Source organism: Pseudoalteromonas sp. Scap06, assembly GCF_013394165.1.
In the GTDB taxonomy this organism is placed as follows: Bacteria; Pseudomonadota; Gammaproteobacteria; order Enterobacterales; family Alteromonadaceae; genus Pseudoalteromonas.
The window spans coordinates 2,789,400-2,847,070 of record NZ_CP041330.1; the positions used below are offsets into that span (position 1 = coordinate 2,789,400).

Consider the following 57,671-nt stretch of genomic DNA (forward strand, 5'->3'; position numbering starts at 1 on the left):
CAGCTTACTTTTTCTTATTTATGGAAGCGATTGAAGAAAAAGCGAAAGCACTTGGCTTTAATGATGAAGACGCGCGTCGCTTAGTACAGCAAACAGCGCTAGGCGCAGCTGAAATGGCACTTAGCCAACCAGATATTAGCATTTCGCAACTGCGTGCAAATGTAACCTCAAAAGGCGGTACCACGCATGCAGCTGTTGAGCATTTAAAAGCGCAAGGTTTAACCCAAACTGTGGGTGATGCAATGGATGCGTGTATTGCGCGTGCAGTGCAAATGGAACAAGAACTTTAAAACCATTTTTTATTGAAGGTTATACTATGAATGCCATGCAATTTTTAATTAGCACCTTGTTTGATCTATTTTTAATGGTGGTACTACTGCGTTTTTGGCTACAGTGGGCAAAAGCCGACTTTTACAACCCGATGAGCCAATTTGTGGTCAAAGCCACTTCGTTTGCAGTTAACCCGCTGCGAAAAATCATTCCAGGGCTAGGCGGGCTTGATTTAGCCTCTTTGTTGCTGGCATTTATAGTGGCTGCGGCAAAAATAAGTACATTAATGTGGCTTATTTATAGCTCTTGGGCTATTCAACCTGTGCTTATACAGGCGCTAATAACTGTTTTAAAAGAAGGTTTAAATTTAGTCTTTTGGGTGTTAATCGTCCGCGCTATTTTAAGCTGGGTAAGCCAAGGCTATAACCCAATTGAAGCGGTATTCCATCAGCTTACTGAGCCAATGTTAAAGCCGATCCGTAAAATCTTACCTCCACTAGGAGGCTTAGACTTATCGGTATTGGTACTGATCATCGGCATTCAGTTTTTACAAATGCTGCTAATGGACCTTTTAGCTTAAGCACAACGTAATATAAAAGAGGCCTAGCGCCTCTTTTTTACATACTCAGGAGTTAACCATGCAACGTTTAATAAAGTTTTGTTTTATTGCTTGTCTCGCTTTAGCATTTAATGCACACAGCGCTCAAGAACAAGGCGCCCAATACAAAGAACTAGGCCCTTGGCAAGTTCATTACATAGCCTTTCCATCAACGTTTATTCAACCGCAAATAGCTAAAGCCTATGACCTTGAGCGTAGTGGCTATAAAGGTATTGTTAATATTTCAATATTAAAAAATAATGCAGATAAAGCCGCTCAAAAAGCGACATTACAAGGTATCGCTAAAAACTTATTAGGTAACAAGCAAACCCTTAACTTTAAAGAAGTCGTTGAAGGCGATTCAATTTATTACCTAGCACAAGTAGATTACACCAACGAAGAAATTTTACGTTTTGAAATTGAAATCCAACAAGGTAATCAGTTTCAAACATTAAAGTTTAAGCAAAAATTTTACGTAGATTAAATATGACCAACACCTTAGTACTTGCAACCGGTAACCCCGGAAAAGTGAATGAGCTGGCTAACATGCTCAGCTCACTTAATATTAATGTTGTACCGCAAAGCGACTTTAATGTCAGTGACGTAGCCGAAACAGGCACCACGTTTGTAGAAAACGCGATAATTAAAGCGCGTCATGCGGCTAAAATTACCGGACTGCCTGCTATTGCAGATGATTCAGGCTTAGAAGTGGATGGCCTGAATGGCGCGCCAGGTGTTTACTCTGCTCGTTTTGCAGGAAATAGCGCAAGCGATCAAGATAATATCGATAAATTACTGGCTGATTTAGGCAACAACCCTAATCGCAGCGCTCGCTTTTGGTGTGTGTTGGTACTAATGCGTCATGCCGACGACCCTACTCCACTTATTTGCAGTGCTAGCTGGGAGGGCGAAATTACCCTTAGCCAACACGGTAAAGGTGGCTTTGGTTACGATCCTATCTTTTTTGTACCATCAGAAAATTGTACCAGTGCAGAGCTTACAAAAGAGCAGAAGAATGCACTAAGTCACCGTGGGCAAGCACTTAATAAATTACTACAAGAGTTACAACACAAAGGCGGCCTGTGAACCTTCCTCCACTGAGTTTATATGTGCACGTGCCTTGGTGCGTGCAAAAATGCCCTTACTGCGACTTTAATAGCCACGGGCAAAAAGGTGACATCCCTGAAGCTGAATATGTACAGCACTTAATTGACGATTTAAAAGCTGATTTACACTTAGTACAAGGGCGAAAAATTCACAGTATTTTTATTGGCGGCGGCACGCCAAGCCTATTAACCGGCGCAGCATATACCCGTTTACTCAATGAAATCGATAACCTAATTGGTTTAAGCGATAACTGTGAAATAACCCTTGAAGCAAACCCGGGCACAGTCGAAACTGGCCGTTTTAAAGATTATGTAAAAGCAGGGATTAACCGTATCTCTATTGGCGTGCAAAGCATGCAAAATGATAAGTTAAAAGCCTTAGGCCGAATTCATGGTGCCGATGAAGCCTGTTATGCGGCACAACAAGCTACTGAAGCAGGGTTGAATAGCTTTAACCTTGATTTAATGCATGGTTTACCAGGGCAATCTCTCGATGACGCACTAAGTGATTTAAAACAAATTATTGCCCTGAGCCCTCCACATATTTCTTGGTATCAGCTCACCATTGAGCCTAATACACAATTTGCTTCAAAACCGCCCACGTTGCCGCAAGATGAGACCTTATGGGATATTCAAGAACAAGGCCAAGCATTATTAGCACAAGCAGGCTATCAGCAATACGAAATATCGGGGTATGCAAAACCGGGCTTTCAATGCCAACATAACTTGAATTATTGGCGGTTTGGCGATTATCTTGGTATTGGCTGTGGCGCCCATGGTAAGGTCACTGATGCGAAAACGGGGGTGATAACACGCACTGAAAAGGTTAAACATCCACGGGGCTACATGGACATTATTAAGCCCTACTTGTACAAAAGCTGGCAAGTAGAACAAGACGACTTAGCGTTTGAATTTTTTATGAATCGCTTTCGTTTAACAGAGCCATGCCCGATTGAAGACTACAGTGCACTGACTAATCAGCCATTACAAAGCCAACAAGCGGCTTTGAATAAAGCCATTAACACAGGTTTATTAATAGAAAAAGACGGCCATTGGCAAGTAAGCCTTAAAGGCCATCGCTTTTTAAATGACCTGCTAGAATTGTTCGTATAACGCTTTTGGCGTTATGCGCATGTAAAGTAAATACATGAAAAATTAAAATACCCTAATGGGTTTCTAACAACAAAAGGGAAACGAATGCGTAAACTTACTCTAATTGCTGCCACGGTAAGCGTGGCACTGCTTGCTGGTTGCCAACAAGCAACACAACAATCAACGCCAGCACCGGCGGTTCAAGCTCAACCGGTACAAAGTGAAATTGATAAAGCGAATGCTTTTTTTGAAGACACTTTTAATCGTGATGTAATGAGCAGCCCAGTTTATCAAACCTACATGGGCATCAAAAAAGATTACGATAAATGGGATGACAACAGCGAAGAAAAAGCGCTTAAAGACTTGGCGCAAACTAAAGCCGATTTGGTCACCCTCAACAGCATTAACCGTGCGCAATTAGATGCAGCGACTCAAGTAAGTTATGATTTAAAAAAACAAGATTTAGAAGCCAGCATTGCTGATTTTAAATGGCGTTACCATAACTACCCAGTAAACCAGATGTTTGGTACGCACTCTATGGTGCCGGCTTTTTTAATTAACCAGCATCAAATTAGCAACGTAAAAGAAGCCAACGATTACATTGCTCGTTTAAATGGGGTGCCAGGTGTATTTGAGCAACTTATTACCGGCTTAGAAATTCGCGCCGATAAAAACATTATTGCACCTAAATTTGTATTTCCACACGTGATTGATTCAAGCAAAAACATCATTAAAGGTGCGCCGTTTGAACAAGGTGAAGATTCTACGCTTTTAGCTGACTTTAAACGCAAGGTAAATGCATTAGAAATCGACCAAGCTGAAAAAGATGCACTTATTAGTAAAGCGACTAAAGCATTAAAAACAGCAGTTAAACCTGCTTACTCTAAGTTAATTAACTACATTGCACAGCTAGAAAAACGTGCTGATGACCGTGACGGTGCTTGGAAATTCCCTGATGGCGAAGCGTTTTACAATAACGCGCTTAAACGTACAACTACGACAGACCTTACTGCAAAAGAAATTCATGCTATTGGTCTTGCCGAAGTGTCACGTATTCATGATGAAATGCGTGCTATTAAAGATAAAGTTGGCTTTGAGGGCGACTTAAACGCTTTTATGCAGTTTATGAAAACCGACAAGCAATTCTACCTTGCTAATACTGAAGCGGGTAAAGCGCAGTACCTAAGTGAAGCTAAAGGCTTAATTGATAACATGAAAACACGCTTAGATGAGCTGTTTATTGTAAAGCCAAAAGCCGACATGATAGTAAAACGTGTTGAAGCTTTCCGTGAAAAAGCGGCAGGTAAAGCGTTTTATCAACAACCTGCGCCAGATGGTTCTCGCCCAGGTATTTACTACGCCAACCTATACGACATGGAAGCAATGCCAACTTACCAAATGGAAGCTCTAGCTTACCATGAAGGTATTCCGGGTCATCACATGCAAATTGCTATTTCACAAGAATTAGAAGGCGTGCCTAAGTTCCGTAAATTTGGTGGTTACACAGCCTACATTGAAGGTTGGGGTTTATACTCAGAGTTACTACCAAAAGAAATGGGCCTTTATGAAGACCCGTATTCAGATTTTGGTCGTTTAGCTATGGAGTTATGGCGTGCCTGTCGTCTAGTGGTTGATACCGGTATTCACGCAATGAAGTGGACTCGCCAAGAAGGTATTGATTACTACGTTAACAACACTCCTAACGCCACTTCTGACGGTGTAAAAATGGTTGAGCGTCATATTGTAATGCCATCACAAGCAACGGCTTACAAAGTAGGTATGCTGAAAATATTAGAACTACGTGAAGCAGCTAAAGAGCAACTTGGCGACAAGTTTGATATTCGTCAGTTCCACGACGTAGTGCTTAAGAATGGCCCTGTACCACTGAACGTTCTAGAAAACTTTGTTGATGAGTGGGTTGCTAGCAAACAAGCTTAATTATCAAGTAACTACTTAAACATATAAAAGGTCGCAATTGCGGCCTTTTGTTTTATAAAGCAAAAAATTAAGCTAGGATAAAGTAGGTATTCAAGGAGAACAGAATGGATCTAAGCATACAGCTACTCAATGCGCGTATTAAACAACAACAGTTTGATGAGCTTGATAACGACTTTAAAAAGCTTACTGACGCTCAAAAAGTGATGCAGCTTAATTACCTGTTTGAAAGCGCGTTACGCATGAGTATTAAATACGATTTTATGCAAAACATTGCCGTGCGAATTTTAGCGAGCAATACGCCACCAGCGCCGTTTATTGAAAAGCTAACCAGTTTAGATGCACTGAGCTTTTTTACTCCTGCGCTTAAATTAAATAAAGGCTTTATTAGTACAGATAGCCATGGCAATAACGTGTTACATAATGTGTTCAAGCACGCAGCGCCGAGTCAATTGCCTTTTAACTATGTTCGCTCGTTAATGTTATTTGAATCTAATGAAGAGTTACTGCATGCATTGGCGCAAATCAATCAGTACGGGCTCACTCCTGTGGCCAGCTATATCGTTTATGCACATAAGCCTAACATTCCGGTAAAGCATGAATTCTCAGCCTTACTGGCATTAATGGAAATAGAACAAAAACAAAATCCTAGAGCAAAATTACAATTGCTTGAGGCATTAAAAAACGACCCTCCAAGCGAAATTACCTTGCTATTAAGCGCCGCATATTTACAGCGCTCTACTGAACAAGTAGCGGCACTAATCTGATAAGTAATATTCTACGCTAGTAACCACGCGTACATTTTTAATTTGCGGTGTGTTTGAATCCCGATCGCTAATACTAAACTGCCCTTGGCGTGCGGTTTTAATTTTACCTAAAAGGGAGTTTGAATCTTTCGCAAATTTATTTGCTACTTCACGAGCTTTTTCTGTGGCTTCTTGCACCATGGCTGGCTTTATATCGTTAAGCCCAGTAAAAATATATTCAATACGAGTTTGATAGTTATCTTGCACTATGGCTATATTTTGTTTAGCTAACTGACTCACTTTACTCAGTGCGTTTTTAACTTTATCAGGGGCATTAGAGTAAACAATAATATTTGAGCTAATAACGTATCTAAACTTTTGATTGTCGTTCGCGTATTCACGCGCTTGCTTATCAATAATAGATTGAGTGCCTGTCGATATTTCCTCATCGTCAAAGCCATGTAGCTTTAAAAAGGCAATTACAGCATCATTTTTTTGCTCAACTCGCTCAACAAGCTTTTCAAGGTTGTTATCGGCGTCATTAAACTGCAGCGGCCAAATAACAGTATCAGCGACCACTTCACGCTCTGCTAAGCCTTTGACCTGAACAGTGCGCTCCATGCCTTTAATATCAAGTGCGGCTCCTTTGATGATAAAGCCCAATGCAATTAAGCCGATGCTTAAACAAACTGCTGCCATAACAACGGTTACATTCGATATTTTATTCACTTCACTCTCCTTGATTAGGGTCTGTTGACCTTTGCGGATTAAAATTTGTTCAAACTAGGGGCGATTTAATCGCGGCGCGAGGTTTGTAACCTAGTGGGCTAAGTAAAAACCGAGCAACAAAGAGTAAATCGCCCCTAGGCAGAACTCTTCGGGCAGCGCCTGTTTGGCATTTATGCTGCGTTATCGCCTATTTATGGGGAATACCACACCACATAGGCTCTGCCTTGCCTAAATACCAAACAGACAGCTGCAAGTTTAACCTTGAAAGGTCAACAGACCCTAATATCAATAATAAGCATGTTCACGCTCGAAAAAACACAATAAACAGGTTACATTGAGACAGTACAGAACGCAAAACTTAATCAGCCAAGGAAACGCAATGAGTCTAAAACGTATTAACCAGTTTTTTAACCCAAGCTCTGTTGCTGTTATTGGGGCATCAAACACCGCCACTCGCGCGGGTAATGTGGTAATGCGCAACTTACTGCAAGGTGGCTTTAAAGGGCCTATTATGCCCGTTACCCCAAATCATACAGCGGTACACGGCGTATTGGCTTACCCCAGTATTGAAGCCTTACCTAAAGTGCCTGATTTAGCCGTTATCTGTACCAATAAAAACACCTTAATGAAAATTATTGAGCAGCTAGGTACGCTTGGCTGTCATAGTGCCATTATTATTGCGGATGGTTTAACTACAGCTCAAAAACAGGCACTCAAAGAGAGCGCAGCTAAGCATAAAGTCACCCTGCTTGGCTCAAATTGTTTAGGGTTGCTTATTCCGCATATAGGCTTAAATGCAAGCTTTTCTCATACTGTTGCCACACCAGGTAAACTGGCTTTTGTATCGCAATCTGCAGCAGTTTGCTCAACTATTCTTGATTGGGCAAAAAATAAAGAAATTGGCTTTTCATACTTTGTATCTATGGGGGATTGTTTAGATATTGAGTTTGACGAAATACTCGACTTTTTAGGTCGTGATGCTAAAACCAAAGCCATCTTACTGTACATCGATAATATTGATGATATCCGCAGCTTTATTTCTGCCGCTCGAGCAGCCGCATTTTCTAAACCTGTTATTGCTATTAAAACTGGCAGAACCAGCGCAGGGGCTCTCGCCGCTGAAATACACACCGGCGGAAAACAAAGCTCAGATGCGGTATATGATGCCATGTTTCAACGTGCGGGTATGCTAAGAGTAAACGACTTACGTGAGCTCTTTGCCGCCACCCAAACCTTGGCAATGCATCCTAAGTTACTGCAAGTAGAGCAACTTACCATATTAACCAATGGTGGCGGCCCTGGAGTGATGGCGGTTGATGAACTCATTCAAAGCTCAGGAAAACTTGCTCAGCTCAGTGATGAAACTCGCGAAGCACTTAATAAAGTGATCCCGCATTCAGACACCGCTGCCAATCCGGTCGATATATTTGGCGATTCTGCGCCAGTGCGTTATAAGCATGCGTTAGAAATATTACTAAATGCTAAAGAAGTTAAAAACTTACTGATCATCCACACTCCATCGGCTTTGGCCCCAAGTGAAAATTACGCTCAGGTTATTGTTGAGGCGCTAAATAAATTACCGAAAATGGCACGCCCGTATGTAATTACTAATTTTATGGGTGAAGATGCTGCTTTTGCTGCAAGACGCATCTGCGCTAATAACGCCATCCCTACCTATCGTACCCCAGAAGGGGCGGTAGGCGCCTTTATGCACTTAGTAAGCTACCGTCGTAACCAAAAGCATTTAACTCAAACGCCAGAATCAAATACTGACGATGCCACTATTAATAAAGCAGCAGCGAAAGCGACTATAAAAGAGTTTTTAAATGATGAACAACATTACTTATCAACCCATCAAGCAAGTCATATTTTAAGTAGTTACGGCATTGACTGTATTCAAACTGAAGTTGCCTACACTCCAACCGAAGCCAAAGAGCAAGCAATAGAGCTGGGCTTTCCAGTGGCATTGAAATTGATTAGCCCCAGTATTCCCTCTAAGTCTGAAGTCGGCGGTGTCGTACTAAACCTCAATGATGCACAAGAGGTAGAGCAAACCGCATTTGCCATGCTGTTAAGAATAAAGAACACCTACCCTGATGCCATAATTGATGGTTTTTCATTACAGAAAATGGCACCTCGAGCGGGAGCTAACGAGCTGCGTATAGCCATTAAAACAGAGCCTAATTTTGGGCCGGTTATTTTATTAGGTGAAGCCGGTACAGGGCTTGAATATGCACAAGCCGCAGTCGCTTTGCCACCACTGAATATGAACCTAGCTAAATATTTAATTGCCGCCGCCCATGATAAAGGCGTACTTAAAGATCGTGTTCTGCCAGAAAAAGTAGATAAATATCGTTTGTGTTCACTACTAACTCGAATTTCTCAATTGGTGGTTGATCAACCGGACATCACCTCATTAGAACTTAATCCTATTTTAGCAAGTAATGGCCAGTTTTTAGTGCTTGATGCCACCATGAATTTGAATCAGTATCAGGCTCAAGCACATCGAAAACGTTTATCTATTCGTCCTTACCCTATTGAACTAGTTGAACAAGTCACTTTAAAAAATAATACCTTCGCAACGCTCAGACCAATCAAACCTGAAGATGAGCAAGCACATCAAGCGTTTGACCAGTCATTAACCAAAGAAGATAGGTATAAACGCTTTTTTGGTGAGTTACCACAATTTAACCACGATCAACTCGCGAAAATGACGCAAATTGATTACGACCGCGAAATGGCGTTTATTGTTACCCAAACACAAGACGAGCAACAGCACACCCTAGGGGTTTCACGAGTGATTATGGACCCAGATAACTTACAAGCAGAGTTTGCTATTGTAGTACGTTCTGATTGCCAAGGGCTTGGATTAGGACGTATTTTAATGAATGCAGCAATTTCTCATTGTAAGCGCCAAGGGGTAAAAACCGTTGAGGGGATCACCCTACCTGAAAACACTGGCATGATTGAGCTGGCTCGTAAACTCGGATTTAAAATTAGTCGTGATTTTGAAGAAGGCAGTATCAATATGTTACTCACATTATAATAATTATTATGCAGAAACTTAGACAAACCATCAACCAAGTATTTGAGTCTTCAGGTAAGTACCAACGGGCCGGTCACTTTTTAGATGCCCTACTAATCACTATTATTATGATAAATGTGGTGGCCATCGTACTCGAATCAGTGCACAGCATTGCCACTGCGTACTACAACGAATTTTTAATGTTAGAGCTGGTATCGGTTGCCATATTTAGTGCTGAATACCTAATACGTGCTTGGACCTGTGTAGATAGAGTAAAATACGCCTCTATGGATTGCTCCAATACACAAAAGCGGATCCGCTATATTTTATCACCACTGGCTATCATCGATTTAATCGCCATTTTGCCAAGTCTATTAATGTTTTTCTTTGCTTTAGACTTACGTTTTTTACGCGTACTACGTTTATTAAGAGTATTTAAGCTCACTCGTTATTCACGGGCTATGCAGCTGTTATTACAGGCATTTATTGATGAATCAAGTTCATTATTGGCTGCATTTTTTATTATGGCAGTAGTACTTATTTTAGCTTCATGCGGTATTTATTTATTAGAACATGACATTCAACCAGACAAGTTCGGCTCAATTCCAGCCGCTATGTGGTGGGCAATGGCAACACTAACTACAGTTGGGTATGGTGATGTTGTGCCAATAACACCGATTGGTAAGCTGTTTGGTGGTGTCATCACTCTAGTAAGCATGGGCATGGTGGCTATACCCACTGGTTTATTAGCGTCGAGCTTTTCAGAGCAAGTTCGTAAACGTCGTCAGTTATTTGAAGATGCCACCCATGAGCAAATAACCGACGGTAAACTCTCCGACGAGCAATTACATCACCTAGAAGATCTTCGCTACAAACTCGGGTTAAGTAAGTTAGAAGCTAATAAAGCAATAAAAGCGGAACTTAATAAACGCAGCTCACATTTATTTTGTCGCCATTGTGGTAAGCGCCCTTAATAACACATACACAAAGCAGAGGCGCTTTAAGCTTGTGAAAATACAGGCTGCCAATCGCGTTCAATGAGCTCAAGCACTTGCTCTTTAGGCACCGCTTTACTGAACAAATAACCTTGAAAGTAGCTGCAACCTTGAGCTTTTAAGAAGGCCAGTTGATGTGCGCTTTCAACCCCTTCAGCAATACACTCTTTACCTAAACTGCTGGCTAAAGTCAGCGTGGATTGGATAATCGCTTCATTATCCGAATCAATACCAATATCTTGCACAAAACTACGATCAATTTTTAATACATCAATGGGGAAGCGCTTTAAATACGTTAATGAAGCATAACCCGTTCCAAAGTCATCCATGTATAATTTACACCCGAGCTGCTTTAGTGCATCCATATTTTTAAGCGCATACTCTGAGTCTCTCATTAAAATAGACTCCGTTATTTCAAATACAATGGCCTCAGGCGGTAGTGCCGCATTACTCAATGCCTGGCGAATTTCAGGTATAAGCTCAGCAAACTCAAAATCAAGTGCTGATAAATTAATTGATAAATATAAATCGGGATTCACCTTGCGCCAACGCACCAACTGTACAAGTGCTCTTTTAAATGTTTGCAGCATAATTTTGGTAATTAAACCAATATTTTCAGCCACATTTGCAAACTCTTGCGTACTAGCTAGCTGATTTTCAGGCCAGCGTAATAACACCTCAAAGCCTACCGTTCTTTGTGTAGATGTACTAATTATAGGTTGATAGTAATTACAAAACTCGTGCTCATGATACGCTTTGATCAATTGCGACTCTAAATGCAGCGCCCTTTCAATTTTTTGATTCATTTCTTGTTTGTAAAACTTGTAACCACCTTCTAAACCATCTTTAGCATAATAGAGCGCCACATTTGATGCTTTTAACAGCGCTTTATAATGCGTCGCGTCATCGGGGAAAAGCGCCACCCCAATACTTAGATGAACCTTCACACTTTGGTTATTCATAGCAATGTCTTTACTCACACAATCCATAAGCTTGGTGCATATAAGTAATACTTCTTCTATTTGTTGAATATCTTCAACTAAAATAACAAATTCACCACCACTTAAACGCGCTACGCTATCACAGGGACGCAATGCTATTTTTAAACGATTTGCCACCAGCTTAATGATCTCATCAGCGCTTTCTGTCCCAAATGAGTCATTAAAGTATTTAAAGCGTTTTATATTTACGTGTATTAAAGCGACTTTACTGTGATGGCGACGCGCTTGATCTATGGCATGCATAGCTCGGTCGTTAAACAGAGTTCTGTTTGGCAAACCCGTTAATGAATCGTAATTAGTTAATAAATGTAGCTCATTCTCAGCTGACTTTTGGGCATGAATATCCGTTAAAATAACCACATAACTGCTTAATCTTTGGCTTTCATCCGCTACAGCGCTTATTTTTACTAACACATGGCGCTGTTCCTTATTAGCCAATACCACAGTATCTTCACATGAGAAATGCTCACCTACTTCAAGTTTTTGCATAATGCGTAAATAATCAAAATAGCTACTGCGAGTCATACCTAAATTAAGTGAGCGAGTTGAACGAGGCTCTGCCGATAAAGCAAAAGCCGCTTGTAGCGACTTATTTGAAGCACGTATATTAAAGTTTTTATCTAAAATAAACACCCAATCTCGAGTCTGCTCAAACGCGGCAGTAAATAGTCGAGCGTGTTCTTCAAATGCCATCTCGCGTGTCATATTGGTATACGTACCCGCTACTTTTTGCGGAGTTGTTTCATTCCATTCAACCACTTTGCCAAAGTCTTTGTACCAGCGCCAATGACCTTTGGCATGACGCAATCGGTAAGTACAGTTAAAATATCCTTTGTCAGTTGATAAAAATTCTAACCACTCTAACCTAAAAATAGCACGCTCTTGTGGGTGAACTTTATCTAAGTAGTCATCTAAACTGACTGAGTCTTCCGCATAACCTAATTCGTTGACTAACCTTGGCTGATAAATATTTAACTGATTTGCTTGCCAATCCCATACCCCCGATTCACTCCCCTCTAGCGCAAGCTTTAAGCGCGCCTCGCTATCTTGGCTTTCTTTGTGTGCAGCTAATAAAATACGCTGTATTTTGTTACGTCTCATCACCCATGCAGTCACTACAGTGATCAACAAAATAGCATAAAGTGCTAAAAAGTAAGGGGCCCGCCATAACGGGTATTTCACTTTAATATTTAACGTTGCTGGCGGAGTATACTCACCCGTCAACGGATCCTTTGCCCAGACTTTTAACTGGTAGCTACCGGGGTTTAATTTAGGAAACACCACGCGATTATTACGGGTATAACTTTTTTTACCTTTATCGAGCTGATATTCATAAATAATACGTTCTTGAAAACTGAATGACATCGCTGAGAACGCAATTTCAAGCCCTATATCATCATGATTTAAAGTAATATTTTTTAATGGCTGTTGTAAGTTAATCGACAAGTCTCGAGACATTAAATTAATGCGAGTAATGTTGACATGTTCTAACAAACCTTGGCTATTTTTATTCTCTTTGGGATCAAAATAGGTAAAGCCTTTAAGGCTACCATAGGCAATTCGTCCATCATTTAATTTTGCCATAGCACCACTATTAAATTCAGCAGAAAGCACCCCGTCTGATGTAGTAAACTGCTGAAAATGAATAGTGTTAGGGTTTAGTCGCCATATTCCTTTATGACTACTCATCCAAATCATTCCCTCTTCATCTAGCACCATATCGTATAATAGTGTGCCTAATTTATTTTTATCTAAATCAATGGTATGCACTAATTCATAGCTGCTGGCATCAATTCCAATCAAACCAAAGTTAGATAAAGAGAGCCATAGAATCCCTTGCCTGTCTTCAACATACGAAAGAATTCTCACTGCAACATTGTCATGATGTTTGGGTACTTTATAAAGGGTATTTAAACTGAGCTCATCAGGATTAAACTGGTATAACACCCCACCACTAAAAAATAGCGGCCACTTTGGCTGAGAGGGCAATGGCGCTAAAAAGCCATGTGCTAAGAACGGGTCAAATTGGGAAAACTCGCCTTTTAATGGGGTTAAAATCAGGCTATCAATATTATATTTAAACATGCCATGATCAGGGTGAACAAAATATAAATCACCATTTTCTAACAAGGCAATACCATGCATCCAGTCGTTTAAAAATATTTGGTTCTTGGGGCTGGCAGTTTTAGGTTGAGTAAGCTGCTGGGTTTGGGGGTCAAAAATAAACAGCCCTCGGTTTGTTTGTAACCAAAGTTTATTTTTGTAAGGCATAATTTTGAAAATAGTAAATTCTGTGGTTAGTAAATCAACTTTATAATCTTTTAAATACACCGTTGAGGTGTTATTTTTTATATCAACCGCAGTTAAACCATTATGGGTACCTAACCATAACTTATCTTGGAATTGTTTAATTGCCCAGACTGAGTGATGCGAAAATCCATCCCCTCCCAGAGCATTTCCCTCTACATTATAAAACTTATAGTTGTCTCCCGATAAATAAAAAGCACCATCAGTTTTAGTCGCAAGCCACATACCGCCTGATTTATCTTTTACCATATCAATAATGCTGGTATCGGCAAGGGTGTATTTACTTTGTTGAATACGTTTATTTTTAACCACCGTTTTGGTGGTCAAATTAAAGCTGAGCAGACCTTTGTCTGTTGCTAAATCAAGAACCCCCTGCTGATTATCTATATCCCAAACATTTAAATCAGCCAGCAGCTTTTCATTTGTAAATGACTGCTCATTATTATTAAACAATGCCTCTATATTGCTAATATCAACAGCGTATAAACCTTTAACAGCCCCAACCAATAACTGATTACTATCACCCAGTGCAAATGACTTCACATTGTTTTGATAGATGTGTACATCGGTTTCGCTTAAATGCTCTAGAGGGCGTACTTGTTGCGTTGCAATATTAAATACATAAGCACCGTCTGTACTGCCAATAAAGATATAGCCATTGTAATGAAACAAGGTACGTACAAATGCATTTTCAAATTGCTCAGGCAGCTTAAATAAAGGAGTAATAGAGCCACTGGCTATATCAAGTTTTGCAAACACTCGCCCTTGTCCAATCCACAAGGATTTATCATCTGTGGCCAACATAGTAAAAACAGACTGCTGAAGAATTTGCTCTTCTGTCACTGGCTTTTTTAGATACTGCTGATAGGTATTTGTTTGCGGGTCATACCTGAAAAGCCCCGCTAACAAGGAAGCAATCCAAATTTGTCCTTCTGGATCTTGGTATATGCGATCAATAATGGTCTCTTCTAACTCACCATTTGGGCCATTAATTGGAATAACCTGATAGCCGTCGTAGCGATTTAACCCTCCTTCAGTAGAGAGCCATAAATAGCCATTATTATCAATAAGCATAGTATTAACGTAGCTTTGAGATAACCCTTCGCTCGGGGATAGCCTTTTTACTTGCGCTGTTGCAGCGAGGCTTATGAGCATAAATAGCACAAACATGGCTGTGATAAACCTATTAATACAGATGCCCATGTGTTTCCTATGCTGATTTAGGGTTGCTGATATTTCAATGCAATAATATTGCGGTGCTTGTATGCATCAAATAGCGTTAATAACTCAGGAGTATATGTTAACACCTGGTTAAAACCAAGTGCCTGATAAAAATCAGTAATATGTTGGTAAGCGAATGTGTAAACAACGTCGGTTTGCTGATTTAAAAGCGTGCTTAACAGCTTTGTTGCAACACCAGTTGAGCGGTATTCAGGGGCCACAAAAACAGTCGATAAAAATAAAAAAGTCGGTTTATGTTGTAAGCGGCACGCCGCAATCATCGTGTGGTTATCGTAAGCGACCCACAGTTGGTCTTGTTTATTTGCGCGACCGCGAACTTTATGTAAGGTATAAAACTTATTTATTAAGGGCGTTTTAACTGGTTCTAATTGTTTTATAACAACCATAGCAAGTAAACTCTAACTTAGCATAAGTGCCAAATATTGCTCAAACTTTTGCTTTAAAAAACCTTGCTCCGCAACAGGACGACTATGCAGGGTGTCGTAAACTTGTTCACGCGTTTTCTTGCCACGCTTAATTTGATATGCCCAAAATGAAGCTTCGTAGTCTAACTGAATTTGATACTTTTGCTCTCGTGGTAAATCACACAGGTTATAACTCATATTACCCCTTTCACTGGCCCGATAAAACTTAGATTATACGTTTAAACTTATAATAAACTAACTCTATAGCGAATAAAAAGAATCTGCCGTAAATAATCTAAGGGGATCAATAATTGTTAAAGATAGACTTTGCTAGATTATGACTAGAAACTGGGCAAAACACAGCCAATTTGTTATTATACCCACCTACTCATTTGCCTCTAATAGACTGGAAATACTGACGTGTTTAAATACTCTAAAGGACTACTTGTATTAATAGGTTTAGTTTTTAGCAATCCGTCATTTGGCCATAGTTACAGCTATACATTTAATCGCCCGCAGAACACCCAGCAAGCAAATTATACTATTGAGCTATTACAATTAGCGTATGCAGATATAGGCTTTAAATTAAATATTATCGATTTTAATCGCCAGAATGCATTATTTGCGGCAAATAATGGCATGTTAGATGGGCAGCTTGCTCGTGATATTAGTATTGAAAGTGCTTACAAAAACTTAATTCGAGTTAATTACCCGTTATTTAAATTTAGTCTTGAGCTTTATAAGCACTGTGAACCCAGCTCTACTAAAACAATGGATAGCGTTGCTATTATAGCCAGCTACCCTGTGCAACAACGATATTTAGACAGTATTGATTTTCAAGGCGAGGTTATTGAAGTAAAAAATAATACCACTCAATTAAATTTACTGATCCAGCAAAAAGTAGAAGCTGCATTACTGATTGATTTTGCGATGGCCAATAAAACTATTCCTCCTGCTTTAGGTTGCTATGAAAAACAAGTGGTTGCTACCTACCCGCTTTATCATTATTTACATAATAGCCATGCGAGTATTGCTTTGCAGCTTGAGACTACACTTAAGAAATTACACAACAATGGCACGGTAGCTAAACTCAGGTCAAAGTACAAACTACAATTTTAAAAATCAAAGCCTTGCTGCCGTGTTGGCGAAGCGGTTTGCTCAGCTTTATTTTTTTGCTGTAAATAACGTTTATAGCGTTGTTGGCATAGGCTCAATACTTTCTTTTTTTGGGCATTGGTTAACGAATTCCACGAAAATCGCTCATCACGACTGCGATAACATCCTTTGCAGTAGCCTCGATTATTAACCAAGCAAATACCTTTACAAGGGCTAGGAATATCAAATATTTCAATTTGTTGCATCAAACCCTCCAGTCTAAAAAAGCATAGCTTGAGTATAGCGCTATTTTTGTGCAAAAAAAAAGCAGCCAATTAATTGCTGCTTTTATCTTAGCTGTTAATTAATGTTCACAGCTTTGTTCATCTACTTGTGTTTTTCTATGATACGGTTTGGCGTACATCGCTAGTACCAAAGATCTTAATTCTTCTGGCACTTTTGCTAAACGCTCTGCAAATTGTGCTGCATCATTTTTATTTATAACCGCTTCAGTACAACCACCCGCAATATAATTGCCTGGGTGCAAATAAAACGAATCAATTATTTGCTTATCAATGGTTTTTGCCAATTCATCGGCACTATCGCAATCTGACTGAATAGGCTGGCCAAACGATAAGTGCACATGCCCTTTGGCTGAACTAAAACCTTCAACAATGCTAGCAATATCTTCACCCGCCGATTTCACATATTTACCATGATGCTGTTTATGGTAAAGCTCTTTTGCCTTAGCTATTGCACAGGGTTCATATTGGTAAGATATTGCAACCGGCACCACTTTTAGTTCTTTAATGTATTCGCCAAATTCTTTCTTTTGTTTACGTCCATTTAGTTGCAGCATTTTTAATAGTGCGGGATCGGTTTGATCTACACCATCTTTGGCACGGCCTTCTTTTTGAGCAATCCAAATAGAATGCCCACTGCTGAGTGAGTCATAAATATAAGCCGATAATTGAGTCAGCGCTTTTAACATCTCCTTTGGAGCTTTAGCTGAGCGTTTTACAATAAAACTTTTATTTAAACGCATAAGCTCTGTAATGTATGGGATTTGCAGTAAGTTATCACCAATCGCAATTCTCACGGTTTTCATTTTATGCTGAAAAAGGCCCCAATTAACCAATGCAGGATCGAGTACAATGTCTCTGTGGTTTGAAACAAAAAGATAGGCTTGATCAGGGTCTAACGCCTCTAAGCCCGAAAAAGTAACGTTTGATGTGGTGCGGTTTACTAATTTATTTAAGTAATGTGCAACTTCATTTTGTACATCTTCAACTGTTTTAACTTTGCCCCATTTTTTACGCAACTGATGCTTTATTATAGCGCGTGCTAAAAACCCAACTGCGGATATAAAGCGTGGCAAATTATACTTTGCTATCACATCAAGAAACGCATTATCGTTAATTAATCGCGTTAATGAGGCGGCAACTTCATCGTCATTGTAAGGTCTTATATCTGCGTACTTATCTTCTAGTTCTATCATTTACTGCATCTACAAAGTTAAAAACGGCGCGCGAAAACGCCCCGTTATGTCTGATTTTGATTATAACTCAAGCAAAAATACGAAACTAGCAATACTAAAGTTCGATTTACTGAGTTTTCATAGCGTTATAGTTTAGTACTGAGCATCATTGCCAGATTAACCGCTCATGTGTATAAACTATAGCTATTAATTATTAATTCAAATGGATAGACCTTACTAATAGCACTTTGTTCAAGTTAACTTAGCAAGGCAGTTGGTCATAATAACATGCAAGTTAACCCTCAGTGGGCAGACCACATTTAAATATGACTTTACTCCTGTTAATGTGAACACAATAAGCTAAGTCTAAATAAATCTATAACATTCAATTAAATAATGATCTTTTTATCTGCGTACAGAGGTTACTCCCTCTCTAACACATACACATATTAGGACACACCGTGAATATAACAATTCTTGATAACGCAACACTGGCAAACACGTCACTGGATGGTATTTCAGCACTTGGAGAGCTCACAGTGCATCAGCTAACTAGCCCTGAGCAAGTATTAGCGCATAGCCAAAATGCAGAAGTTTTAATCACCAACAAAGTGGTGATTAATCGTGACACTATGATGCAATTAAAATCATTAAAGCTCATTTGTGTTAGTGCAACGGGTACCAATAATGTTGATTTAAATGCCGCGAAAGACTTAGGTATAGCAGTTACTAATGTTGCCGGTTATTCGACCCCTTCTGTTGTTCAGCATACCTTTTCGTTGATCACTAACTTATTAGGTAATACTCACCGCTATCAAGCAGATTGTCAGCAAGGCGCGTGGCAAAAAAGTGAGATGTTTTGTCGACTGGATTACAACTTTAATGACATCCAGGACAAAACATTAGCCATTATTGGTGGTGGCACTTTAGGTAATGCAGTATCTAAAGTGGCTGAAGCGTTTGGCGCCAATGTAATTATTGCAGAGCGTAAAGGCGCGGCGTGTCGCAACGGACGCACCCCGTTTGAAACAGCAATAAAAACAGCGGATATTATTAGCGTTCACTGCCCACTTAATGATGAAACGCGCGACTTAATTACACTTAATGAATTAAAAATGATGAAGCCAACTGCGCTAATTATTAATACCGCACGCGGTGGGATTATCAATGAAGCTGACTTAGTAGAAGCATTAAAAGCCAATATTATTGCCGGTGCGGGCGTTGATGTACTTACCAAAGAGCCCGCTGAGCTGACCAATCCTCTGGCTAATTATACGGGTGATAACTTACTACTTACACCACATATAGCGTGGGCGAGCACTGAATCTATCGTGCGTTTAGTAAAAGAAGTGAGTTTAAATATTACAGCATTTAGTCTACACGAGTCGCGTAACCGCTTGGTTTAATGCCATAAAAGTAACTTAGTCAAAATTACTAAAAAGTGGCTTTTTAGATTTATATTTTAAAAAAGCCACCACCCCACCAAACATAATAAAAACAAGCCATTGATTTTTAAGAGTTTAAAAACTGGCCTAGTCTTTGCTATATTGTCTTTAATTAATCATCTAGGGTAATAAAAAATGAAAAAAACACTTTTAATCGCTGCACTTACCGCTCCTTTTTTAACGGGTTGTGTAATCGCTGTATCAGATGGCGAAGCAGAGGGTCACTGGGCAGGTAATAGCTCTTCAAGTTGGCAAGCAACACATAAAAACAATCGTGAAATCATTTCAGGCTTGGCAATGGATAGCTCGTATCAGTCGGTGTTAAACCAACTAAAAACACCTAACTTCACTGAATTGTTAAAAAAACAGGATGATGTTTACCAAGTCTTGTTCTACGCAACGCACAGCATTCATTCAGATGGGAAAATGACCAAAGATGAATGCACACCGCTCGTTTTCAAAAATGATAAATTAGTGGGTATTGGTAGCTCAGCGTTATTGATGCTAACAAATTAAGCTCTCGAAAATACTATTGGGCGCTAATTTGATTGCGCCCTGACTTTTTAGCATTATATAAACCTGAGTCAGCCTCTTCTAATAACGCTTTCTCGGTGTATGCTTGACTGCTCTCACTTGAGGCAATTCCAATACTAATAGTAATGTGTGAAGCATTTAAAGATGCGTTGTGTTCTATATTCAAGTCATTAATAGCTTTGCGTAATTTATTAGCAAACGCAATAGCGCCTTGCTGATTGGTTTCTGGTAATACTGCAACAAACTCTTCACCACCATAACGGGCAACAAAATCACTGCCACGTTCACATTGCGCCACTAATGTTTGCGCCACTGCTTTTAAACACTCATCGCCAGCACGATGACCGTAGTAGTCGTTATAGCGCTTAAAGTGATCAATATCGATAAGCAGTACACACATGGAGGAATTATTACGCTTACTTCTTCGCCACTCTCGTTCTAAGTTTTCATCTAAATAACGTCTGTTAGGTATTTCTGTTAAACCATCAATAGACGCAAGCATTTCTAATAAATCGTTTTTTTGCTTAATGAGTAATTGATTACGCACACGCACTTTAACAATAGAGGCATAAAATGGCTTAACAATGTAATCCATTGCGCCTAACTCTAAGCCTTTTGCTTCGTCTTCATGAGAGCTATTCGCTGAGATAAAAATAATGGGGATTGTATGGCTTAGGCTGCTTTCTTTAAGCTCCACCAGCACGTCGTAACCATTCATGCCTGGCATAATAATGTCTAAAATAATTAAGTCTACTTGTGTGTGCTTAACAAATACCAACGCCTCTTCACCACTAGCCACTAAGTAAACCTCATGCTCGTCACTTAGGGTTTTTTCTAAAATGATTCGGTTAAGCGCATCGTCATCTACAATTAATATTTTTGCTTTATTTATCATTGCTTACATCTAAACTTTTTATATAAATTTGCACTTGCTCTAACTGTATTATTAATTCTTTAATTGCAGCTGCGGCGTGCTCGCCGCCCGCTTTTAATACCTGCTCAGTGTGTTGAGCACACAATAATAATCGGTTAAAACCTAAATTTCCTGCTATCCCTTTTAAACTATGCACTAAGCGTACCATTTCAATACTAGGGTTGTTGTTTTGAAGCTCAGCTGAATATGACTCACTTAATGTCGCTAACTTGTCTAACATACTGTGCAGTACAGAGTGATCATCGTCAAACTGAGACAAAGCAAAGGCTTTATCGAAAAAACATGGCGTAGCGATGCCAAGGCTTGCGATTGCTGTAAATAAAACTGGCGCAACCACAGGCTTAGTTAAATGTTTATTCATCCCACCATTGAGTGAGCGCGAAATGTCGGCTGGTTCACTATGCGCGGTTAATGCAAAAATAGGTAATTGCTGAGCGTCAAACTGTTGGCGTATTATTTCAGTCGCTTGATAGCCATCAATTTTGGGCATTTGAATATCCATTAAGACTAAGTCGGGGCGTAAGCTACTTACCAATTCAATCCCTTTTTGCGGGTCATTGATCGTAACAACATTTACTCCAGCTTGACTCAAAATACTGCTAATAATATCGAGGTTCAATGGATTATCGTCTATCGCTAACACTAATATTCCTGAGACTGTATCACGCGGTTTTTGTGCTTTGTTTTCAATTGCCTTCACTATTTTTTGCGAGCTCAAATTAAGTAATCGCTGTGCAAGTGCGCTTGAGGGTAAGAACTGGGTAATAAGGGAATCATTTATTGGTGGCTGTTCGTCTTGATTATCTGTAATAACAACAATCGAAATAGCAGCTGTACGCAGTGTTGCTTTTATTTTTGGTGTTAAAAAGGCCGACAGCTCACACGCATCAATGATTATTGTGTGCGCTTGCAGCAAATATTCTGGTTCAGCGATTACCCTATTAAGCGTTTGGTTATTAATAACAGGATACGCTTTAATTACTTGATTAAGTAACGTACTTTTAGCGCTAGTAATTACTAATAACTTATTTTCATCACGAGTAACTTTGTTGGTATCGGTCGCTAAATCGAGCGTAAAGTAAAAATAGCAACCTTGTCCTTTATCGCTATCAAGTGAAATTTCCCCGCCCATTAATGCCACACTGTGTTTTACTATTGCCAGCCCTAAACCTACTCCTTGATGCTGACGAGTGGATGACTCATCGCCTTGGGTGAAGGCATCAAATAAACGGCGTTGATCGGCTTGAGCAATCCCCTCACCTGTATCTATAACCCCAAAACAGATACGCTGCAACTCATTACGGCTACTTGGCTGTAACTGCATTTTTAATGTCACGTTGCCTGTAGGAGTAAATTTAACAGCATTGGTTAATAAGTTACCTAACACTTGTTGCAAACGAATGGAGTCGCCAACTAAAAAAGGGGAAATATGTGGGTCAATATCAACTTTTAGCTGTATCTGCTTTGCTTGGCATAAAGGCAAAATTAAGCTTTCGCAGGTATCAATCAAATCAACTAGGCATAAAGGCGCTAATTGCAGCGTTGCTTCATTACTTTCAACACGCGCAAAATCAAGCATACTATTAAGCATTTGTAATAAATTATTGGCTGCATACGTCGCTTGGCTGGTCAGTTGCACTTGTCGCTGCGTTAATCCATGCTCTACTAACATGTCTAATAGCCCTAGTATGGCATTGAGAGGAGTACGTATTTCGTGGCTCAAATTAGCAATAAAGCGACTTTTAGCCAAGGTGGCTCGCTCTGCATCATCTTTGGCTTTCGTAAGCTCAGTAACATCTTGAATATGAATAACATAATATAGCGGCTGAGCATTCTCATTCCAAATTAATGACATACTCAACTGCAACCAAGCATTTAATTGAGTGTGCGCAAAAGTTAAATGAAACACCTGTTTTTTGTTGTGCAGTAGTTGCTGCAGCAAGGCTTCGAGTTCTTGCCACTGCGTGTCACTAAATAGTGTATCAAACGGGGTATCTGTTAATTGATGATGTTTGGTAAACAGTTTTCGCGCGGCTTTATTAACCTGTAAAATAGCGTACTCAAGTGAAAGTAAAAACACCCCATTAGCAGCAAATTCAATGGCACTTCTAAATTTAGATTCCGACTCTTTTAATGCATATAGAGTATGTTGCTGCGCAGTAATATCGCGACCAATTCCCATTGTGCCTAGCAATTGGCGCTGTTCATCATAAAACGGAGCAATCGTTAACTGATAAGTTTGCTTAGCAACGTCTATACGCTGCTGAATTTGCATTTTATGCTGTAATGCTTGCTGCTCCAGCCGCTGGATTTGCTCGTAGCTGCGACTAATGCTATGCATATTTTGACCAATAAGTTCGCTTTGGCTCTTACCTATAAACTGCTCAAATGCTTTATTACAACCTAAAAAGGTGCCGTCTGTATTTTTAAAATATATAAAGTCAGGCACGCTGTTAAGTACTGTATTTAGCAGGGCTAAATGCCGCTCTTTTGCTTGGTCGCTATGTTTTAATTTTTCAGATTTGAGCTGCACCTGCTCATCTAACTTTTTATTAGCATTTTGCAATGAAATAACTAAACGTTCATTTTTCGCAAAAATAGCTTTCACCCTAGCAAACCAAGGTTGCCAATTTAATGGTATTTTGTAATTTAAATATCCCGAGTTGTCATCGTTATGATGTTCTAAGTAACGCATTAGCTCTGTCATAGGTCTGATAAATATACGCTTGCTTAACCAAAAAAAGACATAAAACATCAAGCATAAAAATAACGCTAATGAAATAAACTCCAACACCACTTCTTGCACAAGGCTGCTGGTCAGCATTTGCTCATCAGCAAGAAACCCTAAATGAATCGGGCTCTGATCTGAGGGTTGAATTAAAAAAAGCAGTTCAGACAGGGTTGTACGCTTTGGTGAGCGCGTATTAATTTGAGGCCAGTATGTCGAAAAATTTATTGCTTGGTTAATTGACTGCTGTGAACTGGCAATAATTTGATTTGCTTGATTAATAAAAACATACTCACCTTGCTTAGAGGTGATTTTGTTTAACCAGCCAGAGATGGCCTGCAAGTCATAAATTAAAATAATATAATCAGATGAATTTCGCTCACGCTGACGGCCAATCGCAAAATATGCTTTATTACCCAGATTAATGACTGCACTCGAAGCCAATTTGGCTGCTGACGGTAAGGGTTTAAAGTCGCCATTCAATAGCGGGATAAATATATTATTTTGAGTATTGTCGCGCCGAGTTAAGTATGCAAACCCACGTTCATCAACATACGCAACAGAATGCACAGATGAAAGCAGCGCTAAGGTGGTATTAAAAGAGGGTGCAAGCGATATTACCTGCTGCCACTGTAACAGTGCCGACTCAGAAGAACTAAACTGGCCTTTACCTGCAATTTCACCGTTTAAATGTTCAAATTGGCGATAATAATAATGCTCATATTGGTTAATGTTTTCTGTAAGATTATAATTTTCTACAAGAAAAGTTTGCTTGTTATACATAACAAACATTGCATCAACCAAGTCCCCCATTGCTTGCATATCATGATCAAGCTGCGCAGATAATGCATTAAAATCAGTGGTCTTTTTTGTTATTGCACGTTCCATTTTTATATTATAAAAATGCAAACACAAAAAAGAGGCCACTAACAAAGGCAGTGCTAGCGCCACAAAAACAGAGCGATGATAATGTTCTAACGGCAAAAATTTCAACAAGTTACCTAATTATTGGCTCAAAAATCAAACTGTAGACTATCGAGCCAAGATGTTAAGCGCAAGTTATAAATTCTCCTCGGCAAATGACGCTAGTCGACTTCTTACTACACCATTAAGATTAACAGTAGCGCCGCCTTCAAAGTGCTTAAATCGCTCCACAATATAGGTAAGTCCAGAGGTAACAGCGGTTAAATAGTTACTGTCTATTTGTGCTAAATTTCCGGTACAAATAAGTTTAGTTCCTTCACCACAACGGGTAATAATGGTTTTGAGCTGAGAAGCCGTTAAGTTTTGGCTTTCATCTAAAATCACCACCGCATTTTGAATACTTCGCCCACGCATGAAGTTCACCGATTTAAACTGAACATTGGCTTTTTCCATAATGTAATTACGGCTTGAAACAGGGTTCTCATCTCCTTTATGCAGCACCTCTAAGGTATCGGTTATGGCAGCCAGCCAAGGCGCCATTTTCTCTTCCTCGGTGCCAGGTAAAAAGCCAATCGATTCGGCAATTTCAGGGGTGTTTCGGGTTACAATCACTTTATCGTAAACACCTTTTTCAATCACCATTTCCAGTGCACATGCAAGCGCCAGTAAGGTTTTACCACACCCCGCAGGGCCGGTTAAAATAACAAGTTCAATAGAGGTATCGAGCAGTGCATCTAGTGCCATTGCTTGGTAAATATTTTTTGGCTTTATTCCCCAAGCACTTTGATGCATTAGTCGCTCTGCTCCAATATCTTTAATGGTAATATGCTCACCATCGTAAGATTTGACTCTAGCGGCAAACTGATCGCCATCATCAAGTAAATACTCATTACAAAACACATCTGGGATTAAATCTTTAGGGATATGATGGACTGTTTCACGCCCGTGTTGCTCAGTGTTACACTCGCCAACATGCTGCCAAAAATCACCAGTAATTTTTTTATAGCCGCTGGTAAGTAAGGCGATATCGTCAATAAGCTGATCGGTACGGTAATCTTCAACATATTTAAGCCCCGCCCCTTTGGCTTTTAAGCGCATGTTGATATCTTTAGTAACCAGTATGACTTTTTTATCACTGTGCTGATTTTGTAAGTGCACCGCGCAATTAATAATGCGGTGGTCGTTTTCATTGCCCGGTAAGCCGGAAATAGAATCGGCAAATAAATGGTCATTTACAATCAGTAAGCTTCCCGTTAATCCGCCTTGTTTATTACTTGGTAGCGCAACCCCTTGTAACATTTGCTCGGGAGAGGCCTGGCTGAGCACTCCATCAAGTCCACGAATGGCCACTCGGGCATCGCGACTTACATCGTGTTTTCTGTCTTTAATGTGATCAAGCTCTTCTAATACCGTCATTGGAATAACCACTTGGTGTTCTTGAAATGACAAATACGCGAGGGGTTCATGAAGCAATACATTGGTATCTAGCACATACATTTTACTATCAAGGTTCGAAGCTTTTTCCATAGCACTTTCCTTACGTTTTATGATTTTTATGCTATACCCAATAAACTAATCAGTGTGACTAATAAACTTGATTAATTACTTAGGTATAATTTGAGTTTAGTCTATTTGTCATAAAAGTCTGTTTTATGACAAATATCATTTAGTTTGAATTTCCTACAAAATCGGCGCACTAATCAGTGCTTATAGATAGGAATAATTCACACTTATAAAATTAATTAAAAGTCAGGCAAATAGCGCCTTGCAGTGGTGTTATCTAACAGGTAACATAGCCGCCTTTTTCTTCATAGACGAGACATACATGAATTTTTCCTTAGGTCAGCGTTGGATCAGTGATACAGAGTCAGATTTAGGATTGGGCACCGTTGTTGCCATTGATGGCCGCCAGGTCAGCATTTTATTTCCTGCCAGTGGTGAAAACCGTGTTTATTCTTCTGCAGAAGCTCCGGTAACCCGCGTAGCATTTAATCCTGGTGATGTGATCCGAAGCGTTGAGGAGTGGGAATTACAAGTTGAGTCAATTGAAGTACAAGGCGAATTACTGTGCTATCACGGTGAACGTATTGATAACGGTGAAAAAGTACAATTAAAAGAGACCTTTTTAGACCATTTTATTAAATTTAATAAACCACAAGACCGTTTATTTGCAGGCCAAGTAGACCGCTTTGATCGATACACTTTGCGCTACCAAACTTGGTTACACCAATTTGAACGCCAACAGTCACCTATTAAAGGTTTAATTGGCCAACGTGCCAACCTTATTCCGCATCAGCTTTATATTGCCCAAGAAGTAGGTAAACGTTTTGCGCCACGTGTACTACTTTCTGATGAAGTAGGTTTGGGTAAAACCATCGAAGCTGGCATGATTTTACACCAACAAATTATTACTGGTCGCGCCAGCCGTGTGCTCATTGTGGTACCTGAGAACTTGCAGCACCAATGGTTAGTAGAAATGCTACGCCGTTTTAATTTACGTTTTTCTATTTTTGATGAAGAGCGCTGCGACGAAGCGTTTGCTGATTCACCTAACGTATTTGATACCGAGCAACTGGTGCTTACCAGCCTTGAGTTTTTAACTAAGAAAAAACGTTGGTTTGAACAATCTACGTTGGCCGACTGGGACTTATTAGTCATTGATGAAGCCCATCATTTAAGCATTAACAACAATAAACCTAGTGCCGAATACCAACGTATGGCTGAGCTGAGTCAAGACATTCCGGGGCTAATTTTATTAACAGCAACGCCAGACCAACTGGGTCATCGTAGCCACTTTGCACGCTTACAACTGCTCGACCCAGATCGCTTTTACGACTACGACGTATTTAAAGAAGAAGAAGCAAACTACAAAGATGTAGCCGAAGCTGCTAACCAACTACTGCAAGAGCAATCATTAGATGATAACGCTAAAGCAACCTTGATTGAGCTATTAAAAGAAACGGATATCACCGATATTCTTGAAACAGCACAACAAGGCGACCTTGAAGCACGTAAAGAAATTTTAAATATGCTTTTAGACCGTCACGGTACTGGCCGCATCTTATTTAGAAATAGTCGCAGTGGTATTGATGGTTACCCAAGTCGTAAATTACACGCCTACCCTATGGCTTTACCTAAGCAATACAAAACAGCAATGACTGTACTAGGTAATATGAGCGGCATTCAAAATGCTGAACTCAGTGCACAGCGTGCACTTTTCCCTGAAAAAATATTTCAAGAGTTTGAAGGTGAAAGCGCCAGTTGGGGTTTATTTGACCCGCGTGTAGATTGGCTGATCGAAACGCTAAAAACTCTCAAACGTGAAAAAGTATTACTCATTTGTGCTAAAGCCGAAACCGCAATCAGCCTTGAGCAAATATTACGTGAACGCGAAGCAATTAAAGCCTCGGTTTTCCACGAGGGCATGTCGATAATTGAACGAGACCGCGCCGCGGCGTTCTTTGCCGATGAATACGATAATGCTCAAATATTATTGTGTTCTGAAATTGGTTCAGAAGGCCGTAACTTCCAATTCTCACATCATTTAGTGTTGTTTGATTTACCGCTCAACCCAGATTTACTTGAGCAACGAATTGGTCGCTTAGACCGCATAGGACAAACACAAGATGTGAACATTCATGTGCCTTACTTTGAAAATACGGCACAGGAAGTGTTATTACGTTGGTACAACGAAGGCCTAGATGCATTTGAAAGCACTTCAACCACAGGACAGTTATTATATAAAGAATTTAGCGAAGACTTACTTGAATATATTGCAGCTCATAATTGTGACGAAGATGAGCTAGACCCATTGCTTGAGCAAGTAGCACAAAAGAATGCAGTATTACGTAAGCAAATGGAAAGTGGCCGAGATCGCCTACTAGAACTGCATTCATCAGGGCAAGGCGCTGCTGATTCACTCGTAGCTGACATTGAAAAACTCGATAATCAGTTTGAGCTACCAAGTTACATGATCAATGTGTTCGACACCTTTGGCGTAAGCCAAGAAGATAAAGGTGAAAACACTATTATTTTAAAACCCACTGAGCATATGCTTAATGCCTCATTCCCTGCTTTAAAAGAAGATGGCATGACGGTAACATTTGACCGTGATACCGCTCTTTCGCAAGAAGATGTGCACTTTATCAGTTGGGATCACCCTATGGTGCAAGGCACTATGGACATGATTTGCGATGATGACTTTGGTAGTGCGTCAGTGGCGTTACTTAAAAACAAAAAGTTACCACCAGGAACATTCTTTGTTGAGCTAATCTTTGTTGCCGAGGCGATGGCACCAAAAGTACTGCAAGTGGGCCGCTTTTTACCGCCTACGCCTATTCGTATTTTACTCGATAAGAGCAGTAATAACTTAGGCGAAAACGTTGACTTTGATGGCTTTAATCAACAGTTATCTGCGGTAGGTCGCCAAACAGCAAGTAAATTAGCCGGTGCATTACAAAGTGCGGTTCATCCGATGATCAACACAGCAAAAGACATGGCGCAACAAAAGCTGGATGTTATTCGTGCAGAGTCATTAGCTAAAATGCAAACATCGTTGAGTGAAGAGCAACAGCGTTTAGAGGCACTGAAACAAATAAACCCAAATATTCGCCAAGAAGAAATTACTTTTTACGACAAACAACGCAATGAGCTAACCGCACATATTGAAAAAGCGCAGTTAAAACTCGATGCAATTCGTTTAATTGTGGTTTCGCACTAGAGGATATAGCTGTCAGTCGTTAGTTAAAGGTCAACTAACGTGTGCATTGAAAAAGCGCGATATTTATATCGCGCTTTTTACTTGAGCCTTTGCGCTCGCTCCACTAAAATAGCGCACTTCAAAATCACTGAGGTCTGCCGTGTTAGTTAATTACAATCCCCCTATGAGCCCGTATTTAACTATACTGTTTCAAGACGATGATTTACTTATTGTAAATAAGCCTAGCGAGTTACTCACCGTACCAGGTAAAGACCCAAAACATGCCGATAGCTTAATTAATCGCGTCAACCGTGTTTTTCCTACGGCTAAAATTGTTCACCGTTTAGATATGGCTACCTCAGGGATACTTTGCTTGGCAATGAACAAAGCCGCTCACCGCCATTTAAGTATGCAATTTCAAGAGCGTGAAACGGCAAAGCGTTACATTGCGCGAGTTTATGGGCAACTTGAAAGTGAAACGGGCTCAGTTGACTTACCGCTTATTTGTGATTGGCCGAACCGTCCTAAGCAAATGGTTGATCACGACAATGGCAAGCCCTCGCTTACTCATTTTAAAGTGCTTAAGCGCGAAGCACAGGCAACCCGTGTAGAGCTTACTCCTATTACTGGGCGCTCCCACCAGCTGCGAGTACATATGCTAAGCTTAGGCCACCCTATTTTAGGCGATCGTTTATATGCCCACAAAGACGCACTTGCTGCGGCTCCTCGCCTACAGCTGCATGCACAAATGCTACAACTCAAACACCCTTTAACAGAGCAAGTACTTACTTTTGAAGCTGAACCCGAGTTTTAAATAAACACGCAAATAGCTAAACTTTTATAGCCTCGCGCCGATACCTAAATAATCTTTATTGTTTGGGTTCATTATGGTTGTTGCGCAATTTATAAAAATGTCACTCTGTGCATTATCAGCTGTTTGCATATTAATGCATTGGCAAACATATGCAGTGGAACATATAGCTCCTACAGCCCACTCAACTATTATTGAAAATGATATTAAACGCTTAGCACCAGGGGATGAAATTAAAACCATTGAGCTTGGCGACACACCATTTTTAACCTTACATCGTGAATACATGAGCGCTGATTTTAGAGGTGTGGTGATTCTAATACCCGACTGGCAATCGAGCCCTACAAACAATTCTGGCATGAACTTTTTGCGCAAAGAGTTAAATAACCATGGCTATAGCACTTACGCTATGACGGTGCCCGATATTAATTGGCAAGCTGCTGAGCAGAGCAGCGAGGCAAATAATCAACCGACTGCAGCAGATAACAGCACGCCAACTGAGCCGCCTCATCATGTTGATTATATTGAGCAGGTCAATATTGATGTACTAGATAATTACAAAACAAATTTAATTGCTCGCTATGAGGCACTTTATCAGCAAGCGAGTGAAGCCTCGAATGATATTGTGGTTATTGCTCAAGGAACCAGTGCGGGAGTATTAATGGAGCACTATGCTGATTTTTCAGATTTACAGATCAATGCATTTATTAGTTTAAGTAGCTTCTTACCAAATTCACAGCGTAATGCGCGTTTGAGCCAAACCACCTCTTTAGTGACACCGGCGTTATTAGATATTTATTTTTCAGGCGATCATAACGATATTTTAATGAACCTTAAAAACCGTCAGCGTTGGGTTAACCGTAATGCAAAGTTTGATTACCGCCAGCGCCAGCTATTTGGATTGCGCGATGCGCCGCAGCAACATGCACGCTTGAGCAAAGAAATAGACGGTTTTTTACGCCGCCTTTTTTAAATACTCGTAAGCGGCTTGAATATCTTGGCTTTTTTTAACCGCGACTTCCATCATGTGCTTAGGTAAACCTTGCGATACCAGTTTATCAGGATGGTGCTGAGCCATAAGCTTTCGGTACGCTACTTTAATATCACGTTGCGACGCATCTTTATTTAGCCCTAACAAGGCCAATGCCTGCGAGCGATTCATATCATTATTTGGCGGTACATGATGTCCTGAGCCTTCTCGGTAACTACTACTTTGACTTTGCTGCTGCCTAAAGCGCTGTTGTTGCTGCCTAAAATTAAACTCTGCTTGATAACGTTTTAGTACAAAGGCAAAGTGTGCTTTAGATACCCCCAACTGCTTGCTTACTTCTTGCAGTAATTGCTTTTCTTGCGCGGCAAGCACGCCATCAGAAAACGCCATTTGAATTTGAATTTCTAAAAATAACTGTAGTAAATCGTAACGTTTAGCAAAACGTTCTTTAAAGTCATAAACCGTGTCTTTGAGTGAAAAGTCGCTGTCTTTACCCGATTGAAATGCCTGCTGCGCTTCACGGCGCTCTTCGCCTTTTAAGCCCATTTCATCCATAAATAGCGTCGCAGCTTTAATATGGGTTTCGCTTATTCGTCCATTTGACTTGGCGATATGCCCCATTACTGCAAAGCAGCTAGAAAAAAACAGTGCTTGGCGCTCGTTAACATCATCGCCTTTAAAAAGGTTAGAGAAGCCACCAGCCTGATCAAAGTCTTTCTTTAGACTTTTATCAAACATATGGCCTAGGTATAAGCCTAAAATGGCGCCAAATATTTTGCCAAACATAAAACCAAAACAGAAACCGAGAATTTTTCCCCACATTTTAAAACTTACCTCTAGTGTTTTATATTTAGCTTATGGTGCTAATTGTTGGTTAAGAGTCGATAAACGCTCTGGTGTGCCTATATCGTCCCATTGGCCAATATAGAGTTCAGTGGAGACTAAATGTTCATTTAATTTTTCACGCAGTAAAGGCCCTAACGGGAGAATACCTGGGGGAAGCCCTTCAAAGAAATCAGCCTGATAACGGCCAATTCCAGAAAAAGTATAGCGCTGTTCACTATTAGGTAAGTGGCTTAGCGTAAAATCACCATCTGGGTTATGCGCAGGATTTTCAACCAATACAATGTGCGCTTCTTTTGGCTGTAAATGCAGCTGCATTAATGCACTAACATCGTAATCGCTGTAAACATCACCATTAATAACAATAAATGACTCATCTAATAAAGGAAGTGCTTGAATAATTCCGCCTGCAGTTTCAAGCCCGCCAGTTGCTTCCTGGCTATAGGTAATACTTACCCCCCATGCACTGCCATCTGCAAAGTAGGTTTTTATTTTATCTCCTTGCCAGGCGAGATTAATCACAATCTGCGTAATACCAGCTGCTTTTAAGCGCATAATATGATGCTCAATAAGTGGTTTACCTGCCACACATAACATAGGTTTTGGCAACTGTGCGGTGAGCGGCATCATACGTTTACCGCGTCCTGCAGCTAAGATCATGGCCTTCATAGTTGTTCCTCTTTTAACCGCTGCTGTACTTTTGGTACTACGTAATTTTTTACCCAATCAGACAAGTCACTAAGCTCTGGATACTCTGCCGCCACTTCAACAATATACGCTAGTGTTGGTAATATATTGGTTAAGTAACCTTTTTTGCCATCCCGTAAATACAAGCGACAAAAAATACCCGCTGCTTTTAAATGGCGCTGCAAGCCAGTTAAATCAAACCAATACTTAAATTGTGCGAATGACTCGTTAGTTATTAAACTTTGTCGCTTAAATTCGTCATAACCAAACTCAAGTAAATGAGTCAGCTCGTCGTTGGGCAATTTAAAATAACAATCTCTTAAAAGCGAGACTAAGTCATAACATAACGGACCTTGTACCGCGTCTTGATAATCAATAATTGCCCATTGCTGCTCGCAGCGCATAATATTACGGCTATGGTAATCACGATGCATAGTCACTGTGGGTTGTTCAAGCAGTGTATTGATTAGCAGCGCAGTACTTGTTTGCCAAATATTTTGTTGCTCAGCGCTGAGCTCTGTACAAATAAAATCATTAACTAACCAATTTTTAAAAATATCCAGCTCAAGTGCAATAAAGTCATGGTCATACGGATTCATTGACGGAGCTTTAGGCGTTTTAGCCCACTTGGCACTTAAACTGATCAGCTGCTGGTAATACTCGCTGCGATTGGCATCATCAAGCAAGTCAGCTAAATGGGTGTTACCCAAATCACTTAAAATAAAAAAACCTTGCTGCTCATCACTATGAATAATGGATGGTAATAAAAACCCCTGCTCAGAAAACACCTTATTTAATGCAATATAAGGGACGTTGTTAACTTTTTTTGGATCTGAGTCCATCACAATAAAGCTTTTATTTTCAGCGCTTAACCTATAATAACGGCGAAAACTGGCATCTGCGGTTATTGCATCAAGCGCGCAGGATTGCTCACTAAAGTGAGTATTAATAAACTGTTGTAAACTCTCAAAACGTGTCATTTTATAAGCTATCTATTTTTCACTAATTACTTTGCTATTGTTTTCCTTTATTATGTATAGCTTGTAACTAATCACAGAGCATAAAGGTCGATAAATGAGCAAAACCTGGGGCATTTTGATGCTAAGCGTACTGAGCGCACCATCGCTTGCCGAAACTGAACTGACACACAACTTTTGTGGCACTTCAATGCAAACCAGAGCTTGGCAACCGCTAGCTGGCCTTGAGCTTGGAACGGTTGATATCAGCGCTGATGACGTTGAGCTTTTAGGCACACAAAGCGCTGAATTTACTGGTAATGTTGATATTAACACCGTTAACATGAGTTTGTCCGCACAATCAGCACTGATTGATAAACAACGCGGCCTACTCAATGCCACCGGCCCTATTACCTACCGCGATTATGTGAGTAAAGTTCAAAGTGCGGGCTTAAACGCCGATTTAAACAACTCAGCCTTTAGCTTATTAGGTGCACAATACAGCCTAACACAACAGCAAGGCAAAGGCGGCGCGGAAAAACTCACCATAGACAAGTCTGGCTTAATGCTGATGAATGCAAGCTTTACTGCTTGCCCGGGTAATACGCCAGTATGGGCGATTGAAGCCGACGAAATTAATTTATCGCGAGAAGAAGGCTGGGGTGAAACCTACAATGCGGTGCTACGTATTTTAGACACGCCAGTGCTCTATTTACCCTATTTTACTTTCCCACTTGATGAGCGCCGTAAATCAGGCTTATTAACACCCAGCTTTTCAAGCTCAGATCGCTATGGTTTAGAGACTATTACGCCTTATTATTGGAATATTGCTCCAAACTATGATGCAACCATTACGCCGCGTTATATGTCACGCAAAGGTTTACAGCTACAAACTGAATTTAGATATCTAACTCCAGAACACCAAGGTTTAGTGGCTGTCGAATACTTAAATAAAGATGACTCAGAGCCTGAGCTTGACGAGCGTTTTTTGTTTCATTGGCAACAAAAAAGCTATATAGGCGAAGACTGGCGAGCCAGTATTGATATAACCAATGTCAGTGATGATAATTACCTTACTGATTTAAACTCAACTTATGCAAGTAAAACCGATACTCAGCTTTATCGTACCGGCTCACTAACTCACATGGGCGAGATGTGGCGTACTGATATAAAAATACAAAACTTTGAAGTACTCGGTGACCACTTAGAGTCATATACAGCCTTACCTCAAGTTAGCTTTACACAAACTACGCCGTGGAAAATTGATTACTTCGATTTTACTGTTTCAGGGGAGCTGAGCCACTTTACTAATAGCTCAGCGGTGATTGACCAAGCAACTCGCGTGCATATAGAACCTAAAGCACGCTTTGATTACAAAGAATATGCTTGGTCATTTTTATCTGAAGTAAGCCTGCTACAAACTAACTATAAACAAGACGGCAACTTACAGGGCACTCAATATAGCGAGACGGTCTCGCGCACATTGCCGAAACTCCGCTTATATTCTCAGCTTAACTTTGAGCGCGACACCTCAATTTTTATCGACGATGGCATTCAAACCTTAGAACCACAAATTCAGTATTTATATACACCAAATAAAGATCAGTCCGATATTGGCTTATACGATACCACTAAATTACAAGATGACTTTTTTGGCCTATTCAGGGATGCACGTTTTTCAAGTGTTGACCGTATTGCCGCTGCAAATCAATTTACGCTTGGGGCAACCACCCGTTTATTTGATAAGAAAAATGAAGAAGTATTTAATTTCAGTGCTGGCCAAATATTTTATTTAAGTGATTCAGCCAAGCCCACAGAGCAAGGGCTTAACAGCGACAGTAACTACAATGCCTTGTTTGCAGCGCAAACCATGTTACATTGGCACCGCCGCTGGTATTTATCCGGTGGTATTCAGTACGATACGGATGGCAAGCAAATTATCCAGTCAAATGTTACCTTAGATTATAAAGGTGACAATAATCAGCTGGTTCAATTGAACCATCGCTATGCAAATGATGTCTCAGGAAATACAATCGAACAAGCGGGCTTATTTACAAGCATTCCTATCAGTGACGAATGGCAGTTTATTGCAAGTTACCATCGCGACCTTGATAATAACCGCAGCATTGAAGTATTTAGTGGATTACAGTATGAATCGTGTTGTTGGGCGTTCCAAATTACTGGTCACCGCCAAATTGAAACTGATTTAAATCAGTCAATTGGGCAACCCCAAGCCACTTTTGATTCGAGCATTCGTTTGAATTTTGTATTAAAAGGGCTTGGTAGTAAAAGCCGTTATGATGCTCAAAAATTATTACAACAAGGTATTTTTGGTTATCGTAGGCCGTATTTTCTTAATGACTAAGCTGCATTTTGTATAGTAAAAATTTACAAATAACTATATCAATCTAGTCGCCTTTAGCATTACAACAGTACTATTAGTAAGAGTAGTAAAAAGAATATGAATTTAAAAAAATTATTAACATCAGCAGTTTTAACGTTTAGCTTATGCCAAAGTGCATTCGCCGCACCGGTCGAAATAGATAAAGTGATTGGTATTGTAAACCAAGGCGTTATTTTAAAAAGTGAAGTAGACACAATTGTTGATCGTGTTAAAAAACAAGCAGAAGAACAAAATCAACAGCTGCCAAAAGACGAAACACTGCGTGTACAAGCAATTGAGCGCTTAGTTAATCAAACGCTAATGATGCAAATGGCTGAGCGTATGGGCTTAGAGATTTCAGATAGCCAGCTCGACCAAACACTCGCCAACATGGCCAAAGAGCAAGGCGGTACAATTGCTGATTTACGTCGTACTATTGAAGCGTCGGGTGAGAGCTTTCAAGCTTACCGTGAAGAAATTCGTAAAGAGATAACCACGCAACAAGTCATTCGTGTAAACGTAGACCGTCGTATATATATAAGCGACCAAGAAATTGATAACTTGCTAAAAATTATGGATAGCCAAGGCAAAAATGCCGAAGAATACGATATTGGTCATATTCTTATCGATATTCCAAGCGGTGCAAGTGCAGATGACGTCAGCTCTGCAAAAACACGCGCAGACAAGGTAATTGAACTGCTGCAAGACGGCCAAGAGTTTAAGCGTATTGCTATTTCTTCATCAAGTGGTCCAAAAGCGCTTGAGGGTGGTCAATTAGACTGGATGGGCATTAATGAAATGCCATCTTTATTTGCAGAAGCGGTGAAAGGGCAAAAGAAAGGTACGATTATTGGCCCACTTCGCTCTGGCGCAGGTTTTCATATTATTAAGGTGCAAGACGTTCGTGGTCGCCAAGTAGTAGAAGCCACAGAAGTTAAATCCCGTCATATTCTTATTAAGCCTTCAATTATTTTAAGCGAAGAAAAAGCCCGCACTATGCTAGCTGGCTTTGTTAAGGATTTACGCGCTGGAAATGCTGACTTTGCAGAACTAGCTAAAGAGCACTCGCAAGACCCAGGCTCAGCGCTTAAAGGCGGGCAATACGACTGGACTGATCCAACTACCTACGTTCCTGCGTTTAGAGATACATTGCTATCTCTTGATCAAAACGAAATCAGCGAACCCTTTAGAACCCAGTATGGCTGGCACATTGTGCAGTTGTTAGATACACGCGTTGCAGATAAAACTGAGCAAGCTAAGCGTAATCGTGCACATGGCATGTTGTTTAATCGTAAATTTAAAGAAGAAGGTTTTAACTGGCAGCAAGAAATGCGCGAACAAGCCCATGTTGAAATTTTCCCAACAGACGAATAATTATGACCTTAAGAATTGCGGTAACCCCTGGTGAGCCTGCTGGCATTGGCCCTGACTTGCTATTAAAACTGGCACAGCACAGCTGGGATGCACAGCTAGTAGCGATTGCAGATGCATCGCTACTAAAGCAGCGCGCTAAACATTTAGGTTTAAACATTAAATTAATTGAATTTGATGAAAGCGCCGAAGCCATGCCTACATCGGCTGGCAGCTTGTACATAAAACAGATTGATTTAGCCGAGCCGGTTGAACTGGGTGTGCTGAATGACGCAAACGGTCAATACGTATTAGACACACTGCGTATTGCTAGCGAAAAGAATATGGACGGCACTTTTGATGCTGTTGTTACCGGCCCTGTTCATAAAGGTATTATTAACCAAGCCGGTATTTCTTTTAGTGGCCACACAGAGTACTTTGCTCAACAATCGGGCACCGCTGATGTTGTTATGTTATTAGCTACCGAAGGGCTACGAGTTGCATTAGTAACAACGCATATCCCGCTTGCTTATGTTGCTCGTGCTATTACCCAAGAGCGACTGGTTAAAGTGGCTAATATTCTTAATCATGACTTAAAAACCAAGTTTGGTATTGAGCAACCGCGTATTTTAGTCTGTGGCTTAAACCCGCACGCTGGTGAAGATGGCCATTTAGGCCTCGAAGAAATCGACACGATTACGCCTACACTTGACATACTAAGAGCTGAGGGGATGAACTTAATCGGGCCTTTACCAGCAGACACATTATTTCAAGATAAATACCTAAATGAAGCTGATGCTGTGTTGGCTATGTATCACGATCAGGGATTACCTGTGCTAAAATACAAAGGATTTGGTAAGTCAGTGAATATAACTCTTGGCCTTCCATTTATCCGCACTTCAGTCGACCACGGTACTGCGCTTGATTTAGCCGGTACTGGTGATGCTGATGTTGGCAGTTTTGAATTAGCGATCCGCGAAGCAATTAAGCTCGCCCATGAAAAAGCACAGAATCAATGACCGATAAAGTACATTTAGGACACCGCGCCCGTAAACGTTTTGGCCAAAACTTTTTATTCGATGAATCAATCATCGATAAAATTGTCACCGCTATTGATCCCAAGCCGCAAGATAATTTAGTCGAAATTGGCCCAGGCCTTGGCGCTATTACTGAGCCTGTAGCCGATTTAAGTGGCCATTTAACGGTTGTTGAGCTAGATAAAGATTTAGCCCAACGTTTAATTGAACACCCTTTTTTAGGGCCTAAATTAACCGTAAACCAAGGCGATGCAATGAAGTTTGATTTTGCAAGCCTAGTTAAAGACGACAAAAAGCTAAAAGTATTTGGTAACCTACCGTACAACATTTCTACTCCTTTGTTGTTTCACCTTTTTGAATTTGCCGATCATATTGAGCATATGCACTTTATGCTGCAAAAAGAAGTGGTAAAACGCATGGTTGCAGGCCCAGGCAGCAAAACCTTTGGCCGCTTGAGTGTAATGACTCAATACTACTGTAATGCGATGCCTGTAGTAGAAGTACCACCAGAGTGCTTTAAACCTGCACCTAAAGTGGACTCTGCGGTTATTCGCTTAATCCCCAAAAAGGCAGAGCAGCGCACAGCTAAGAGCGTTAAAATATTAAATACCGTCTGTTTAGAAGCGTTTAATCAACGTCGTAAAACACTGCGCAACAGCCTAGGTAACCTTTTAACCGCTGAAGAGTTAACCAGCATTGGCATTGATATTACTTTGCGTGCTGAGAGCCTGTCGTTACAACAATTTATTGATATAGCTAACTGGATTTATGACAACAAGCAGTAATATGGGATCACCTGTAAAGGTATCTGTAGAAACATTTTATGTAGAAGAGCAATCGCAACCTGAACTTGATAAATTTGTGTTTGCTTACTCCGTTACTATAAAAAACCACAGTTTATGTAGTGCAAAACTACTCAGTCGCTATTGGTTAATTACCGATGCCAATGGCAAAGAAGTAGAAGTACAAGGTGAAGGTGTGGTGGGTGAAACCCCAGATATAGCCCCAGGCGAAAGTTACAAATACACCAGTGGTGCAATATTAGATACTCCGGTAGGCACCATGCAAGGGCATTACACTTTACGAAACGAATTTGGTGCTGAGTTTGAAGCCCCCATAAATGTGTTCCGTTTAGCTTGCCCTAATATCTTACACTGAGTAAGAACAGCGTCTAATGGCCGACTACGCAATAGGTGATTTACAAGGCTGCTTTAACGAATTTAGTTTATTGTTAAAGCAAGTCGACTTTAATCCTAGCAAAGATCATCTCTACCTAGTAGGTGATATTGTTGCTCGCGGCCCAGACTCCAAAGCATGTCTTGATTACATATATCAGCACCAAGACAGCGTTAGCGTCACATTAGGCAATCATGACTTACATATGATTGCCTGTTATTTAAATAATGTTGCCCCCAACCCCAAAGACAAACTAACGACTCTGTTCAACAGCAGTAAACTCCCACATTACGTCGCGTTTTTGCAAACTCAGCCTTTAGCTCTTTACTTAGATAAATATGATTGCTTTATTTCACACGCGGGGCTAAACCCTGATTGGTCGTGCGTGCAAGCCATTGAGCACGCCCAATTCGCACAGCAATGCTATGGTGCTGACAACGCTCAATACTTCTTAAAAAACATGTATCAGCCTCACCCACTAACATGGAGTGAGCAACTCGATGACGCTGCCAAGTTTCGTTATATTGTTAATTATTTCACCCGTATGCGCTTTATTACACCCGATAACTTGCTTGATTTTAGTGCAAAAGAAGCAACAGCAAATAGCCATTCATTGATTCCTTGGTTTTCTCATCCTAAAATTGTTAACGCTCAACATGACCTTGTTTTTGGTCATTGGGCTGCACTTGAAGGTCAAACTCCCTACAAACACCTGTACGCTCTAGATACAGGTTGCGTCTGGGGCGGCTCAATGACCTTAATAAATTTACAGAGCAAACAAAAACTTTCAAAAAAATCACAACTTTTGTCTAAATAAACTGAAAAAAGTTAATACATCTGTTAAGTTTAAGAGTGCATGTTAAATTGCATAATTACAAACCATTCACAACTAAGTGTAAAAAATAGCAACACTCTCTAATCTAATTAAAGATGAGGAAAATTGCTTTGTATTATTTTACATCCATAATCGAATAGTTGAATTATGTATGCTTAGTGTGTGATGAAGTTTCACGGTAAATTTAGCAACTAACTATTAACAGTAAAAATTAATTATTTTTAATTACTTAACTTATTGTTGAAAGCGCCGATAAGTTTTAATAGACGTATTTTTGAATGGAAAACCATATGAATCTAACAGTGAGTCAACGTATTTGGGGTGGTTTTATATTTATCACTTTATTACTTTTAATTATTGGCGGTAACTCTTTAATAAAAATAGCAAATATAGATCGCTCAACTCAAAAGGTTAATCAGCTATCGCTTCCGGCATTAAACAAGAGCGCTCAATTACAAGCTGAATTTATTTTGATGAGTAAAGCTGCTCAAGCTAGCTTTCACACTTCATCGGCTCAAGAGCTAGCGCCAATAAAAGCACAAATAGAAGAACAAAAACAGTTATTTGATAAGTTACATCGCGAGCTACAACAAGTAGTAAAAGATGATCCACAACTAAATAAGAGTAGCCTTGACGTTGAAAAGACCTACTTAAGTTTTTTAAGCATTATAGAGAGCCTACTCAAAGACAAAAACACTCAGTTAGTGCTTAATAAAAAGCTTAAAGCTCAATTAGAAACCGTTGAGCTTGCGGCAGAAGATGCCAACTCTATGGTTCTTGATATTATTGATATCGATGGTTTAGAAGATAACTACCCGCGTGCTTATCAAGCAGCTAATAACCTTGAAAATAACTTTATGTCTGTGGTTACCAGTAGCACCGATATGTTAACTGTTAAAACACTTAATACGCTCGATATTATTAAAAATGAACAAGTATATTACTTTGAAGAAGTCGTTCGTACCGTTTCATTAATACAACCTGCAATAGAGCAGAGCCATAGCGGCTTGTTTAACGACTTAAAAGGTTATGTAGATACACTTGAGAGTAATATTTTAGGTAACGATAGCCTTTCAGCAAATAAAAAACGCCTTATTGATGCAATCAGCACAACTGAACGTGAATTAGAAGAGTCTGAAAAAGCTACTAAAACAGCACTTAGCCAAATTGACGAATTAGTATTACAAGCCAGCGGCGTTGCATTTACTTTGCAAGAAGGCGTTCGCAGCGATGTAAACTCAGCTAACTTATGGACTTGGATAGGCATGATCATTGCTACTATTATCGCTGTGCTTGTGGCCATTGTTACAGTTAACCGTATTACTAAGCCATTAGCAGAAGTTAACCGCATTTTAGATATTGTTGCCAGTGGTGATATGACTCAACGCTTGGATGACAGCGCAAAAGATGAATTTGGTGAATTGTCGAAAAGTTGTAACACCTTAATTGATAGCTTACGTAGCTTAATTACCGGTATTATTTCGCGTTCAACACAGCTTGCTGCTGCTTCTGAGCAAACCTCAACAATTACCGGTGAGTCGAGCAAAGCGATTAGTAATCAACAAGCGCAAGTAGAGCAAGCGGCAACCGCAACCACTGAAATGAGCAGTACCTCTCAAACAGTGAGCAACAGTGCTCAACAAGCACTGGGCGAAATCAAAAATGCTGATAAAGAAGCTGAACGCGTTAAAGGTATTTCAAATCAAAATAAAGCAACCATTGAACAACTCGCTTACGAAGTTGATGAAGCATCAAGTGTTATTAATAAGCTACACAAAGATAGCGCCTCAATTGGTAGTATTTTAGACGTTATTCGTGGTATCGCTGAGCAAACTAACTTACTTGCACTTAATGCGGCCATTGAGGCAGCGCGTGCCGGCGAGCAAGGCAGAGGCTTCGCCGTGGTAGCTGATGAAGTAAGATCGCTTGCAAGTAAAACTCAAGAGTCGACCCAAGAGATTCAATCTATGATTGAATCACTACAGTTGGGCGCTGAAGAAGCAGTTAAAGCCATGGAAAAAGGTAAAGAACGCGCTGTTTCTTGTGTTGAGCAAAGTGATTTAGCTAATAGTGCACTAGATTCAATTACTCTTGCGGTATCGCAAGCGCACAATGTCAGTGAAGAGATATCAACGGCAGCACAAGAGCAACAACAAGTATCACAAGAGATTAGTGAACGCTTAGAGTCTATTGTTGCTATCGCCGAGCAAACAGCAGAAGGTGCTGTACAAACTAATATTTCAAGTTCAGAAGTGGCTAAATTAGCCGAAGAACTAAGAATATCAGTAGAGAACTTTAAAGTATAAGTATCGCACTGTAAGTAGCCTTAGGGCTGCTTACAGTTCACCCCTAGTAAGTCATAGTAAAACCCCCACTTCCTCATTAGGTATACTTACATACCCCCACAATCTTACTCTAAATACACAACATCCAACTGATTAGTCCGTGAAGTCATTTAATACTATTTATATTTTCTTTGGTTATACCAATTCGCTTAATTAAGTGGTCTATTTTGAGGCTGGAAAAACGCGTTGATAGCTAGGCAAAAAATTTGCTATTTAGTTGCTCTAAATGAGAATTTTTAACGCAGGCAGCGACACGTTTAGCCCCGCAAAGTGATTAAGTATTATTGCGGATTGATATTACAAACAACGGAGCCGCTATTAAAACAATAAGCCATGGTGCTTAACATAAATTTTTAATTAGATGGACACAATTACGGTAGGTATATTTTCGGTGGTAACAGAGTGAATTTTAAAAACAAAAAACCCAGCATAAGCTGGGTTTTTACATTTCTGAAAGAAAACTAAATTACTTAATTTTAGCTTCTTTGAAAATCACATGTTTACGAGCCTTAGGATCGAACTTTTTGATTTCCATTTTTTCAGGCATGTTACGCTTGTTCTTGTCGGTAGTGTAGAAAAAACCAGTACCAGCAGTTGAAACTAAACGGATCTTATCGCGCATAATTCAGTTCCTTAAACTTTTTCGCCACGAGCACGGATTTCTGTAAGAACCGTGTCAATGCCTTTTTTATCGATAATACGCATACCTTTAGTAGTAGTGCGTAATGTTACAAAACGTTTTTCACTTTCAACCCAAAAACGGTGTGTTTGTAGGTTAGGTAGGAAACGACGTTTAGTCGCGTTTCTCGCGTGTGAACGGTGGTTACCAACCGCTGGACGCTTACCTGTAACTTGACATACTTTAGACATGTCTATATATCTCCAATAACTTCGCTCGAGCTTAATTTTTCCCTAAGGCCATGTATTTGTGCCCTAGAGATAAATCGAAGGGCGCTCTTTATACAGCTTTTACAGGCAAAGATCAAATACTGATCTTATCCAACCAGCTCATGTGTAAATTTTATAGCGGCTAATTATAAAGATCGAATGCCCTTAGGGAAAGTAAAAACTGCATTTAAATTAAACTAATTTGCCAAAACACACTAAACCGCTCATTTTTAGCACATATCTGCGAGCAATAAACTTAAATAAGTCCCCGTTCGGCAAACGAAACACAATTTTCACCACCAATAATAATATGATCCAATACATTTATGTCGACTAATTGCAGCGCTTGGCACAATTTATTGGTAATTAGTTTATCGGCCTGACTTGGTTCTGCAATACCGCTGGGATGATTATGTGAAAAAATAACCGCTGCCGCATTATTTTTTAAAGCCGCTTTGACAACTTCACGTGGATATACACTGGCTGCGTTAATCGTACCATAAAATAAGATTTCATCTTTCAATAAACGATTTTGACTATCAAGATACAACACCATAAACACCTCCTGCTGCAACCCTCGCATTTGCAGGGTTAAATAGTCGTAAACAGCTTGAGGGGAATTAAAAACGGCATCGCGAACAAAGCCTTCTTGCATATAACGCTGACTTAGCTCAAGTACTGCTTGTAACTGTACATATTTAGCTGTACCCAGCCCTTTTTGCGCACAAAACTCATCTATGCTGGCATTAAACAAATTATGCAGGGTTTTATTTTCATTGATCAGATGTTGTGCCAGCTCTATTGCATTCATACCGGGTAAACCCGTACGTAAAAATATAGCCAATAGTTCAGCATCAGAGAGTGCCTTTGCGCCTTTTGCTAGCAGCTTTTCTCGCGGTCTGAGTGAATTAGGCAGAGAGGTTAATTGCATCGTTCATCCTTGAAAGCGGTCAGTATCATATAACTGTAATGCAAAATTAAAAATTAGCGCGATAAAACGCATTTTATCTTAGCTGTCACGCTCAAGATTTGTTATTTTAGCCAGCATATTTTATAAAATTGATGAACAACCATGATTAATTTAACAAATAAAAAAATAGTGCTGGGTATTAGCGGTGGAATTGCAGCCTATAAATGTGCCGAACTCGTAAGACGTTTAAAAGACCATGGTTGTGACGTTAAAGTTGTAATGACTGAATCAGCAAAGCATTTTATTACCCCGCTAACGATGCAAGCTGTCAGTGGTGAAATAGTGTCTGACTCATTACTCGACCCATCAGCAGAAGCTGCGATGGGACATATTGAATTTGCCAAATGGGCTGATTTAATTTTAGTGGCTCCTGCCACCAGCAATATTATTGCAAAAATGGCGGTAGGCATTGCTGATGATCTACTCACTACGTTATTACTCGCAACTCCTGCAAAAGTGGCTGTGGCACCGGCTATGAATCAACAAATGTACGCGCACCCTGCCACGCAAGCTAATATAGCCACTTTAAAGGCTCGTGGCGTTGCAGTTTGGGGGCCAGGCAAAGGTGAGCAAGCCTGTGGTGATGTAGGTGCAGGGCGAATGCTTGAACCGCATGAATTAGTGAGTTTATGCACTGAACCTGCGCAACCACAACTCTTAGCGGGTAAAACCATTACTATTACCGCAGGCCCAACCCGAGAACCTCTCGATCCGGTGCGTTTTATATCAAACCACAGCTCAGGAAAAATGGGTTATGCACTAGCACAAGCTGCTTTATCATTTGGCGCGCAAGTTAACTTAATTTCAGGCCCAGTGACCATTACCGCGCCGCAAGGCGTTAATTTAATTAATATAGAAAGTGCTGAGCAGCTACTGCAAGAATCTCTCAATTACGCCCATCAATCAGACGCCTTTATTGGCTGCGCTGCTGTAGCCGATTACCGCGCAGCGAATATCGCCACGCAAAAAATGAAAAAACAAGGCGATGAACTCACTCTTAGCTTAGTTAAGAACCCAGACGTTATAGCAGCGGTAGCAAACCTTACACAAAGCCGCCCTTACACTGTCGGCTTTGCAGCAGAAACGCAAAATGTTGCTAACTACGCTAAAGGGAAATTGACTAATAAAAACCTCGATATGATTTGCGCAAACGACGTATCGCAAAGTGATTTAGGCTTTAATTCAGAACGTAACGCACTTACTCTTTATTGGCAAAATGAACAACTCGATTTACCTGTGACTAGTAAAACAGAAATAGCAATCAAAGTGATCGAGCAGCTTGCCAAACGATTATAAAAAGGCTGGAAACAAACTGAATAAAACATTAACATGATGACGCCTTGTGACCTTTTAGTGTAATTTTACTTCGCTAATATAGTTTAATGCTTGCGCAGTACCAGAGCTTCACGTAATACGTGAAAATATCGCTTCACTGGTTATTGCCCGCACAAACACTAGGCAGGTAGCTGTGTTATCGCACGTTGATGTAGAAAAAATAACTATTAAAAAAAGGAATGTTCATGCCTGCGACAAAAAAAAGTAATCGCAAAGAGCAAATACTGCAAGCACTCGCACAAATGTTAGAAACCAGCCCTGGTCAGCGTATTACAACTGCCAAACTTGCCGCAGAAGTTGGCGTATCTGAAGCCGCTCTTTATCGCCACTTTCCGAGCAAAGCGCGGATGTTTGAAGGATTAATTGAGTTTATTGAAGATACCCTGCTATCACGTATTAATCTTATTTTAGATAACGAAAAAGAAAGCAAAGCACGCGTATACAATACCTTATTACTGTTGCTAACGTTTGCTGAGAAAAACCCTGGCATTACTCGTATATTAACAGGCGATGCTCTACAAGGTGAGCAGGAGCGACTTCGTGAACGTGTACAAGGCTTATTTGAAAAGCTAGAGACCCAATTCAAGCAAATTCTTAGAGAGCGTAAGCTACGTGAAGGTAAAAACTTCCAAAGCGATGAGCTAACCCTAGCTAACTTTTTGCTTGCCTACGTTGAGGGTAAAATGAATCAGTTTGTGCGCAGTAATTTTAGTGCTCGCCCAAGTGAGCAATTTGAAAAACAATGGCCAGAACTTCAAAAAATTTGGTTATAAGATTCGAAGTAATACCTTGTTAGTGATGCTAACAAGGTATTAAATAAACCACTTCCACTCCTATTTTTCACAGATGCCTACCACCTCGCATCCCGTAGCTCGAAAATTTTACCTTTTACCTTTTACCTTTTACCTTTTACCTTTTACCTTTTACCTTTTACCATTCATTTTTAACCTCTCATCTCTGCCCTGCTACCACTTATCGTATCTACTCGAATTGTTATTAAAACTCGTTACAATAAAATAATGTTAAAAAACGAGAATCTATAATGAAAACACAACTCACTCTTATAGGCTGTGCACTTATTACCAGCTTAACGAGCGCCAGTGCCTTAGCAAATAAGCCATTAGAATTTAAAGATGTATTTGATTTTAAATCTGTAAAAGGCACACAGCTTTCTGAAAATGGTCAAATCCTCTCTTTAAGTGCAACTCCTTATCGTGGCAATGCCACTGGGCAAGTCTACTCGCTAAATAACAACAAGCTTATTGCTGAGGTAGAGCGAGGCACTCGCCCTACAATTAACAAAATGGCGAACTGGGTTGCATTCATCCAAGTGCCTACCCTACTTGAAAAAGAAACCACTAAGAAAAAAAGCGATCTAAAAAACAATCTAGTATTAGTGAATACCCAAACCGGTGAGCAACAACGCTTTAATGACGTAAAAGACTACGTACTCGCTAATAACGGGAAGTGGCTTGCCTATCGTAAAAATGAGAGCACAGACGCGGATGATAAAAACGCCGATAACGATAGCGCTATCCCTGCAGACAAAAAAGATAAAAGCTACCCGCTGGTTATCGTCAACTTAAGCGATAAACGCACCCACACTCTTGAAAGTGCTTTCACCTATGATATTAGCGCCACCAGCGATCAATTATTAGTGAGCCAAAGCTATGTGGATGGCAATAATAATCAAATTACTTTATTTTCACTCAATGATTTTACCAGCACAGCATTAATTGACGAGCCTGGTGTGGTTGCCAACAAAATAGCTTGGCATCCAATCAATAAGAGTGTTGCATTTACTTTAGGTAACTATGTAAACGATGATAAGCGTCGCCGCCAATACGAATTAACGCTTTGGCAGGACGAAACGCTTACCACTGTGCAGTCACCTAACCCAGAATGGTTAATGGGTAAAACTGCGACATTAACGTGGGCCGAAGATGGTACACGCCTATACTTTGAAAACCGCCCAAAACTTGCTGAAAAAGTTAAACAAAAGGAATATACCGATGAGTCGTCATTGTATGACTTTGAGGTTATTCGCGACCAAAAAGGGTTAAATGTATGGCACAACAACGATGCGCAAATTAAACCTCGCGAAGAGCAGCAATGGAATGAAAGTAATAAGAATCGACATTACACGGCGGTATACCATGTAAACTCGCAACAAGTTGTGCAGTTAAGCACACCAAATATGCCTGAGGTCGCACTTAATACTGAACGCGCGGATTCATTATTAGGCTACTCAAATCTAGCCCATCTTGAAAAAATAATGTATGGCGGCTTTTTTGCTGACTACTTTGCGGTTGATATAAAAACGGGTAAACAAACACCTATTATTAACGACTATCCATTTAGACCTAGCCTTGCGCCTAATGGTCAGTTTGCTGCTTACTTTGATAACAACCAAGTACAGCTTAAAAACTTAGGCAATAACAAAGTGAGCGTACTCAGCAAAGCAATTAACGCTACCTTTGCCGATGACAAACACGATTATCCATCTAAGCAGCCTGGCTATGGCTTTGCTGGCTGGCTTAACGATAGCAGCGAAATACTGGTTTATAGTAAATATGATATTTGGTCGTTTAATGTAAATACCAAGCAAGCCAAACGCTTAACTAATGGTAAACAAAGTAATACTCAGTACAGAGTAATCAAGCTTGATAAAAACCAAGTGGGCTTTAACAGCAATGATACTCTTTTGCTCTCTGCAATTAACTTACAAAGTAAGCAAAGTGAGGTGGCTAAACTTAATTTAACAACGCTTAACGTTACTAAAGTACTCACAGGTAATAAGCGTTTTGATGTAATTAAAAAAGCCAAAAATGCCGATAAATACTTATTTACTGAGCAAACCTATCAGCAATTTCCTGATATTTATCAAACAGACTTTAGCTTCAAACAAGCACAACAAGTCACTAACCTTAATCCTCAGGTAACTAATTTTGCTTGGGGAGAAAAGCCTGAACTTATTAGCTATAAAGGCTTTGATGGAGAAGATTTACAAGGGGTATTAATCAAACCTGCCGGCTATAAAAAAGGCGATAAAGTACCGGTTGTGGTGTACTTTTACCGCTATATGAGCCAGCGTATGTACGATTTCCCTAAAATGGAATTAAATCATCGCCCTAACTTTCCGATGTTTACATCAAATGGCTACGCCATCTTTTTACCTGATATTCGTTTTGAAATAGGTCATCCAGGTAAGTCTTCAACTCAAACCATGATCAACGCCACTCAAAAGCTGATTGATTTAGGCATTGCCGATGCTAATAAAATAGGGTTACAAGGCCATTCATGGGCGGGTTATCAAAGCGCGTTTATGATCACTGAAACTGATATGTTTAAAGCTGTAGTTTCGGGTGCGCCAGTGTCTAACATGACCAGCGCCTACAGTGGCATTCGCTTAAAGTCAGGGCTTGCTCGCCAATTTCAATATGAAACAGGGCAAAGTCGCATTGGTAAAAACTTATTTGAAGCCCCTGAGCTTTATATTGAGAACTCGCCAGTCTTTTTTGCGGATAAAGTAAATACCCCGATTCTGATTATGTTTGGTGATAAAGATGATGCTGTGCCATGGCATGAAGGCGTGCAATATTACTTAGCACTACGCCGTGCGGGTAAAGATGCTACATTTTTACAATATGAAGGTGAGCCACATCACTTAAAGCAATTCCCTAATCAGGTAGATTTCTCAGTACGTATGATGCAGTACTTTGATCATTACTTAAAAGGCAAGCCAGCCGCTAAGTGGATGAACGAAGGTGAAGCGTTTATCGAAGAGTAACTAATAAACCGGCGCTATTTGGCGTCGGTTTAACATTTAAAACCAGTAATTAAAGACTATGTAAAGTTTTAAATAAATACTAAATCACTATTAAAACTGACTTTTATATTCAGTTCGCGTATTCTAATCTCCTGATTTAAATAACCTCTATAACGAAATGAGCAACGCCACTCCCCCATTTTCAATCTCAGCCAGCATGACTCACAGCATTGCAAATATTAGTGAAGCTTTAGGTAAAATCAGTGCCTTATATTCGCCAGCAACTATTGAGCACTATAAGCAACAAAAACTCACCTCTATACAAATGAAAAACTCTGAATTTCAATTTACAGTATCTGACCTATCAAGCCCAGATAGCTTATTAGCTCTGCATCGCAGCTTAATGAAAGATCAAAGTGAAAAGTCAGGCCGTTATAGGGAGCAAGGTCTAGCGTTAAAAAATGGCTTACAAATGGCACCACAGGCAATTCGAGTGCCACAAATGGTAGAAGAGCTATTTGCGTGGTTTAATACAACTAACCACCACCCTCTAATCAGTAGTGCAGTATGCCATTATGAATTACAGTTTATTCAACCGGTTGCACAGGGTAATACTGAGTTAGCGTGTGTGTGGCAAACCCAACAATTATCACAATGGCATACGCTGTTTTCATTGCTAAACATTCATAACTTAATAGCGGCAACACGCCAACGATACTTTGAAAGCATTAACCTAAGTACCAAAACCGGTGACTCATCCGTGTTTATTGAGTACATGTTAGAGACATTACTTTCAGCATTAGATATTTTAGAAAGTGATTTAAAATCAATAACAAAAAGCCAAACCCCACAACAACCCCCTCAAGTTAAAAACACTATACACTTAGACATACAAGCCCCCCAAGTCATCGCTTTAATAAATGTATTTAACCAAAGCGAAAAACCATTAAACCGACAAGAGCTACAAAACCAGCTAGGGTTAAAAGATCGAAAACATTTTAGAGAGCGCTATTTAAAACCTGCAATTGATGCAGGCATAATCGAAATGACTATTCCCGAAAAACCGAATAGTAAAATGCAGCAATATAGACTTAAAAGTTAGAAATAAAAAATGCCACTTAAGAGCTTAAGTGGCAGGTTTAATAAGCCGCGCTGAGCGACTTTTTTGTATTCTGCTATTAAAAAATGAGACAAAGGGTTGCTCAAACCCTAGTTTTTAACCTTTAAAAAATCAAAAACCTGACATTATAAAAAGAGGCAAGAAATATAGAATTTTTTTGTGTCATAAATCTTTGCTCTCGCCCTGCAAAAAGTCACGATTAGATCCATGCTTTTGCTATAGTTTTAAAAGACTATTTTTTATCATACGTTACCATATCCATCTACAGGTAATGCTTATGAACACCATAATAACTGATTGGTTTTTTGTCACCATCATGGATAAAGATCAACATATAGGTGATGTTATTTGGGGAATAGTAGAGGAAGACAATTCTTACCGCTTTTTTAAAGGGGATTATGTATCTACCAGCCGAGTTGTAGAAATTAATTATGCCAACAGATTTGCTAAAACTTGCTCTGGAAGTCTATATCAGCTTCAAGGAAATGGAAAAAAGGCCATCATAGACATTGATGACTTTGAATTACTAAGATCTGGTTTCAGCCCGATACAAATTAGAGCCTTAAACAAGGTAGGCTCAAGATTCCCTCATTAGTTGGGATTCATAAATTTACGGGCGTTTTCGTTTTGACTTTGGGGGAATTGGCGAAGTTTTAGCTGGCAAAATGTCTTCCAACATTAGCTTGTCATGATTGTAAATCATAAAAAACTCAGCATTGTAGTGTTTTTTAATGTCTTTTCTAAGCCAATCAGGATGGGCTTTCACTGCCGATTTTAATACTGTTAGTGCAGAATCAAGTTTTTTTTGATGTCTCAATTTTTTCCGCCACAAACTCAAGCCTTTAGTACGGCAGAAAATATGCTCAATAGTTGATGGTTTTAGCGATAGTTGAGTAGATATTTCTTCTATCGTGTATCCATAAAAACCTTTAATAACCACTTTCCTAATTATTTCATCAGGCAAATGCATTGAGTTTGATTCGTGGTGTATTCCATTTAACTCCAGTAACTTGCGGATATAACAACGACTGATACCCAAAGTTTTTTCAATTAAATTCATACTTTGCCCCGCCTCCGCTAACTTCAAAATATCCTTATCAAAGTTACTTTTTGAGTTGCAGGTAATATTGGGGTAATGACATGATTCCTTCTTCAAGTTTTCCATCCAGCATAAAACTAAGAAATACTTTAATGGGTGGGCGGGAGTTCTCGTTTTTACTCGGAGCATAGGTCCAACAAAATCAAACGATTGGACTGAGATGGGTATGCCTAATGGTACATTAGCACTCAATCCTTTCCAAAACCTCCTCAACTCTGTTGTTAACTGTTCATACTTCAATTGACCTGATTGAGTAATAAACCCCAACGTTTTTAAGTTTTGAGTTATTACATCAATAGATTCACGTTGAAAGTGCTCTTGTTTATACTCTTGAAACTTTCTAATCGAAAATTCAGAAAACAAAACATCTACTCTGTTTGCTTTTTGACTATCGCCCACAAATAAGGGGAGTGACAGACGCCTATCTAAATGCAAATCGTCATTTCTTATCCCCTCCAACAGGCAATGGTGAATTACACATGCTGTCATTCCGGGTATTTGGTGTTCTATATGCCAGTAACTTGTACCATATGTTATTAAGTCATGGCTTGCACATTCTGGGCAATATTTGTGACCTGCGAATAGCTTTAATCCATATTGTGGTGTCATAGATAAATGAAATGGCGAGCCTTTCTCACCGAGAATTGAACGATAAAGTTTACTAGATTGCGGTGACTTCAGAGTTGCATCAAAAATAGGGAACAACGTTCTGTTATTTATGGTTAGATGTAATGACTCTTCAAAATAGTGAGCAAATTTTTCGAGTGCATTTGGCAAATAGGGATGGATGCGTTTCTTATTTACGTCAAAAACATTTGAAACTAGTGTGTTGTGATTAAAAAGGCCAGATATAGCATGATATCGAGATACCACACTATATACTGTTTCACCTTCAAACATTTTAAAAACTGGCAATAAGCTCATTGGCATACTCTTTCTCTAAGCCCAACTCCTTTCTTTTCCAAAATAGAGCGACTAGCCAAAATACAGGGTCAACATACTTACTCGTCGCACCGCTAGCTAAAGCATTTACTATTTTTCTTTTATGACAACCGTGAGGCGACGAGTAGTAACTAAATAAAGATGACAAAAAGCTTGCCCCTAGATCGACTTCTAGCTCTATCTCAAGTGTGTCCGTAAGAGATTTATCAGGCTTTATCGACTTGCTATCTGAACCACATATTTTCCAAAACTCACTTTTTAACATAAAGAGACGTTCGCTATCCTTTGATGCTAAATCATATAAATTGGAACAGAACTCACTAAACAAATAATGTGTAGGGGTGGTTGTCTCCAATAACAGTTCCCAATCATCCACTTGATGAGGTAAGTGCAAGGAGTCTAAGGTTCGTCCTTTTTTTTTGGGAACGAGCAAGGGAGTGGCATGCTTATTACAGACGCTGACACCGTGAAGTTGATGTTTCACGTGCCAATATGATGCACCATATATATTAAGATCTTCTTCTATACAGTTAGGACAAGCTTTCCAACGAACCACGTTGCTAGTCACTCCAGAATTGTGAACTCCATGAAGTTTTGCAGGAACTTGAGTTAGATGAATCCGACTTTTGAAGTATTTATATCTATCATGGTCTATGGATAAAACCCAAAGAGGAAACTCAGTTGCTTGCTGTGCAATTTGGGGATTATCAAAGGTGCGAGCATTCAGCTTGCAAACCTTTTGACAAGATTTTGATAGCGGTATATTCGTTTGTAGTTCACTAGCCTTGACCCCGAACTCTTTAAAGTATGTATGCTTTTCTGGTGCTCCAGATAACCAATAGCGCCTTAGCCACCAACTATAAATGTGCTCACCGGGTAAAATTGATAAGTAAAATGGGATCATAGCGGTACGTACGCCCCATCTTCGTTGTATTCAATGTCACTCACTTCTATCAACATATCTTTTTCAAGACGTTTTAAAATTCGAGCTTCTGTTTGGGTTGGCGTGTATTCCGGCAAATATATTTTAATTTCGTTAAGTAGCTCTTTAGCTAACTTTCCTTTTGGTTTTTGACTTGCTGCACATTTAAACAGCTTTTTTAAAGTTGGCTCTATTGCTTTTTCTATTTGATCTTTTAAATTAAAAATGTCGTCGAACAAATCATTCATTCCTAATTTAAGAGCCAAAATAGCTGGTTTAAGTAGCTTAAATTTAGTGTCGTAAACGTGCTTTAAATCTTCAACGGTAATAGAGTTCTTTTGATTTCTTATCGCATAAACATTGGCTTGAGAAATCAAATGAAAAAGGCAGTGCGGTACGCCTCGTGTGCACTCGTAAATAGCATTTCTGATGTCATCAGTTAATTCTAGAGGACTAGGTATTAATTGATAAGACCATGCGTATTCAACCAATAGTTCCCAGTCTTCTTCGTCTTGCTGAAAGTTGATTAAGTCAACTGGAAGCCCCAATCTTCGCAAATTACTAAATTCAGTTTTAAATGTTTTTATTGCCTTGGTTGTTCCTATGTTGATAACGGGAATTTTGGCAATATTCGTCATGTCCTGCATCAAACGGAATATTTTTTCTTTGTCTCCGCCACTAGCAAAAGATAGATTCTGTACCTCATCAAATATAAGTAGTCCTAAACCCAAACTTGAACAGGCGGCAACGATATTGTCGATTGTATCTTCGACCTTTTTGCCTTTAGTAATTTTAAAATCTTTACTCCTACCATCTTTTGTGAATTTATCTATTTCACAAATTATTCTTTTACAAACCGCATCAGGACTAGCATTTGGTGGAATATCAACTTTGAGATAGACAATCTGCTGAAAGTCCAGACCGTATTTACCGCTTTTTGTATGCGAGTGACTTTGTTCAAATACACCTAATATTGTATCCATAAGCGTTGATTTTCCCGTGCCTGAAAGTCCAGTAAGAATCATGCATTCAGAGGATGTTTTCTTTATCTTTATTTGCTTTGTTGATATCAGATTGTTGTACCTCTGTTGCTCTTCAGATAACGGGTTACGAGACATAAACCCGGCCATTAAAACATTGTAAAGGTCACAATATGTTTCGTAGTACATACCAGTGGGTGAAACAGTCTTCATTAAAGAAAGTGCCTCTAACTCTTTGTCATAATCAAGATATTCGTCAATATCATCGGGCACCGTAATTTCGTCAGTTACCAGCTCCTCAAACTCAGCCTCGCTTAATCTGGGGTGAATTGCTTCTGCTAACGGGTTGCCCCGTAAGCTTCGTGTTTTAATGTTTTGATAATTAACTGTCATTTTTTTTACCTCTATTATTAGTTTTCTCTCTATTCTCCCGTATTCTTCTAGCGCGAGCAGACTCAATAGGTGCGCTATTGTTATCCGTTAATCTTGATTGACTAGTCTCAACTTCTTGTACTTCAACTAATCGATATTGATCAGCTAAGTACATAGAATGCCTAGCCTGATCTTGTTCTATTTCGCGTTCGATATGAACGTTACGATGTTCTTTGATGGGTTGAGTATTTGCGTCATTGACCGTGATTTTTTCCTGCTCCAACCTTGCATTAGCTTGAAGGTCTTCGATCAAGGCTCTGGTTTTACCTTGCTTAGCTTTATGGTTTTTTATTATTTGCTTGTTTTCTTCATGAATGATGTCTTGTTCAGCTTCAATTTCTTCAACAGAAACATGTTTAAACAGACTTCCATTTTGAATTGCAGGTTGAAAACCATCAGGTGTTTCAATAAATATTACGTCCATTGAGTGACGCATATAGCGACACGGTAGTTTTGGTGAAGTCCCTCCTTTTTTCTGATATTCATTAGCTTTGGTCCATTCGCACGTATATTTTTGTTTGAACCCTTTGAGCGAAATATGAGTTGGCAAACATGTCACCTCTCCTACTTCGAGCAAGCTACCATATAGCTCGAAATCATTAACATGCTTTAAATAACCAGCTCTATTTCGCTTGTCCCAATCCCAAACCTGACCGGGAATTTGTTTTACACCATCCATGTACATTTCTTTAGAGAGTTCTATTCCTTTATTTAACGAGTAATTGTTATAAATGATGATGTAAGTGATCAAAATTTGATAAAGCTCATTTATGTTTAATAAAGCTTTTTGTCTCAATAACCTTTTTATGTGCGATGGAACGTTGTTTGGGCTATATCCGTCAACCTGCCCCTTAACAGCATCATGTAACAGCCGAAAGGCTCTCTCAACCAACCCCTTATCGTGAGAATGACCTTCTTGATTAAATTGAACAGAAATATGCGCATCTCTCGAATAGCACCTAGACAATTCTGCTGCCATTTCTGCATTATCACAGCCAATATTCCTGCACTTGCCTTCTTGTTTCCAATCGTTAGGCCCTATTTCAATACCTACCTCTTTGCAGAATTGCTGTTTATTCCTAAATGTATTGAACATAATTGCTCTTGCCGTATCGGCAGAAGGATTTTTTAGTGTGATATACAAACCTACGAAAGTACGAGAACTCATATCACGAACGACATATACAGTTGCTTTACCTACTCTCCTTTTTCGCGTTGGGTCAAACTGACAAACCAGTTCGACGTCATACGGGGTTTCGTCAACCTGATAGTAGTAACCAATACCTTTGTCATAGTAATAATGTAGTGTCCCTTCAAGCGCTGTGTGGTTTTTAGCTACTTCCGCTGAACGTCCCTTAGCTTTATCTATTTTTTTCTTATTTTTGTTACGGTACTTTCTGGCAATGTTTCTAAATTGCCACTCAGTAATTAATCGATCTTCACCCCATCGCTCATATGATCGCCTTTTTGTTTCAGGGTTATAGCTTTGGTAGCTATAAGATTCATCCAGACATTTTTGATAGACCGTATCCAAATACATTGATGGATCACTTTTTTTATAATGCTTGTTCAGTGCAGCAATAACATTACGCTCATCTTTTTCTGTGGCAACGCGCCCGAAACCTGAGTTAGGTCCCGGCTTTGAAGTGTAATTTCTATTAATAGTTTGGCCTGTCCCGGGAGAACGTAAAAATATGTTGGGGTTACACCCTGAACGAAAGTACTTCCAGAGATCTCGATACACTTGTGCTCTGGAGCATGTTTTATCACCAGCTTTCATGGCCTGCTTAATCAATCCTTTGCCATAAGGATCAATAACAAATTCTTCTAAATTGTCTAAAATAGGTCGAAGTCTTTCGACTTTTTCATCCCTCTTTTTCTTCTGATGTTCAAGCACAAAAGAGTCGGGAATAGTCATGTATTTTGGCAACCCAAGTGTTCCTAATACTATTGCCCCACTCAGAATGCTTTCTTTAATTTCCGCATAGCTTAAATTGGCAGGCTTAATGTCCTTTTCTAAATTCATCGCAAATAAGCGATCAGTACTAGAGTCTGCAAAAATAATTGTATGCGGCTCTGTAATAGATGAGCCTATATGTTCTAAATCAGCGGGGAATAAAACTGCACCAATTTCAATGCCGTCAACATCTGTATCAGAACATACTGCAAGCTGGGTACTAGACATTTAAACTAGCTCCAAGCTCAGAGAGAGAAAGTCTGTAGTTAAGCTGCTTACGCAAATCTACTTTTAGATAACGATGCCAAAAAGCGTGTTGCAAAAGCGATGTAGCTTCTTCAAAACTAACCCCAAACAGTGACACTGTTTTATCTAATAGGTGGGTAATTGGCTTCATATTGAATTTAAGCCATTGATTAACAACAAATATTATCCACTGATTAAACAAGGCAGTTAGTTCATCACTCAACTTCAAGTCGGCAACTATTTTTTCAAGATTCTCAGTATAGGTATTTTTGATTTGAGCACTTCTAACAAGATGCCAAGGAGTATTTTGA

At 39.7% G+C, this 57,671-nt stretch carries 47 protein-coding genes (2 of these 47 cut by a window edge); 27 read left to right on the forward strand and 20 right to left on the reverse strand.

The window, feature by feature from the left end:
- From proC to FLM47_RS12990, 7 genes are all read left to right on the forward strand, one after another.
- Positions 1-290: the 3' end of a pyrroline-5-carboxylate reductase gene (gene proC / locus FLM47_RS12960; protein ID WP_138609266.1), read on the forward strand. 532 nt of this gene lie to the left of the window's left edge; 290 of the gene's 822 nt are visible here — the last part of the coding sequence; the start codon falls outside the window, past its left edge; its stop codon occupies positions 288-290.
- A 26-nt stretch (positions 291-316) separates the two neighbouring features.
- Positions 317-850, forward strand: a complete 534-nt coding sequence (locus FLM47_RS12965) for a YggT family protein (RefSeq protein ID WP_178956571.1) — start codon at positions 317-319, stop codon at positions 848-850.
- Between the two features lie 58 nt (positions 851-908).
- Complete coding sequence (locus tag FLM47_RS12970; protein ID WP_055012523.1) at positions 909-1,352, forward strand: DUF4426 domain-containing protein; 444 nt, start codon at positions 909-911, stop codon at positions 1,350-1,352.
- A gap of 2 nt (positions 1,353-1,354) precedes the next feature.
- Positions 1,355-1,954 (forward strand): XTP/dITP diphosphatase, encoded by a 600-nt coding sequence (locus FLM47_RS12975; protein ID WP_138569545.1) that lies wholly within the window; start codon positions 1,355-1,357, stop codon positions 1,952-1,954.
- Positions 1,951-3,087: a radical SAM family heme chaperone HemW gene (hemW, locus tag FLM47_RS12980; RefSeq protein WP_138609264.1), complete on the forward strand. Its 1,137-nt coding sequence runs from the start codon at positions 1,951-1,953 to the stop codon at positions 3,085-3,087. The genes FLM47_RS12975 and hemW overlap by 4 nt, the downstream gene beginning before the upstream one ends.
- 84 nt (positions 3,088-3,171) lie before the next feature.
- Complete coding sequence (locus FLM47_RS12985) at positions 3,172-5,004, forward strand: DUF885 family protein (protein ID WP_178956572.1); 1,833 nt, start codon at positions 3,172-3,174, stop codon at positions 5,002-5,004.
- A gap of 104 nt (positions 5,005-5,108) precedes the next feature.
- On the forward strand, positions 5,109-5,768 hold the full coding sequence (locus tag FLM47_RS12990) for a hypothetical protein (RefSeq protein ID WP_178956573.1): 660 nt from the start codon (positions 5,109-5,111) through the stop codon (positions 5,766-5,768).
- Here the strand turns inward: FLM47_RS12990 and FLM47_RS12995 are convergent.
- On the reverse strand, positions 5,760-6,476 hold the full coding sequence (locus FLM47_RS12995; RefSeq protein ID WP_075169840.1) for an SIMPL domain-containing protein: 717 nt from the start codon (positions 6,474-6,476) through the stop codon (positions 5,760-5,762). The two genes, FLM47_RS12990 and FLM47_RS12995, sit on opposite strands and share 9 nt — an antisense overlap.
- Positions 6,477-6,855: 379 nt before the next feature.
- On the opposite strand from FLM47_RS12995, the gene FLM47_RS13000 reads away from it, so the two are divergent.
- Together FLM47_RS13000 and FLM47_RS13005 are read left to right on the forward strand one after the other, a co-directional pair.
- The gene (locus tag FLM47_RS13000; RefSeq protein WP_178956574.1) at positions 6,856-9,522 is read left to right on the forward strand and encodes a bifunctional acetate--CoA ligase family protein/GNAT family N-acetyltransferase; all 2,667 of its coding nucleotides are present in this window, start codon (positions 6,856-6,858) and stop codon (positions 9,520-9,522) included.
- Between the two features lie 8 nt (positions 9,523-9,530).
- Entirely contained in the window at positions 9,531-10,475 is a 945-nt protein-coding gene (locus FLM47_RS13005; protein WP_109874122.1) for an ion transporter, read from the forward strand.
- Between the two features lie 26 nt (positions 10,476-10,501).
- Here the strand turns inward: FLM47_RS13005 and FLM47_RS13010 are convergent, their stop codons facing one another.
- Genes FLM47_RS13010 through FLM47_RS13020 form a run of 3 tightly spaced genes read right to left on the reverse strand, consistent with a single transcriptional unit; the run spans position 10,502 to position 15,648 of the window.
- Positions 10,502-15,007 carry an EAL domain-containing protein gene (locus FLM47_RS13010; protein WP_178956575.1) on the reverse strand — a complete coding sequence of 1,502 codons (4,506 nt, stop codon included), beginning with the start codon at positions 15,005-15,007 and terminating at the stop codon, positions 10,502-10,504.
- A 17-nt stretch (positions 15,008-15,024) separates the two neighbouring features.
- A complete protein-coding gene (locus FLM47_RS13015) occupies positions 15,025-15,432 on the reverse strand; it encodes a GNAT family N-acetyltransferase (protein WP_138609142.1) in 408 nt (135 codons plus the stop codon).
- A gap of 12 nt (positions 15,433-15,444) precedes the next feature.
- A complete protein-coding gene (locus tag FLM47_RS13020; protein ID WP_008113353.1) occupies positions 15,445-15,648 on the reverse strand; it encodes a DUF3283 family protein in 204 nt (67 codons plus the stop codon).
- A 222-nt stretch (positions 15,649-15,870) separates the two neighbouring features.
- Here FLM47_RS13020 and FLM47_RS13025 point away from each other — a divergent pair, with 222 nt between their 5' ends.
- The gene (locus tag FLM47_RS13025) at positions 15,871-16,569 is read left to right on the forward strand and encodes a transporter substrate-binding domain-containing protein (RefSeq protein ID WP_178956576.1); all 699 of its coding nucleotides are present in this window, start codon (positions 15,871-15,873) and stop codon (positions 16,567-16,569) included.
- Here FLM47_RS13025 and FLM47_RS13030 read toward each other — a convergent pair.
- On the reverse strand, positions 16,566-16,811 hold the full coding sequence (locus FLM47_RS13030; RefSeq protein WP_138609136.1) for a DUF1289 domain-containing protein: 246 nt from the start codon (positions 16,809-16,811) through the stop codon (positions 16,566-16,568). The two genes, FLM47_RS13025 and FLM47_RS13030, sit on opposite strands and share 4 nt — an antisense overlap.
- Before the next feature lie 98 nt (positions 16,812-16,909).
- Positions 16,910-18,043 carry a 1-acyl-sn-glycerol-3-phosphate acyltransferase gene (locus tag FLM47_RS13035; RefSeq protein ID WP_178956577.1) on the reverse strand — a complete coding sequence of 378 codons (1,134 nt, stop codon included), beginning with the start codon at positions 18,041-18,043 and terminating at the stop codon, positions 16,910-16,912.
- A 440-nt stretch (positions 18,044-18,483) separates the two neighbouring features.
- Here FLM47_RS13035 and FLM47_RS13040 point away from each other — a divergent pair, with 440 nt between their 5' ends.
- Entirely contained in the window at positions 18,484-19,428 is a 945-nt protein-coding gene (locus tag FLM47_RS13040; protein ID WP_138609132.1) for a D-2-hydroxyacid dehydrogenase, read from the forward strand.
- A 174-nt stretch (positions 19,429-19,602) separates the two neighbouring features.
- Positions 19,603-19,983: a DUF3192 domain-containing protein gene (locus FLM47_RS13045; protein WP_178956578.1), complete on the forward strand. Its 381-nt coding sequence runs from the start codon at positions 19,603-19,605 to the stop codon at positions 19,981-19,983.
- Between the two features lie 13 nt (positions 19,984-19,996).
- Here FLM47_RS13045 and FLM47_RS13050 read toward each other — a convergent pair whose 3' ends face one another.
- The 3 genes from FLM47_RS13050 to FLM47_RS13060 all read right to left on the reverse strand — a co-directional run bounded on the left by FLM47_RS13050 (position 19,997) and on the right by FLM47_RS13060 (position 26,114).
- Positions 19,997-20,896: a diguanylate cyclase gene (locus FLM47_RS13050; RefSeq protein ID WP_178956579.1), complete on the reverse strand. Its 900-nt coding sequence runs from the start codon at positions 20,894-20,896 to the stop codon at positions 19,997-19,999.
- Positions 20,886-24,656, reverse strand: coding sequence for a PAS domain-containing hybrid sensor histidine kinase/response regulator (locus FLM47_RS13055; RefSeq protein WP_178956580.1), 3,771 nt, complete (start codon positions 24,654-24,656; stop codon positions 20,886-20,888). Before FLM47_RS13055 ends, FLM47_RS13050 begins: the two co-directional genes overlap by 11 nt.
- Positions 24,657-24,722: 66 nt before the next feature.
- The gene (locus FLM47_RS13060; protein WP_010391619.1) at positions 24,723-26,114 is read right to left on the reverse strand and encodes a PhoH family protein; all 1,392 of its coding nucleotides are present in this window, start codon (positions 26,112-26,114) and stop codon (positions 24,723-24,725) included.
- A 298-nt stretch (positions 26,115-26,412) separates the two neighbouring features.
- Between FLM47_RS13060 and rapA the strand changes: the two genes are divergently transcribed.
- From rapA to FLM47_RS13075, 3 genes are all read left to right on the forward strand, one after another.
- Positions 26,413-29,307, forward strand: a complete 2,895-nt coding sequence (gene rapA, locus FLM47_RS13065; RefSeq protein WP_178956581.1) for an RNA polymerase-associated protein RapA — start codon at positions 26,413-26,415, stop codon at positions 29,305-29,307.
- A 139-nt stretch (positions 29,308-29,446) separates the two neighbouring features.
- Positions 29,447-30,100 carry a bifunctional tRNA pseudouridine(32) synthase/23S rRNA pseudouridine(746) synthase RluA gene (gene rluA, locus FLM47_RS13070; protein WP_138609123.1) on the forward strand — a complete coding sequence of 218 codons (654 nt, stop codon included), beginning with the start codon at positions 29,447-29,449 and terminating at the stop codon, positions 30,098-30,100.
- Between the two features lie 73 nt (positions 30,101-30,173).
- Entirely contained in the window at positions 30,174-31,070 is an 897-nt protein-coding gene (locus FLM47_RS13075) for a DUF3530 family protein (RefSeq protein ID WP_178956582.1), read from the forward strand.
- Here FLM47_RS13075 and djlA read toward each other — a convergent pair.
- Genes djlA through FLM47_RS13090 form a run of 3 tightly spaced genes read right to left on the reverse strand, consistent with a single transcriptional unit; the run spans position 31,053 to position 33,598 of the window.
- Positions 31,053-31,910, reverse strand: a complete 858-nt coding sequence (djlA, locus tag FLM47_RS13080; RefSeq protein ID WP_178956583.1) for a co-chaperone DjlA — start codon at positions 31,908-31,910, stop codon at positions 31,053-31,055. The two genes, FLM47_RS13075 and djlA, sit on opposite strands and share 18 nt — an antisense overlap.
- Positions 31,911-31,943: 33 nt before the next feature.
- Positions 31,944-32,600 carry an N-acetylmuramate alpha-1-phosphate uridylyltransferase MurU gene (gene murU, locus FLM47_RS13085; RefSeq protein ID WP_138609117.1) on the reverse strand — a complete coding sequence of 219 codons (657 nt, stop codon included), beginning with the start codon at positions 32,598-32,600 and terminating at the stop codon, positions 31,944-31,946.
- On the reverse strand, positions 32,597-33,598 hold the full coding sequence (locus FLM47_RS13090; protein WP_178956584.1) for an aminoglycoside phosphotransferase family protein: 1,002 nt from the start codon (positions 33,596-33,598) through the stop codon (positions 32,597-32,599). The genes murU and FLM47_RS13090 overlap by 4 nt, the downstream gene beginning before the upstream one ends.
- Positions 33,599-33,692: 94 nt before the next feature.
- Between FLM47_RS13090 and lptD the strand changes: the two genes are divergently transcribed.
- The 7 genes from lptD to FLM47_RS13125 all read left to right on the forward strand — a co-directional run bounded on the left by lptD (position 33,693) and on the right by FLM47_RS13125 (position 42,661).
- Positions 33,693-35,939 (forward strand): LPS assembly protein LptD, encoded by a 2,247-nt coding sequence (gene lptD / locus FLM47_RS13095; RefSeq protein ID WP_178956585.1) that lies wholly within the window; start codon positions 33,693-33,695, stop codon positions 35,937-35,939.
- A gap of 96 nt (positions 35,940-36,035) precedes the next feature.
- Positions 36,036-37,331 carry a peptidylprolyl isomerase SurA gene (surA, locus tag FLM47_RS13100; protein ID WP_178956586.1) on the forward strand — a complete coding sequence of 432 codons (1,296 nt, stop codon included), beginning with the start codon at positions 36,036-36,038 and terminating at the stop codon, positions 37,329-37,331.
- Between the two features lie 2 nt (positions 37,332-37,333).
- Positions 37,334-38,326 (forward strand): 4-hydroxythreonine-4-phosphate dehydrogenase PdxA, encoded by a 993-nt coding sequence (gene pdxA, locus FLM47_RS13105; protein ID WP_178956587.1) that lies wholly within the window; start codon positions 37,334-37,336, stop codon positions 38,324-38,326.
- Positions 38,323-39,129 carry a 16S rRNA (adenine(1518)-N(6)/adenine(1519)-N(6))-dimethyltransferase RsmA gene (gene rsmA / locus FLM47_RS13110; protein WP_010391631.1) on the forward strand — a complete coding sequence of 269 codons (807 nt, stop codon included), beginning with the start codon at positions 38,323-38,325 and terminating at the stop codon, positions 39,127-39,129. Before pdxA ends, rsmA begins: the two co-directional genes overlap by 4 nt.
- The gene (apaG, locus tag FLM47_RS13115) at positions 39,113-39,502 is read left to right on the forward strand and encodes a Co2+/Mg2+ efflux protein ApaG (RefSeq protein ID WP_041709470.1); all 390 of its coding nucleotides are present in this window, start codon (positions 39,113-39,115) and stop codon (positions 39,500-39,502) included. The genes rsmA and apaG overlap by 17 nt, the downstream gene beginning before the upstream one ends.
- Before the next feature lie 16 nt (positions 39,503-39,518).
- Positions 39,519-40,337, forward strand: coding sequence for a symmetrical bis(5'-nucleosyl)-tetraphosphatase (locus tag FLM47_RS13120; protein WP_138609107.1), 819 nt, complete (start codon positions 39,519-39,521; stop codon positions 40,335-40,337).
- A gap of 308 nt (positions 40,338-40,645) precedes the next feature.
- Positions 40,646-42,661, forward strand: a complete 2,016-nt coding sequence (locus FLM47_RS13125; protein ID WP_138609106.1) for a methyl-accepting chemotaxis protein — start codon at positions 40,646-40,648, stop codon at positions 42,659-42,661.
- 505 nt (positions 42,662-43,166) lie between these two features.
- On the opposite strand, the gene rpmG is transcribed toward FLM47_RS13125, so the two are convergent.
- From rpmG to radC, 3 genes are all read right to left on the reverse strand, one after another.
- Positions 43,167-43,322 (reverse strand): 50S ribosomal protein L33, encoded by a 156-nt coding sequence (gene rpmG, locus FLM47_RS13130; RefSeq protein ID WP_004587947.1) that lies wholly within the window; start codon positions 43,320-43,322, stop codon positions 43,167-43,169.
- An 11-nt stretch (positions 43,323-43,333) separates the two neighbouring features.
- Entirely contained in the window at positions 43,334-43,570 is a 237-nt protein-coding gene (gene rpmB / locus FLM47_RS13135; RefSeq protein ID WP_008464111.1) for a 50S ribosomal protein L28, read from the reverse strand.
- Positions 43,571-43,844: 274 nt separating this feature from the next.
- A complete protein-coding gene (radC, locus tag FLM47_RS13140) occupies positions 43,845-44,519 on the reverse strand; it encodes a DNA repair protein RadC (protein WP_178956588.1) in 675 nt (224 codons plus the stop codon).
- 141 nt (positions 44,520-44,660) lie between these two features.
- On the opposite strand from radC, the gene coaBC reads away from it, so the two are divergent.
- The 5 genes from coaBC to FLM47_RS13165 all read left to right on the forward strand — a co-directional run bounded on the left by coaBC (position 44,661) and on the right by FLM47_RS13165 (position 51,377).
- Positions 44,661-45,854, forward strand: coding sequence for a bifunctional phosphopantothenoylcysteine decarboxylase/phosphopantothenate--cysteine ligase CoaBC (gene coaBC, locus FLM47_RS13145; protein ID WP_178956589.1), 1,194 nt, complete (start codon positions 44,661-44,663; stop codon positions 45,852-45,854).
- A 224-nt stretch (positions 45,855-46,078) separates the two neighbouring features.
- The gene (gene slmA / locus FLM47_RS13150; protein ID WP_008113236.1) at positions 46,079-46,666 is read left to right on the forward strand and encodes a nucleoid occlusion factor SlmA; all 588 of its coding nucleotides are present in this window, start codon (positions 46,079-46,081) and stop codon (positions 46,664-46,666) included.
- Between the two features lie 269 nt (positions 46,667-46,935).
- Positions 46,936-49,683, forward strand: a complete 2,748-nt coding sequence (locus tag FLM47_RS13155) for a prolyl oligopeptidase family serine peptidase (protein ID WP_178956590.1) — start codon at positions 46,936-46,938, stop codon at positions 49,681-49,683.
- 196 nt (positions 49,684-49,879) lie between these two features.
- A complete protein-coding gene (locus tag FLM47_RS13160; RefSeq protein WP_256872094.1) occupies positions 49,880-50,764 on the forward strand; it encodes a Fic family protein in 885 nt (294 codons plus the stop codon).
- Positions 50,765-51,059: 295 nt separating this feature from the next.
- On the forward strand, positions 51,060-51,377 hold the full coding sequence (locus FLM47_RS13165; protein WP_178956592.1) for a hypothetical protein: 318 nt from the start codon (positions 51,060-51,062) through the stop codon (positions 51,375-51,377).
- 15 nt (positions 51,378-51,392) lie between these two features.
- On the opposite strand, the gene FLM47_RS13170 is transcribed toward FLM47_RS13165, so the two are convergent.
- The 5 genes in view from FLM47_RS13170 to FLM47_RS13190 are tightly spaced (each overlapping or abutting the next) and all read right to left on the reverse strand, a layout consistent with a single transcriptional unit that may run on beyond the window.
- Positions 51,393-52,811 carry a TniQ family protein gene (locus FLM47_RS13170; protein WP_178956593.1) on the reverse strand — a complete coding sequence of 473 codons (1,419 nt, stop codon included), beginning with the start codon at positions 52,809-52,811 and terminating at the stop codon, positions 51,393-51,395.
- Positions 52,783-53,727: a TniQ family protein gene (locus tag FLM47_RS13175; RefSeq protein WP_178956594.1), complete on the reverse strand. Its 945-nt coding sequence runs from the start codon at positions 53,725-53,727 to the stop codon at positions 52,783-52,785. The genes FLM47_RS13170 and FLM47_RS13175 overlap by 29 nt, the downstream gene beginning before the upstream one ends.
- On the reverse strand, positions 53,724-55,118 hold the full coding sequence (locus FLM47_RS13180; RefSeq protein ID WP_178956595.1) for a TniB family NTP-binding protein: 1,395 nt from the start codon (positions 55,116-55,118) through the stop codon (positions 53,724-53,726). Before FLM47_RS13180 ends, FLM47_RS13175 begins: the two co-directional genes overlap by 4 nt.
- Positions 55,108-57,342 (reverse strand): transposase, encoded by a 2,235-nt coding sequence (locus tag FLM47_RS13185; protein ID WP_178956596.1) that lies wholly within the window; start codon positions 57,340-57,342, stop codon positions 55,108-55,110. The genes FLM47_RS13180 and FLM47_RS13185 overlap by 11 nt, the downstream gene beginning before the upstream one ends.
- A protein-coding gene (locus FLM47_RS13190) for a TnsA endonuclease N-terminal domain-containing protein (RefSeq protein ID WP_178956597.1) crosses the window boundary here: on the reverse strand, positions 57,335-57,671 show its final stretch. The gene runs 485 nt beyond the window's last position; the window shows 337 of its 822 coding nt (coding positions 486-822); the start codon falls outside the window, past its right edge; it ends in the stop codon at positions 57,335-57,337. The genes FLM47_RS13185 and FLM47_RS13190 overlap by 8 nt, the downstream gene beginning before the upstream one ends.

What these genes read in the sequence shown, in the direction of transcription:
- FLM47_RS13000 (WP_178956574.1), top strand. Translation starts at nt 6,856, where the DNA reads ATGAGTCTAAAACGTATTAACCAGTTTTTTAACCCAAGCTCTGTTGCT.
- FLM47_RS13160 (WP_256872094.1), top strand. Translation starts at nt 49,880, where the DNA reads ATGACTCACAGCATTGCAAATATTAGTGAAGCTTTAGGTAAAATCAGT.
- FLM47_RS13005 (WP_109874122.1), top strand. Translation starts at nt 9,531, where the DNA reads ATGCAGAAACTTAGACAAACCATCAACCAAGTATTTGAGTCTTCAGGT.
- FLM47_RS13090 (WP_178956584.1), bottom strand. Translation starts at nt 33,598, where the DNA reads ATGACACGTTTTGAGAGTTTACAACAGTTTATTAATACTCACTTTAGT.
- rsmA (WP_010391631.1), top strand. Translation starts at nt 38,323, where the DNA reads ATGACCGATAAAGTACATTTAGGACACCGCGCCCGTAAACGTTTTGGC.
- FLM47_RS13155 (WP_178956590.1), top strand. Translation starts at nt 46,936, where the DNA reads ATGAAAACACAACTCACTCTTATAGGCTGTGCACTTATTACCAGCTTA.
- pdxA (WP_178956587.1), top strand. Translation starts at nt 37,334, where the DNA reads ATGACCTTAAGAATTGCGGTAACCCCTGGTGAGCCTGCTGGCATTGGC.
- FLM47_RS13125 (WP_138609106.1), top strand. Translation starts at nt 40,646, where the DNA reads ATGAATCTAACAGTGAGTCAACGTATTTGGGGTGGTTTTATATTTATC.
- FLM47_RS13175 (WP_178956594.1), bottom strand. Translation starts at nt 53,727, where the DNA reads ATGATCCCATTTTACTTATCAATTTTACCCGGTGAGCACATTTATAGT.
- djlA (WP_178956583.1), bottom strand. Translation starts at nt 31,910, where the DNA reads ATGTGGGGAAAAATTCTCGGTTTCTGTTTTGGTTTTATGTTTGGCAAA.
- lptD (WP_178956585.1), top strand. Translation starts at nt 33,693, where the DNA reads ATGAGCAAAACCTGGGGCATTTTGATGCTAAGCGTACTGAGCGCACCA.
- FLM47_RS13180 (WP_178956595.1), bottom strand. Translation starts at nt 55,118, where the DNA reads ATGACAGTTAATTATCAAAACATTAAAACACGAAGCTTACGGGGCAAC.
- FLM47_RS13170 (WP_178956593.1), bottom strand. Translation starts at nt 52,811, where the DNA reads ATGCCAATGAGCTTATTGCCAGTTTTTAAAATGTTTGAAGGTGAAACA.
- FLM47_RS12965 (WP_178956571.1), top strand. Translation starts at nt 317, where the DNA reads ATGAATGCCATGCAATTTTTAATTAGCACCTTGTTTGATCTATTTTTA.
- FLM47_RS13020 (WP_008113353.1), bottom strand. Translation starts at nt 15,648, where the DNA reads ATGAGTTATAACCTGTGTGATTTACCACGAGAGCAAAAGTATCAAATT.
- FLM47_RS12970 (WP_055012523.1), top strand. Translation starts at nt 909, where the DNA reads ATGCAACGTTTAATAAAGTTTTGTTTTATTGCTTGTCTCGCTTTAGCA.
- coaBC (WP_178956589.1), top strand. Translation starts at nt 44,661, where the DNA reads ATGATTAATTTAACAAATAAAAAAATAGTGCTGGGTATTAGCGGTGGA.
- surA (WP_178956586.1), top strand. Translation starts at nt 36,036, where the DNA reads ATGAATTTAAAAAAATTATTAACATCAGCAGTTTTAACGTTTAGCTTA.
- FLM47_RS13030 (WP_138609136.1), bottom strand. Translation starts at nt 16,811, where the DNA reads ATGCAACAAATTGAAATATTTGATATTCCTAGCCCTTGTAAAGGTATT.
- FLM47_RS13035 (WP_178956577.1), bottom strand. Translation starts at nt 18,043, where the DNA reads ATGATAGAACTAGAAGATAAGTACGCAGATATAAGACCTTACAATGAC.
- murU (WP_138609117.1), bottom strand. Translation starts at nt 32,600, where the DNA reads ATGAAGGCCATGATCTTAGCTGCAGGACGCGGTAAACGTATGATGCCG.
- FLM47_RS13075 (WP_178956582.1), top strand. Translation starts at nt 30,174, where the DNA reads ATGGTTGTTGCGCAATTTATAAAAATGTCACTCTGTGCATTATCAGCT.
- slmA (WP_008113236.1), top strand. Translation starts at nt 46,079, where the DNA reads ATGCCTGCGACAAAAAAAAGTAATCGCAAAGAGCAAATACTGCAAGCA.
- radC (WP_178956588.1), bottom strand. Translation starts at nt 44,519, where the DNA reads ATGCAATTAACCTCTCTGCCTAATTCACTCAGACCGCGAGAAAAGCTG.
- FLM47_RS12975 (WP_138569545.1), top strand. Translation starts at nt 1,355, where the DNA reads ATGACCAACACCTTAGTACTTGCAACCGGTAACCCCGGAAAAGTGAAT.
- FLM47_RS12990 (WP_178956573.1), top strand. Translation starts at nt 5,109, where the DNA reads ATGGATCTAAGCATACAGCTACTCAATGCGCGTATTAAACAACAACAG.
- FLM47_RS13060 (WP_010391619.1), bottom strand. Translation starts at nt 26,114, where the DNA reads ATGGAAAAAGCTTCGAACCTTGATAGTAAAATGTATGTGCTAGATACC.
- rpmB (WP_008464111.1), bottom strand. Translation starts at nt 43,570, where the DNA reads ATGTCTAAAGTATGTCAAGTTACAGGTAAGCGTCCAGCGGTTGGTAAC.
- FLM47_RS13165 (WP_178956592.1), top strand. Translation starts at nt 51,060, where the DNA reads ATGAACACCATAATAACTGATTGGTTTTTTGTCACCATCATGGATAAA.
- FLM47_RS13045 (WP_178956578.1), top strand. Translation starts at nt 19,603, where the DNA reads ATGAAAAAAACACTTTTAATCGCTGCACTTACCGCTCCTTTTTTAACG.
- FLM47_RS13010 (WP_178956575.1), bottom strand. Translation starts at nt 15,007, where the DNA reads ATGGGCATCTGTATTAATAGGTTTATCACAGCCATGTTTGTGCTATTT.
- apaG (WP_041709470.1), top strand. Translation starts at nt 39,113, where the DNA reads ATGACAACAAGCAGTAATATGGGATCACCTGTAAAGGTATCTGTAGAA.
- FLM47_RS13185 (WP_178956596.1), bottom strand. Translation starts at nt 57,342, where the DNA reads ATGTCTAGTACCCAGCTTGCAGTATGTTCTGATACAGATGTTGACGGC.
- rapA (WP_178956581.1), top strand. Translation starts at nt 26,413, where the DNA reads ATGAATTTTTCCTTAGGTCAGCGTTGGATCAGTGATACAGAGTCAGAT.
- FLM47_RS13120 (WP_138609107.1), top strand. Translation starts at nt 39,519, where the DNA reads ATGGCCGACTACGCAATAGGTGATTTACAAGGCTGCTTTAACGAATTT.
- FLM47_RS13050 (WP_178956579.1), bottom strand. Translation starts at nt 20,896, where the DNA reads ATGATAAATAAAGCAAAAATATTAATTGTAGATGACGATGCGCTTAAC.
- rpmG (WP_004587947.1), bottom strand. Translation starts at nt 43,322, where the DNA reads ATGCGCGATAAGATCCGTTTAGTTTCAACTGCTGGTACTGGTTTTTTC.
- FLM47_RS13015 (WP_138609142.1), bottom strand. Translation starts at nt 15,432, where the DNA reads ATGGTTGTTATAAAACAATTAGAACCAGTTAAAACGCCCTTAATAAAT.
- FLM47_RS12985 (WP_178956572.1), top strand. Translation starts at nt 3,172, where the DNA reads ATGCGTAAACTTACTCTAATTGCTGCCACGGTAAGCGTGGCACTGCTT.